Source organism: Variovorax paradoxus (assembly GCF_009498455.1).
Classification (GTDB): Bacteria; Pseudomonadota; Gammaproteobacteria; order Burkholderiales; family Burkholderiaceae_C; genus Variovorax; species Variovorax paradoxus_H.
On sequence record NZ_CP045644.1, the window covers coordinates 1,672,599 to 1,727,093 of the forward strand.

The 54,495-nt window shown below is 65.9% G+C and carries 57 protein-coding genes and 1 pseudogene (2 of these 58 running past the window's edge); 29 read left to right on the top strand and 29 right to left on the bottom strand.

Translation table 11 applies throughout. The annotated features are described in order from the left end of the window. Both GFK26_RS07555 and GFK26_RS07560 read right to left on the bottom strand, forming a co-directional pair. Positions 1–870, bottom strand: the 5' portion of a protein-coding gene (locus GFK26_RS07555; RefSeq protein ID WP_153281456.1) for an acyl-CoA dehydrogenase family protein. It extends 771 nt beyond the left edge of the window; only the first 870 of its 1,641 coding nucleotides appear in the window; its start codon is at positions 868–870; its stop codon lies beyond the left edge, outside the window. A 37-nt stretch (positions 871–907) separates the two neighbouring features. Continuing rightward, a complete protein-coding gene (locus tag GFK26_RS07560) occupies positions 908–1,744 on the bottom strand; it encodes a thioesterase family protein (RefSeq protein WP_153281457.1) in 837 nt (278 codons plus the stop codon). Positions 1,745–1,816: 72 nt separating this feature from the next. Here GFK26_RS07560 and GFK26_RS07565 point away from each other — a divergent pair, with 72 nt between their 5' ends. Continuing rightward, positions 1,817–2,449 (top strand): TetR/AcrR family transcriptional regulator, encoded by a 633-nt coding sequence (locus GFK26_RS07565; protein WP_153281458.1) that lies wholly within the window; start codon positions 1,817–1,819, stop codon positions 2,447–2,449. 11 nt (positions 2,450–2,460) lie between these two features. On the opposite strand, the gene GFK26_RS33985 is transcribed toward GFK26_RS07565, so the two are convergent. From GFK26_RS33985 to GFK26_RS07575, 3 genes are all read right to left on the bottom strand, one after another. Further along, entirely contained in the window at positions 2,461–2,637 is a 177-nt protein-coding gene (locus GFK26_RS33985; protein ID WP_180838947.1) for a hypothetical protein, read from the bottom strand. A gap of 102 nt (positions 2,638–2,739) precedes the next feature. Next, complete coding sequence (locus GFK26_RS07570) at positions 2,740–3,624, bottom strand: N-formylglutamate amidohydrolase (RefSeq protein WP_153281459.1); 885 nt, start codon at positions 3,622–3,624, stop codon at positions 2,740–2,742. Between the two features lie 12 nt (positions 3,625–3,636). Next, positions 3,637–4,599, bottom strand: coding sequence for a tripartite tricarboxylate transporter substrate binding protein BugE (locus tag GFK26_RS07575; protein ID WP_153281460.1), 963 nt, complete (start codon positions 4,597–4,599; stop codon positions 3,637–3,639). 109 nt (positions 4,600–4,708) lie between these two features. On the opposite strand from GFK26_RS07575, the gene GFK26_RS07580 reads away from it, so the two are divergent. Further along, entirely contained in the window at positions 4,709–5,644 is a 936-nt protein-coding gene (locus GFK26_RS07580) for a LysR substrate-binding domain-containing protein (RefSeq protein ID WP_153281461.1), read from the top strand. Positions 5,645–5,648: 4 nt separating this feature from the next. Here GFK26_RS07580 and GFK26_RS07585 read toward each other — a convergent pair. After that, positions 5,649–6,441: pseudogene (locus GFK26_RS07585) on the bottom strand (Bug family tripartite tricarboxylate transporter substrate binding protein). Positions 6,442–6,447: 6 nt separating this feature from the next. Continuing rightward, positions 6,448–9,417, bottom strand: coding sequence for a DNA topoisomerase III (locus tag GFK26_RS07590; RefSeq protein ID WP_153281462.1), 2,970 nt, complete (start codon positions 9,415–9,417; stop codon positions 6,448–6,450). 85 nt (positions 9,418–9,502) lie between these two features. Between GFK26_RS07590 and GFK26_RS07595 the strand changes: the two genes are divergently transcribed. The 3 genes from GFK26_RS07595 to GFK26_RS07605 are packed head-to-tail and all read left to right on the top strand — an operon-like array spanning position 9,503 to position 11,174. Further along, a complete protein-coding gene (locus tag GFK26_RS07595) occupies positions 9,503–10,162 on the top strand; it encodes an SET domain-containing protein (RefSeq protein ID WP_153281463.1) in 660 nt (219 codons plus the stop codon). A 2-nt stretch (positions 10,163–10,164) separates the two neighbouring features. After that, positions 10,165–10,977: a biotin--[acetyl-CoA-carboxylase] ligase gene (locus GFK26_RS07600; RefSeq protein ID WP_153281464.1), complete on the top strand. Its 813-nt coding sequence runs from the start codon at positions 10,165–10,167 to the stop codon at positions 10,975–10,977. Between the two features lie 8 nt (positions 10,978–10,985). Further along, positions 10,986–11,174 (top strand): sporulation protein, encoded by a 189-nt coding sequence (locus tag GFK26_RS07605; protein WP_153281465.1) that lies wholly within the window; start codon positions 10,986–10,988, stop codon positions 11,172–11,174. 5 nt (positions 11,175–11,179) lie between these two features. On the opposite strand, the gene GFK26_RS07610 is transcribed toward GFK26_RS07605, so the two are convergent. After that, positions 11,180–11,917 (bottom strand): HEAT repeat domain-containing protein, encoded by a 738-nt coding sequence (locus GFK26_RS07610; protein ID WP_153281466.1) that lies wholly within the window; start codon positions 11,915–11,917, stop codon positions 11,180–11,182. Beyond that, positions 11,914–13,356: a sensor histidine kinase gene (locus GFK26_RS07615; protein WP_153281467.1), complete on the bottom strand. Its 1,443-nt coding sequence runs from the start codon at positions 13,354–13,356 to the stop codon at positions 11,914–11,916. Before GFK26_RS07615 ends, GFK26_RS07610 begins: the two co-directional genes overlap by 4 nt. A gap of 142 nt (positions 13,357–13,498) precedes the next feature. Here GFK26_RS07615 and GFK26_RS07620 point away from each other — a divergent pair, with 142 nt between their 5' ends. Beyond that, positions 13,499–14,458, top strand: a complete 960-nt coding sequence (locus GFK26_RS07620) for a hypothetical protein (RefSeq protein ID WP_153281468.1) — start codon at positions 13,499–13,501, stop codon at positions 14,456–14,458. Between the two features lie 26 nt (positions 14,459–14,484). Here GFK26_RS07620 and GFK26_RS07625 read toward each other — a convergent pair whose 3' ends face one another. Together GFK26_RS07625 and GFK26_RS07630 are read right to left on the bottom strand one after the other, a co-directional pair. Continuing rightward, positions 14,485–15,159 carry a response regulator transcription factor gene (locus tag GFK26_RS07625; protein WP_101490787.1) on the bottom strand — a complete coding sequence of 225 codons (675 nt, stop codon included), beginning with the start codon at positions 15,157–15,159 and terminating at the stop codon, positions 14,485–14,487. Positions 15,160–15,490: 331 nt separating this feature from the next. Then, positions 15,491–15,976: a MarR family winged helix-turn-helix transcriptional regulator gene (locus tag GFK26_RS07630; protein ID WP_153281469.1), complete on the bottom strand. Its 486-nt coding sequence runs from the start codon at positions 15,974–15,976 to the stop codon at positions 15,491–15,493. Between the two features lie 146 nt (positions 15,977–16,122). Here GFK26_RS07630 and recA point away from each other — a divergent pair, with 146 nt between their 5' ends. Genes recA through GFK26_RS07645 form a run of 3 tightly spaced genes read left to right on the top strand, consistent with a single transcriptional unit; the run spans position 16,123 to position 18,174 of the window. Then, positions 16,123–17,235 carry a recombinase RecA gene (gene recA, locus GFK26_RS07635; RefSeq protein WP_153281470.1) on the top strand — a complete coding sequence of 371 codons (1,113 nt, stop codon included), beginning with the start codon at positions 16,123–16,125 and terminating at the stop codon, positions 17,233–17,235. Between the two features lie 56 nt (positions 17,236–17,291). Continuing rightward, positions 17,292–17,765, top strand: coding sequence for a recombination regulator RecX (gene recX / locus GFK26_RS07640; protein WP_153281471.1), 474 nt, complete (start codon positions 17,292–17,294; stop codon positions 17,763–17,765). After that, positions 17,734–18,174 (top strand): SRPBCC family protein, encoded by a 441-nt coding sequence (locus GFK26_RS07645; RefSeq protein ID WP_153281472.1) that lies wholly within the window; start codon positions 17,734–17,736, stop codon positions 18,172–18,174. Before recX ends, GFK26_RS07645 begins: the two co-directional genes overlap by 32 nt. A 12-nt stretch (positions 18,175–18,186) precedes the next feature. Here GFK26_RS07645 and yiaA read toward each other — a convergent pair whose 3' ends face one another. After that, complete coding sequence (yiaA, locus tag GFK26_RS07650; RefSeq protein ID WP_153281473.1) at positions 18,187–18,627, bottom strand: inner membrane protein YiaA; 441 nt, start codon at positions 18,625–18,627, stop codon at positions 18,187–18,189. Positions 18,628–18,740: 113 nt separating this feature from the next. On the opposite strand from yiaA, the gene GFK26_RS07655 reads away from it, so the two are divergent. Together GFK26_RS07655 and GFK26_RS07660 are read left to right on the top strand one after the other, a co-directional pair. Beyond that, positions 18,741–19,475, top strand: a complete 735-nt coding sequence (locus GFK26_RS07655; RefSeq protein ID WP_153281474.1) for a hypothetical protein — start codon at positions 18,741–18,743, stop codon at positions 19,473–19,475. A 133-nt stretch (positions 19,476–19,608) separates the two neighbouring features. Further along, positions 19,609–20,559, top strand: coding sequence for a bestrophin family protein (locus tag GFK26_RS07660; RefSeq protein WP_153281475.1), 951 nt, complete (start codon positions 19,609–19,611; stop codon positions 20,557–20,559). An 83-nt stretch (positions 20,560–20,642) separates the two neighbouring features. Here GFK26_RS07660 and argC read toward each other — a convergent pair whose 3' ends face one another. Next, the gene (gene argC, locus GFK26_RS07665) at positions 20,643–21,566 is read right to left on the bottom strand and encodes an N-acetyl-gamma-glutamyl-phosphate reductase (RefSeq protein WP_153281476.1); all 924 of its coding nucleotides are present in this window, start codon (positions 21,564–21,566) and stop codon (positions 20,643–20,645) included. A gap of 207 nt (positions 21,567–21,773) precedes the next feature. Here argC and sucC point away from each other — a divergent pair, with 207 nt between their 5' ends. The 10 genes from sucC (at position 21,774) to GFK26_RS07715 (ending at position 32,246) form a co-directional block, all read left to right on the top strand. Then, entirely contained in the window at positions 21,774–22,940 is a 1,167-nt protein-coding gene (gene sucC / locus GFK26_RS07670; RefSeq protein WP_153281477.1) for an ADP-forming succinate--CoA ligase subunit beta, read from the top strand. 10 nt (positions 22,941–22,950) lie between these two features. Next, positions 22,951–23,844 carry a succinate--CoA ligase subunit alpha gene (gene sucD / locus GFK26_RS07675; RefSeq protein WP_101490797.1) on the top strand — a complete coding sequence of 298 codons (894 nt, stop codon included), beginning with the start codon at positions 22,951–22,953 and terminating at the stop codon, positions 23,842–23,844. A gap of 116 nt (positions 23,845–23,960) precedes the next feature. Further along, positions 23,961–24,644 (top strand): TerC family protein, encoded by a 684-nt coding sequence (locus GFK26_RS07680; RefSeq protein WP_153281478.1) that lies wholly within the window; start codon positions 23,961–23,963, stop codon positions 24,642–24,644. 29 nt (positions 24,645–24,673) lie between these two features. Continuing rightward, a complete protein-coding gene (locus GFK26_RS07685) occupies positions 24,674–25,483 on the top strand; it encodes a Stp1/IreP family PP2C-type Ser/Thr phosphatase (RefSeq protein ID WP_153281479.1) in 810 nt (269 codons plus the stop codon). 73 nt (positions 25,484–25,556) lie between these two features. Further along, positions 25,557–26,207: an FHA domain-containing protein gene (locus tag GFK26_RS07690; RefSeq protein ID WP_153281480.1), complete on the top strand. Its 651-nt coding sequence runs from the start codon at positions 25,557–25,559 to the stop codon at positions 26,205–26,207. Between the two features lie 72 nt (positions 26,208–26,279). Then, a complete protein-coding gene (locus GFK26_RS07695; protein WP_153281481.1) occupies positions 26,280–28,553 on the top strand; it encodes a CHASE2 domain-containing protein in 2,274 nt (757 codons plus the stop codon). 29 nt (positions 28,554–28,582) lie between these two features. Further along, entirely contained in the window at positions 28,583–29,386 is an 804-nt protein-coding gene (locus tag GFK26_RS07700; RefSeq protein ID WP_153285888.1) for a 3',5'-cyclic-nucleotide phosphodiesterase, read from the top strand. A gap of 201 nt (positions 29,387–29,587) precedes the next feature. Then, positions 29,588–30,097, top strand: coding sequence for a pilin (locus GFK26_RS07705; protein WP_153281482.1), 510 nt, complete (start codon positions 29,588–29,590; stop codon positions 30,095–30,097). Between the two features lie 54 nt (positions 30,098–30,151). After that, positions 30,152–31,846, top strand: coding sequence for a PglL family O-oligosaccharyltransferase (locus tag GFK26_RS07710; RefSeq protein ID WP_153281483.1), 1,695 nt, complete (start codon positions 30,152–30,154; stop codon positions 31,844–31,846). Between the two features lie 106 nt (positions 31,847–31,952). Beyond that, complete coding sequence (locus GFK26_RS07715; RefSeq protein ID WP_153281484.1) at positions 31,953–32,246, top strand: hypothetical protein; 294 nt, start codon at positions 31,953–31,955, stop codon at positions 32,244–32,246. 97 nt (positions 32,247–32,343) lie between these two features. On the opposite strand, the gene GFK26_RS34180 is transcribed toward GFK26_RS07715, so the two are convergent. From GFK26_RS34180 to GFK26_RS07750, 8 genes are all read right to left on the bottom strand, one after another. Beyond that, positions 32,344–32,799 carry a hypothetical protein gene (locus tag GFK26_RS34180; protein ID WP_153281485.1) on the bottom strand — a complete coding sequence of 152 codons (456 nt, stop codon included), beginning with the start codon at positions 32,797–32,799 and terminating at the stop codon, positions 32,344–32,346. Positions 32,800–33,009: 210 nt separating this feature from the next. Continuing rightward, positions 33,010–35,169 carry a pilus assembly protein gene (locus GFK26_RS07725; protein ID WP_194274049.1) on the bottom strand — a complete coding sequence of 720 codons (2,160 nt, stop codon included), beginning with the start codon at positions 35,167–35,169 and terminating at the stop codon, positions 33,010–33,012. Further along, complete coding sequence (locus GFK26_RS33995) at positions 35,166–36,911, bottom strand: hypothetical protein (protein ID WP_194274050.1); 1,746 nt, start codon at positions 36,909–36,911, stop codon at positions 35,166–35,168. Before GFK26_RS33995 ends, GFK26_RS07725 begins: the two co-directional genes overlap by 4 nt. A 44-nt stretch (positions 36,912–36,955) precedes the next feature. After that, on the bottom strand, positions 36,956–37,654 hold the full coding sequence (locus GFK26_RS07730) for a pilus assembly protein PilX (RefSeq protein WP_153281487.1): 699 nt from the start codon (positions 37,652–37,654) through the stop codon (positions 36,956–36,958). Positions 37,655–37,663: 9 nt separating this feature from the next. After that, a complete protein-coding gene (locus GFK26_RS07735) occupies positions 37,664–38,806 on the bottom strand; it encodes a PilW family protein (RefSeq protein WP_194274112.1) in 1,143 nt (380 codons plus the stop codon). A gap of 1 nt (position 38,807) precedes the next feature. Beyond that, positions 38,808–39,173 carry a type IV pilus modification PilV family protein gene (locus GFK26_RS07740; RefSeq protein ID WP_228122055.1) on the bottom strand — a complete coding sequence of 122 codons (366 nt, stop codon included), beginning with the start codon at positions 39,171–39,173 and terminating at the stop codon, positions 38,808–38,810. A gap of 95 nt (positions 39,174–39,268) precedes the next feature. Further along, positions 39,269–39,880 (bottom strand): GspH/FimT family pseudopilin, encoded by a 612-nt coding sequence (locus tag GFK26_RS07745; protein ID WP_153281490.1) that lies wholly within the window; start codon positions 39,878–39,880, stop codon positions 39,269–39,271. 7 nt (positions 39,881–39,887) lie between these two features. Continuing rightward, positions 39,888–40,346, bottom strand: coding sequence for a type IV pilin protein (locus GFK26_RS07750; protein ID WP_153281491.1), 459 nt, complete (start codon positions 40,344–40,346; stop codon positions 39,888–39,890). Between the two features lie 178 nt (positions 40,347–40,524). On the opposite strand from GFK26_RS07750, the gene GFK26_RS07755 reads away from it, so the two are divergent. After that, positions 40,525–42,249 carry a PglL family O-oligosaccharyltransferase gene (locus GFK26_RS07755; protein WP_153281492.1) on the top strand — a complete coding sequence of 575 codons (1,725 nt, stop codon included), beginning with the start codon at positions 40,525–40,527 and terminating at the stop codon, positions 42,247–42,249. Positions 42,250–42,259: 10 nt separating this feature from the next. On the opposite strand, the gene moaC is transcribed toward GFK26_RS07755, so the two are convergent. Beyond that, positions 42,260–42,748 (bottom strand): cyclic pyranopterin monophosphate synthase MoaC, encoded by a 489-nt coding sequence (gene moaC, locus GFK26_RS07760; protein WP_101490812.1) that lies wholly within the window; start codon positions 42,746–42,748, stop codon positions 42,260–42,262. 54 nt (positions 42,749–42,802) lie between these two features. On the opposite strand from moaC, the gene GFK26_RS07765 reads away from it, so the two are divergent. Further along, the gene (locus GFK26_RS07765; protein ID WP_153281493.1) at positions 42,803–44,374 is read left to right on the top strand and encodes a M48 family metalloprotease; all 1,572 of its coding nucleotides are present in this window, start codon (positions 42,803–42,805) and stop codon (positions 44,372–44,374) included. Positions 44,375–44,407: 33 nt separating this feature from the next. Here GFK26_RS07765 and GFK26_RS07770 read toward each other — a convergent pair whose 3' ends face one another. The 3 genes from GFK26_RS07770 to GFK26_RS07780 form a co-directional block, all read right to left on the bottom strand. Continuing rightward, entirely contained in the window at positions 44,408–44,764 is a 357-nt protein-coding gene (locus tag GFK26_RS07770) for a phage holin family protein (RefSeq protein ID WP_101490814.1), read from the bottom strand. Between the two features lie 101 nt (positions 44,765–44,865). After that, the gene (locus tag GFK26_RS07775) at positions 44,866–45,330 is read right to left on the bottom strand and encodes a hypothetical protein (protein ID WP_062475284.1); all 465 of its coding nucleotides are present in this window, start codon (positions 45,328–45,330) and stop codon (positions 44,866–44,868) included. Between the two features lie 86 nt (positions 45,331–45,416). After that, positions 45,417–46,151, bottom strand: a complete 735-nt coding sequence (locus GFK26_RS07780; RefSeq protein ID WP_153281494.1) for a TerC family protein — start codon at positions 46,149–46,151, stop codon at positions 45,417–45,419. A gap of 507 nt (positions 46,152–46,658) precedes the next feature. Between GFK26_RS07780 and GFK26_RS07785 the strand changes: the two genes are divergently transcribed. Beyond that, positions 46,659–47,135 (top strand): DUF3717 domain-containing protein, encoded by a 477-nt coding sequence (locus GFK26_RS07785; protein ID WP_153281495.1) that lies wholly within the window; start codon positions 46,659–46,661, stop codon positions 47,133–47,135. 2 nt (positions 47,136–47,137) lie between these two features. Continuing rightward, a complete protein-coding gene (locus GFK26_RS07790) occupies positions 47,138–47,443 on the top strand; it encodes a putative signal transducing protein (RefSeq protein ID WP_101490818.1) in 306 nt (101 codons plus the stop codon). 10 nt (positions 47,444–47,453) lie between these two features. Here the strand turns inward: GFK26_RS07790 and GFK26_RS07795 are convergent, their stop codons facing one another. Then, entirely contained in the window at positions 47,454–48,014 is a 561-nt protein-coding gene (locus GFK26_RS07795; RefSeq protein ID WP_153281496.1) for a YaeQ family protein, read from the bottom strand. After that, complete coding sequence (gene purB / locus GFK26_RS07800; RefSeq protein WP_153281497.1) at positions 48,014–49,393, bottom strand: adenylosuccinate lyase; 1,380 nt, start codon at positions 49,391–49,393, stop codon at positions 48,014–48,016. Before purB ends, GFK26_RS07795 begins: the two co-directional genes overlap by 1 nt. A gap of 121 nt (positions 49,394–49,514) precedes the next feature. On the opposite strand from purB, the gene GFK26_RS07805 reads away from it, so the two are divergent. Beyond that, the gene (locus GFK26_RS07805) at positions 49,515–50,126 is read left to right on the top strand and encodes a glutathione S-transferase N-terminal domain-containing protein (RefSeq protein ID WP_153281498.1); all 612 of its coding nucleotides are present in this window, start codon (positions 49,515–49,517) and stop codon (positions 50,124–50,126) included. A gap of 360 nt (positions 50,127–50,486) precedes the next feature. Here GFK26_RS07805 and GFK26_RS07810 read toward each other — a convergent pair whose 3' ends face one another. Beyond that, entirely contained in the window at positions 50,487–51,128 is a 642-nt protein-coding gene (locus GFK26_RS07810) for a glutathione peroxidase (RefSeq protein WP_153281499.1), read from the bottom strand. A gap of 130 nt (positions 51,129–51,258) precedes the next feature. On the opposite strand from GFK26_RS07810, the gene GFK26_RS07815 reads away from it, so the two are divergent. The 3 genes from GFK26_RS07815 (at position 51,259) to GFK26_RS07825 (ending at position 53,678) form a co-directional block, all read left to right on the top strand. Beyond that, positions 51,259–52,116 (top strand): ferritin, encoded by an 858-nt coding sequence (locus tag GFK26_RS07815; protein WP_095747294.1) that lies wholly within the window; start codon positions 51,259–51,261, stop codon positions 52,114–52,116. A 98-nt stretch (positions 52,117–52,214) separates the two neighbouring features. Further along, positions 52,215–53,105, top strand: coding sequence for an RNA polymerase sigma-70 factor (locus GFK26_RS07820; RefSeq protein ID WP_153281500.1), 891 nt, complete (start codon positions 52,215–52,217; stop codon positions 53,103–53,105). Between the two features lie 105 nt (positions 53,106–53,210). Then, on the top strand, positions 53,211–53,678 hold the full coding sequence (locus tag GFK26_RS07825) for a carboxymuconolactone decarboxylase family protein (RefSeq protein WP_153281501.1): 468 nt from the start codon (positions 53,211–53,213) through the stop codon (positions 53,676–53,678). A 3-nt stretch (positions 53,679–53,681) separates the two neighbouring features. Here the strand turns inward: GFK26_RS07825 and GFK26_RS07830 are convergent, their stop codons facing one another. Beyond that, a protein-coding gene (locus GFK26_RS07830) for a septal ring lytic transglycosylase RlpA family protein (RefSeq protein ID WP_153281502.1) crosses the window boundary here: on the bottom strand, positions 53,682–54,495 show its 3' portion. Its footprint extends 302 nt past the window's final position; only the last 814 of its 1,116 coding nucleotides appear in the window; its start codon lies off the right edge, out of view; the stop codon is at positions 53,682–53,684.

Below are 54,495 nucleotides of genomic sequence, written 5' to 3' on the forward strand. Positions count from 1 at the left end.
GCCGCGGCCCTCGTCGCCCACGAGGACGCCCCAGGCTTCCTTGAACTCGACCTCGCTGCTGGAGTTGGAGCGGTTGCCGACCTTGTCCTTCAGGCGCTGGATGTGGATCGCGTTCTTGCTGCCGTCGGGCCGCCAGCGCGGCACGAAGAAGCACGAGGAGCCGTGCTCGTCGGTCTTGGCCAGCACCAGGTGGCCGTCGCACATCGGCGCCGAGAAGAACCACTTGTGGCCGGTGATGAGGAACTCGCTGCCCCACGGGCCCTGGCCGGCCGGCACGGCGCGCGTGGTGTTGCTGCGCACGTCGCTGCCGCCCTGCTTCTCGGTCATGCCCATGCCGACGGTCATCGAGGTCTTGCCCTCGAGCGGGATGTCGCGCGCATCGTGTTCATTTGACGCGAGCTTGGTGCTCAGGTCGGCGTACAGCGCGGCGTTGCGGCGCATCACGGGGATGCAGGCCTTGGTCATGGTGGTCGGGCAGGTCGAGCCCGACTCGATCTGGCTGTGCATGTACAGCGAGGCGCCGTAGCCCACCCAGGCCGAGGGCCGCTCGTCGAAGAATGGCAGGTTGGCGATGCCGTTGCGCCGCGCGATCGACATCAGGGTGTGCCACGCGGGGTGGAACTGCACGCTGTCGATGCGCGTGCCGGTGCGCGAGTGCGTGTGCAGTTCGGGCTCGTGGCGGTTGGCGTCCTCGGCGGCGCGCAGCGTGGCCTCGGCGCCGTACTCGGCGCCCTGGCGCACCAGCTCGTCGTCGCGCCAGGCGGCGCCGCCGCGCGCCACCGCGCCGCGCAGCGCGGGGTCGCTGGTGTAGACGTTGTAGTCCTTGAGCTCGGGGACCTGGTTGTCGGGGTGGATGCCGGTGGTGGTCATGGCGTGGTCTCCGTGAAGCGGTGAAAGAAGAGCGTGTTCAGGCGGCGGCGGCGCGTTCGCGCACCACCAGCGTCTGGGTCGCGAGGCCGATCAGGCCGCGCGTGTCGTACAGGTGGGACACGGTGAGGCCCGCGCCGTCGCCATGCATCTCGGTGCTGGCGCGCAGGCCGATCCACTCGCCCTCGGGCACGCGGAACAGGTTCAGGCTCAGGTCGGCGTTCGAGAACAGGAAGTCGGTGGGCGGCAGCACCCAGCTCAGGCCGTTGCCGAAGTCGGCCGCCGCCGCCGCGCGCATCGCGGGCGAGGTGGCCACGCCGCGCACCAGCGGCACCGCGAGCCGGAACCACGCGGCGCCCGCGCCGGGCTGCGAGATGTCGCCTTGCGCGAGGCGCGATTCGACGGCGGTCTGGTGGAACGAGATCCCGTCGGGCAGGCCGGGAATGCGCAGCCGCTCGGTGCAGTCTTCGGGCCGCGGCAGCAGTTCGCGCGGCGCGTCGCCTGCGGGCAGGTTCGTCGGCAAGGTCAGCGGCGACGTCTTCAGCAGCAGTGCATGCGCGCGCGCCACCACCGTGTCGCCCGCGAGCAGGTCGATGCCCACGCGCACCGTGGCGCGCGAGGCCTGCGACTGCGTGCGCGTGACCAGCGGCGCCACCGGCACCGGCCTCACCAGCTCGAGCGTGAGGCGCGCCAGCTGCCAGCCCGGGCCGGGCGCCGCGCATTCGGCGATGTGCGCGAGCAAGGCCGCGGGCGCACCGCCGTGCTGCGCACGCGGATCCCACGGGCCGCGCGAGAGGGTGTCGGGCTGCCACGCGTCGCCCTCGCCGGTGTAGACGGCGGGGGGCGTTGTCTCGGGGGCACGGTCGTGCGAGGTCATTGCAGAATGCCTTTCGATGGGATCAAAAATTCTAGGAACAACGCGCCCCCAAGGTGTTCGGGTTCGGCGGCCATGACCGGCGCCCGTGCACCCGCCGCCGCCCCGAGGAGGAAGCCGCGCCAGTCCCGCGCGCGCCACACCTCGCAGGCCTTGCAGGAAGCCTTTGTTCGGCTTTTGGTCGAGAAGGGATTCGCCGCCATCACGATCCGCGAGATCGCGGCCGTGGCGGGTACGGGCCTGGGCAGCTTCTACGAATACTTCGAGAACAAGGAAGACCTGGCGCGCGTGTGCCTGCACCTGCGCTCCAAGGCGCTGCTGCTGGACATGCGCGCGGTCGTGGCCGCGAACGAAGGCCGGCCGTGGCGCGAGATCGTCGACGGGGTGATCGATGCGCAGCTCGACGCGCACCGCGCGCAGCCCGTGGCTTGGGGCGCGCACTACCTGCTGGAGCGCCACCTCTCCAGCCCCGAGGCCTACCGCAAGATGTACGACCGCTTCGTGGCCGAATGGGTGGGCGTGCTGGACGCGGCGGGCGACGTGAAGGCCGACGGCCCGAAGAAGAAGGAAGCGGCGCGCGTGTGCCAGACCATCATCTATGGGCTGGTGGCGCACACCCACCTCGGCACGGGCGGGCGGCCCGATCTGCAGGCGCTGTCACGCCAGCTGCGTGATGTGCTGCGGGGCTACCTGGCGACGGTCGCCTGATGCGGGGTCGCTCAGCGCGACGACTTGTTCGTCGTGCCGCTGACGCCGGCGTCGATGGTGCCGAACACCGTCACGCCGCTGCCCGATGAAGACGTGGAGGAAGAAGACGGCGACGGCGCGGTGCCGGCACAGCCCGAAATCAACAGGCCGGTCGCAAGGACGGCGAGGGCGGCAAGGATCGACTTCACGGCAGGACTCCAGAGAAAAAGGACGTCCCACTATAGGCCGGGGGCTCCGGCCGCCCTGTAACAAAGACACCAGCCGCCGCAGGGGTTGCGGCGTGGTGGCGTTCAGCTCGTTGCGATGCGCGGGTCGGTCGCCAGCAGCATCTCGACCATCGATCGCAGGTCGGCCTGCAGCCGCACTGCGCCGGCTTCGTCGAGCGCCAGCGTGGCCTCGTCCATGTAGAGCTTGCGGTTGATCTCGACCTGGATGCTGTGCCGGTTCGCCGCCGGGTTGCCGTGCCGGCGCACCAGCTCCACGCCCTTGTACGGGTGGTTGTAGTCCACGCTGTAGCCGCGTGCGCGCAGGTGCGCGCACAGCCGCTGCGACAGCGCCGGGTCGGCCGTGCTGCCGTCGCGGTCGCCGATCACGAAGTCGGCGTGCGCCAGCCCCGGGAAGTCGGTGGCGTGGCTGCCCGCAATGGCCGGCATCGAATGGCAGTTGATGTGGAGGCTGTAGCCGTGCCGCGCATGCGCCTCGTCGATGGCCTGCGCCACCGCCGCGTGGTACGGGCGCCAGCACTGGTCGATGCGCTGGCGCACCTCGGCCACCGTGAGCGGCCGGTCGTAGATCGGCAGGCCTTCGTCGGTGAGCTTCCAGATCAGGCCTTTGCCCAGACGCACTTTGGACAGCACGCGCGGGTCGCTGGACACCGGCTCGGTCCACGGGCCGTCGAGCATGGTGGTGTCGACCTCGGTCATGTCGCGGTTGGCGTCGAGATAACTGCGCGGAAAGTGCGCCTCGACCCAGGCGGCGCCCATGTCGCTCGCGAAGGCGTAGAGCTTCTCGACGTGGGTGTCTTCGGCCCGGCGCAGCGTGGCGAGGTCGCACACGGGCCGGAAGTCCTCGGGGTAGACGGTGCCGCTGTGCGGCGAGTCCAGCACCAGCGGCGTGTGCCCGGCGACGCTGGTCACCTGGGCGCGGGTTTGAATCAGTTTCAGAACTGGATGCATAGGCAGGGTCGGTCAGTCCAATCGGATGCGCGCGAAGGCGGCCACCTTCTTCATCTTCTCGATCTCGCTCGCGATCTGCTTCGTGAACTCGGCCGGCGTGGTGCCCGAGGCGTACAGCCCCTGCAGCGCGAGGCGCTCGCGCACCGCGGGGTCCTTCAGCGCGGTGGCCACGGCCTGCTGCATGCGCAGCACCAGCTCGGGCGGCGTGCCGGCGGGCGCGATCATGCCGAACCACGACGGGTCGTTGCTGGCCGCCTGGCCCAGTTCGCCGTAGGTCGGCACGTCGGGCAGCACGTCGAGGCGGCCGCTCCAGGACACGGCCAGCGCCTTCAGCTTGCCGGCCTTCACGTGCGGCAGCGACGAGGCCACCTGGTCGAAGTACACCGGCACCTGGCCCGCGAGCACGTCGTTGATGGCCGGGCCCGCACCGCGGTAGGGGATGTGCACCATCGAGGTTCCGGTGCTGCTCTTGAACAGCTCGCCCCACATGTGGCCGATGGTGCCGTTGCCCGGCGAGGCGTACGACACCTTGCCGGGGTTGGCCTTCAGGTACTTCACGAGTTCCGCGAAGCTGCCGACCGGCAGCACGGCCGGGTTGATGACGATCACGCCCGGCGCCTTCACCAGCTCGCTCACGGCGGTGAAGCCCTTGATCGGGTCGTAGGGCAGCTTCTGGTACACGGCCGGGTTCACCCCGTGCGTGGACAGCGTGGCCACGCCGAAGGTCAGGCCGTCGGGTGCGGCGCGTGCCAGCTCGGCCATGCCGATCGAGCCGCCTGCGCCGGCGCGGTTGTCGATCACCACGGGCTGCTGGAGGATCTTGGCCAGGGGCTCGGAGAGCACGCGGGCCGTGATGTCGGTGGCGCCACCGGGCGGGAACGGCACGACCAGGCGGATCGGCTTGCCTTGGGCAAAGGATATTCCTGGGGCGAAAGAAGCGGCGGCCAGGATGGAGAGGAGATGACGACGTTGCATGAGGGTTCTTCCAATGGAACGATGAGTGAATGTGCAAAGCTGCAGCTCACCTGAAGCAAAGGATATACCCGATATCATTCCGATTTGGAATGACTTGATGGGCTCCCCCATGCCGCTGCGACGCCTCAACCCGCCCCTGAACCTGCTGCGCGCCTTCTCCACCGTGGTGCGCTTCGGCGGCGTCTCGCGCGCGGCCGAGGCGCTGCACCTCACGCAGGGCGCGGTGAGCAAGCAGGTGCAGGAGCTCGAGCGCTGGATTGGCGCGCCGCTGTTCGAGCGCAGTCGCAAGCGCCTGGCGCTCACGCCGGCCGGCGAGCGCTACGAAAAGGCCGTGCGCGCCCTGCTGGCGCAGCTGGAAGCGGCCACGCTGGAGCTCATCACCAGTGGCGACGGCGGCGGCGCGCTGCACCTGTCGACCCTGCCCACCTTCGGCGCCAAGTGGCTGATTCCGCGCCTGCCCGATTTCCAGCAGCGGCACCCGCAGATCACGTTGCATTTCGTGCCCTTCGTGCACGGCTACGACTTCGAACGGCCCGAGCTCGACTGCGCCATTTTGTTCGGTGACGGGCACTGGCCCGGCGCGCGCTCGCATTACCTCGCGGGGCAGGACGTGGCGCTCATCGCCCCGCGCGCCGCGCAGGCCGAAGCCCCCATCCGCACGCCGCAGGACGTGGCGCGCTGCACCCTGCTGCGCCACGTGAGCGTGCCGCAGTCGTGGCTGCACTGGAGCGAGGCGCACGGCGTGCGCGGGCTCGACCCGCTGGCCGGGCTGCAGTTCGACCAGTTCCAGACCATGATCCGCGCCGTCATGGCCGGCATGGGCGTGGCGCTGGTGCCGCGCTGCCTGGTGCAGGACGAAATCACGTCGGGGCTGGTGGAAGAGCCGCTGCCCAACGGCGGCTACCGGGGCAGCGAGGGCTACTGGTTCTGCTACCCCGAGGGGCGCGGCCAGCTGGCCACGCTGGATCATTTCCGCAACTGGCTGCTGGCCGAGGTCGACCGCAGCGGGGAAGCGACGGCGCTGCCGCCGGCTGCGCCGGCCTGAGAAGTTATTCGGGCTTCGCGCCCGACGCCTTCACCGCCGCACCCCAGAGCCCGATCTCGCTCGCCACGAAGCGGTCGAACTCGGCGCCGGTCGTCGGTGCCGGCTCGGAGCCCCGGTCGCGGATGAAGCGCGCCATCTGCTCGCTCTTCAGGATGTCGGTCACTTCGTGGTTCAGCCGCGCCACGATCTCGGGCGGCGTGCCGCGCGGTGCCATCAGGCCGAGCCAGCCCACGGCCTCGAAGTTCTTCGTGCCGGCCACGCCGGTCTCGCGCACCGCAGGCACGTCGGGCAACTGCGACGAGCGCGTGGCCGACGTCACTGCCAGCGGCACCGCCTTGCCCGACTTGATGTGCGGCAGCGCGGCCGTCACCGAGTCGACCATCAGCGGCACCTGGTTGCCCAGGAAGTCCGCCTGCGCCGGCCCGCTGCCGCGGTACGGAATGTGCGTGATGAACACATGCGCCGCCGACTTGAGCATCTCGCCCGACAGGTGCTGCGTGCCGCCGATGCCGGCGCTCGCGTAGCTCAGCTTGCCGGGCTCGGCCTTGGCGCGCGCCGTGAGGTCGGCCAGCGTGCGGATGCCGCTTTCGGGCGTGGCCAGGAACACCAGCGGCACCTTCGCGATCAGCGAGATGCCGACGAGGTCGCGGCGTGGGTCGGTCGGTGGCCTGTCCCGGTGGGAAAGGCACGACCAGCTTGACGGGCTTGTCAGGCCACGCGGCGGCCTGGGCCAGGCCCGCGCCGGTCAGCAGCATCGCTGCTGCAGCCAGCGCGGTGGCGAGGTGTCTGCGCTGCATGCGTCGTCAGGCCGCGTCGGGCGCCGAGAGGTGCTTGCCCACGATGCCCGCCAGTTCGAACATCGTCACCTGGTCCTTGCCGAACACCGGCTTCAACTTCGCGTCGGCGTTGATCGCACGCTTGTTGGTCGCATCCTGCAGGCCGTTGGCCTTGATGTAGTCCCACAGCTTCTTGATGACCTCGGTGCGCGCCACCGGTTCGGCGCCGATCACCGCGGCCAGCGAGTCGCTGGGCTTGAGGCCTGCGCCCGGCTTGCGCGGCTTGGCCGCCTTCTTCTCGGCCGGTGCCTTCTTGGCGGCGGGCGTCTTCTTCGCTGCGACCTTCTTGGCGGCCGCGGTTTTCGCGGCCGGCTTGCCGAAGGTCTTGCGCGGCGGGAACTTGCTGCCGCCTTCGCGCGGTGCGAATTCGAAGGTCACCTTGCCTTCCTCGGCATTCCAGGTCAGGAAGGCCTTGAAGGCGCGGCGCGTGCGCATCGACACGAACTTGTCGAGCAGGTCGGTCTTGCCGGTGGCGAGCAGCTTTTCCATCTGGTCGCGCTCGACCGGTTGCTGCAGGATGATCTTGCCGGTCTTGAAGGTGCAGCTCGGCGTCGGTTGCTCGTTCGTGGGCACCGATTTTTCGCAGACGTAGTTGCTGCCGTGATCGAACACCGGCGCGCCGCACACCGGGCACGGGCCCACGGTGTCTTGCTGGCTGAAGTCGACGATCTCGCCGCTTTCGGCGTTCTTGTCGTCGCCGAAGTCGAATTCGAGCTTCCAGTTCTTCGCTTCTTCCTCGTCGTACTTGAGGATGATCTCGGCCGTGAAGGGCCAGCCCGCCTTGGAGCGGAAGCCGTCGAGCGGGCCGATGTGCTTGTCGCGCACCAAGGCCTCGGCCTCGACCACCTCGAAGGTGCGTCCGGCCGGCGACTTGCCGAACGAGAAGCCGCAGGCGTCCTCGCCCGTGCCGCTCTTGCCGGTGCAGCCGTAGCGGCGGTAGTTTTCCTTCACCACGCCGCCGCAGTTCGGGCAGGGCGTGGCGAGCGTGGCGTAGTCGCCGGGCACGGTGTCGCGGTCGTACTCCTTGGCCTTCTTGACGATGTGTTCCGTCATCTCGGCGATCTCGCGCATGAAGGCGTCGCGGCTCAGCGCGCCCTTCTCCATCTGCGCGAGCTTGTACTCCCACTCGCCCGTGAGCTCGGCCTTGGAGAGTTCTTCCACGCCCAGGCCGCGCAGCAGCGTCATGAGCTGGAAGGCCTTGGCGGTCGGAATGAGTTCGCGGCCTTCGCGCAGCATGTACTTCTCGGCGATCAGCCCTTCGATGGTGGCCGCGCGCGTGGCTGGCGTGCCCAGGCCCTTCTCCTGCATGGCCTCGCGCAGCTCGTCGTCGTCGATGGTCTTGCCGGCGCCTTCCATGGCGCCCAGCAGCGTGGCTTCCGAATAGCGTGCGGGGGGGCGCGTCTTCAGGCCCTTGAGGTCGGCCGACTCGGTGTTGACGATTTCGCCCGGCTTCACCGGCACGAGGCGCTTGCCGTCCTTGTCGTCTTCCTTCTCGTCGTCCTGCGCTTCCTTGCCGTAGATGGCGAGCCAGCCCGGCTTCACCAGCACCTTGCCGTCGGTGCGGAAGGGGTACTTCTTGCCGCCCTGCTCCACCGTGCTGATGCGCGTGGTCACCTGGTGCTCGGCGCTCGGGAAGAACACCGACAGGAAGCGGCGCACCACGAAGTCGTACAGCTTCTGCTCGGCTTCGCTCAGGCCGCTCGGGGCCTGCAGCGTCGGGATGATGGCGAAGTGATCCGACACCTTGGCGTTGTCGAAGATGCGCTTGTTGGGCTTGACGTAGTTGCCGTCGACCGCCTGCTGCGCGAACGGCGCCAGGTGTTTCATGCCGCTGTTGGCGAGCATTTCCATGGTCTGCTTGACCACTGGCAGATAGTCTTCGGGCAGCGCGCGCGAATCGGTACGCGGGTAGGTCAGCGCCTTGTGGCGTTCGTACAGGCTCTGGGCCAGGGCGAGCGTGGTCTTGGCGCTGAAGCCGAAACGGCCGTTGGCCTCGCGCTGCAGCGAGGTCAGGTCGAACAGCGCGGGCGAGGCCTGCGTGGTGGGCTTGCTCTCTTCGGTGACCGTGGCGGGCTTGCCGCGCGAGGCGTCGGCGATGGCGCGGGCCTCTTGCTCGGACCACACGCGGTCGGCGCGCTGCTCGGCATCGGGCTCGCCGTTGGCCAGGAGCGGCGCGTTGGCCTTCTTCCAGTCGGGGTTGAACCACTTGCCCGGGTACTGGCCGGCCTCGGCCGCGAAGCTGCCGTGCACTTCCCAGTAGTTGCGCGAGACGAACTTGCGGATCTGCTCTTCGCGCTCCACCACCACCGACAGCGTCGGCGTCTGCACGCGGCCCACGGTCGTGAGGAAGAAGCCGCCGTCGCGCGAGTTGAACGCGGTCATGGCGCGCGTGCCGTTGATGCCCACCAGCCAGTCGGCTTCGGAGCGCGAGCGCGCGGCGTCGGCCAGACCTTGCATCTGCTTCTCGGTGCGCAGCTGGTCGAAGCCGTCGCGAATGGCTTGCGGCGTCATCGACTGCAGCCACAGCCGCTTCACCGGCTTGCCCAGCGGGCTCTTGCCGCCGGCGTACTGCTCGATGAGGCGGAAGATCAGTTCGCCCTCGCGGCCCGCGTCGCAGGCGTTGATGAGCTGCGTCACGTCCTTGCGCTTGGCCTGCTTGACCACGGCGTTCAGGCGCGTCTTCGTCTTGTCGACCGGCTTGAGGTCGAAGTGCGGCGGAATCACCGGCAGGTTGGCGAAGCTCCACTTGCCGCGCTTCACGTCGAATTCTTCCGGGGCCTGGATCTCGACCAGGTGGCCCACGGCACTGGTCACGACGTAGGTGTCGTTCTCGAAATGCTCGTCATGTTTGTCGAATTTGCCGGCCACCGGCGTGAGGGCCCGGACGATGTCCTGGGCCACCGACGGCTTTTCTGCGATTACCAAAGTTTTTGTCATCTGAGGGCTCTCTATACTCTGCGGCTTCCCGCGTGCACACGCGCGCACACGCATGTGTGCATATTCAACCTAACAGACTTCGGCGATGCCTTCCAAATCCCCACGCTCCAGCGGTCGTCGCATCCAGACGCGTCGCTCCACCGTCCACGGCAACGGCGTGTTCGCCGTGCAGGACCTGGCGGAAGGCGAAACGCTGATCGAATACAAGGGCCAGGTCATCAGCTGGAAGGAGGCGCTGCGCCGCCATCCGCACGACCCTGCGCAGCCCAACCACACCTTCTACTTCCACATCGACGACGGTCGTGTGATCGACGGCAATGTCGAAGGCAACGCCGCGCGCTGGATCAATCACTCGTGCGAGCCGAACTGCGAGGCCGACGAAGTCGATGGGCGCGTTTATATCAAGGCCCTGAGAAACATCGCCGCCGGTGAGGAACTCAACTACGACTACGGCCTGGTCATCGACGAGCCGTACACCGAGAAGCTGTTGTCCGAGTTCCCGTGCTGGTGCGGCTCCGCGCAGTGCCGCGGCACGCTGCTGACGCCCAAGGACGAGGACGAAGAAAAAGACAAGAAGAAAAAGAAGAAGGCCAAAAAGAAGGCCGAGAAGAAGGCCGAGGCCAAGGAAGCGAAGAAGGCTGAAAAGAAAGCCGAGAAGAAAAAAGCCGACAAGAAGGCCGACAAGAAAAAGGCCGACGGCAAGAAGAAGCCCAAGGACGACACCGCGTCCGCCGCCGGAGACTGACCATGGGCACGCCGGCCTCCGCCTGGTTCGAAGACCGGATCGCCGCGGCGGTCGCGCCGCTGCTGCCCGGCTTCGCGGTCGAGGCCGTGGCCGAGATCGATTCCACCAACACCGAGCTGATGCGCCGCGCGCGCGCCGGCCGCACCGACCCCGTGCTGCTCGTGGCCGAGCGCCAGACGGCCGGGCGCGGTCGCCTCGGCCGCCCCTGGCAGAGCGCGCAAGAACCCGAGGCGCCCGCCTCCCTCACGTTTTCGCTGGGCCTGCCGCTCGCACCGGCCGACTGGTCGGGCCTGTCGCTGGCCGTGGGCGTGACCGTGGCCGAAAGCCTCGACCCGACGGGCGTGCACCAGGTCGGCCTCAAGTGGCCCAACGACATCTGGGTGAACGACCGCAAGCTGGTCGGCATCCTCATCGAAACCGCCATGCCGCAGACGGCGCGCCCCGATGCGGCGCGCTACCTCGTGGTCGGCATCGGCATCAACATCGGCCCACGCGAAGGCGACGGCATGCGCACGCCGCCTGCCTGGCTGCGCCAGTGGCAGCCCGACGCCTCCGCGCCCGAGGTGCTGCAGGCGCTGGCCGAGCCGCTGGTGCGCAGCGTGCTCGCTTTCGAGGCGAACGGCTTCGGGCCCTTTGCCGAACGCTTTGCGGCGCGCGACGTGCTGCGCGGGCGCGAGGTGACGCTCAGCGACGGCACCGCCGGCCTGTGCGAAGGCGTGGCCTGGGGCGGCGAACTGCAGGTGCGCACCGACGCCGGCCTGCAACTCATCTCGAGCGACGAAGTGAGCGTGCGCCCGCGCGGCATGTCTTTCTGAGCGAAGGCATGAAGCTGCGCCTGGTCCTCATCGCCCTGCTCGCGGCCAACGCGGGCTACTGGCTGTGGACGCGCGGTGACCTGGCCGGTTTCGGGCTCGCCCCTGCGGCGCTCGACGAGCGCGAGCCGCAGCGCGTGGCGCGGCAGATCCACCCCGAGTGGTTGCAGATCCGCAAGGAAGCCAAGCCCGCGCCCTGACCGGGTCAGGCGGCCGCAGCAGCGCGCGCGAACATGCGCCGCGCCTTGGCCAGGGCGGCCTGCAGTTTTTCTTCCGACGGCGGCTCGTGCGAGCTCGAACTCAGGCCGAACTTCTTGCCCGCGATTTCCTGCACCGCGACCAGGATGCTGCCCAGCACGACCGGATCAGTCTCGGTGTCGAGCGCCTGCCGCAAGGGCTCGAGCGCCTTGGGCGCGGCGCTGCGGCGGCTCAACACGATCTGCATCAGCGCGCTCGCCGCCCATTGGCGGTTCGTGGCGACGGCATCGTGCGTGAGCAGCGGCACGACCTTGGCGATGTCGGTCGTGCCGCCGAGCCAGCCGATCACCCACAGCCCCTTGCAGCGCAGCTCGGCGTGCGGTGACGCGAGCGCGGCGCGCGCCAGGGCCGCAGTCTCTTTCAGCCGACGGCCCTTGCGGTACTTGAAGGCGCCGAGCATCTGCAGCACCGTGGCTTGCATGGCCGGGTCGGGCTCTTGGTCGAACTGCGTGAGCAGATGGTCTTCGGCCGCGTCGCCGCGCTCTCCGAACTTGCGGCAGAGCCAGTCGTAGAGCTCGCTGTCCATGCCGGTGTCGTGCAGCAGCGCGTAGTGGAAGGCGAGTGCTTCGGGCGATTGCAGCTCGAGCAGGTCGGCGCCGAAGTCGAACATGTCCGACACGTCGGTGTCGGTGCGGATCTCGGCGAAGCGCTGGCGCAGCGCGTCGAGCGTGGGGGGCGAACTCATTCGGAAGGGGCCTCCTCGAAGCGCACGGTAAAAAGCGCGCCCGGCGGATGCTTGCCGGGGTGCGCGTCTTCCAGTTTCACCTGTGCGCGGTGTTGGTTGGCGATCTCGCGCACGATCGGCAGGCCCAGCCCGGAGCCGTCGGCCTCGTTGCCGAGCACGCGGTAGAAGGGCTCGAACACCAGCTCGCGGTCGGCCTCGGCGATGCCGGGGCCGTTGTCCTCCACCTGCACCAGCTGCACGTGGCCGAAGGGGTCGGCCAGCACGCGGGCGGTGATCACGCCGGGGCGCTCGGGCGTCGAGGGCGTGTAGTTGAGCGCGTTGTCGACCAGGTTGCGCACCAGCTCTTTCAGCAGCGTCGGGTTGCCGTCGACCATCACGCCGGGCGCGCCGGCCTGGGCGCCGTCGTAGCCGAGGTCGATGCGCTTTTCGATGGCGCGCGGCACGGCCTCGCGCACCACCTCGATGGTCAGCCGCGCGAGGTCGCAGGGCTGGCAGTGCGTCATGGCGCTGGTGCCCTCGGCGCGTGCCAGCGACAGCAGCTGGTTCACGGTGTGCGTGGCGCGCACGCTGGCGCGTCCGATCTGCTTGAGCGACTGCTTCAGCTCGTCGGCATTGGCGCCCTCGCGCTGCGCCAGGTCGGCCTGCATGCGCAGGCCCGCGAGCGGCGTCTTGAGCTGGTGGGCGGCGTCGGCCAGGAAGCGCTTCTGCGTGAAGATGGAGTCGTTGAGCTTGTCGAGCAGCTCGTTCACCGACGACACCAGCGGCACCACCTCGAGCGGCACCGAGGATTCATCGAGCGGGCTCAGGTCGCCCGGGCGGCGCTCGCGGATGCGCGCCTCGACCACCGACAGCGGCTTGATGCCGCGCACCAGCGCCAGCCAGATCAGCAGCACCGCCAGCGGCAGGATCGCGAACTGCGGCAGCAGCACGCCCTTGATGATCTCGGTGGCGAGCACGGCCTGCTTCTCGCGCGTCTCGGCCAGTTGCAGCAGCGAGGGCGGCACGTCGTCGCTGCCGCTGGGAATCCACAGCGAGGCCACGCGCACCGGCTGGCCGTGCACCGTGCTGTTGTGCAGCAGGACCACGTTGGTGCCGGGCGGATCGTCCACGTTGGGCTGCGGCAGGTCGCGCTCGCCGTGCAGCAGCGTGCCGTGGCCGTCGAGCAGCTGGTAGTAGATGTGGCCCGCGTCGTCGGCACGCAGGATCTCGCGCGCCGACTGCGACAGCACGAAGTGCGTCTGCCCCTGCTTCACCGTGACCAGCTCGGCCAGCACCTTCACGTTGTGCTCCAGCGCGCGGTCGTAGGGCGCGTTGGCGATGCCCTGCGCCACCAGCCAGGTCACGCCGATGCTCACCGGCACGAGCAGCAGCAGCGGCGTGAGCATCCAGTCGAGGATTTCGCCGAACAGGGAGCGCTGGGCGCGCTGGAAGAGCTTCAAGGGAGTTCCTGGCAAGGCGAAAGAACGCTGGCGAGCGTGAACTAGTGCTGCGATTCGCAGCTGTGTCGTTTCATTGACGAGGTGTGACTGGTTGTAGCCTTGGCGTGCAGTTTCTGCAATTCAAAAACATCAGGGAGAAATCATGAAGCAAAAGACCGTGGGCGGCTGCCCCAAGCCGCTCTGGATCGCCGCGACCGTGTTGGCCGCCAGCGTCGGTGTGACCGCATGCGGCGGGGGTGGCGGAGGCGGTGGGGGTGGCATGCCGATGCTGCCGATGGGCGTCGTGCCCACGCCGGCACCCGCACCCGCGCCCTCTCCGGCTCCCGCGCCCGCACCGGCCGAGAACCGCGATGCGGTGCCGGGCTCCGAGCCGTCGCCCTCGCTGAGCGCGCCGCAGGCTGGTTCGACCGCCGCGGTGGGCAACGACAGCGAAGGCATCTACGCCGCGGGCGTGCGCGGGCTCGCCTTCGTCGGCGCCGATGGCTCGATTGCGCGCAGCTTCACGGTCGGCACGTTGTGGGGCTCGCTGAAGCTCACGGGGCTCGACTGGTCGTTCAACCCCGACACCGAGTTCTCTTTTCTCAGCGTCTCGCAGGCCACCGGCTCGGGCACCTTCGCGCCGAAGAAGACGATGAACGGCACCTACGCCTACGGCACCCGCGACCCGGCCGATTTCGGTCCCCTGACCTACACCATCGAGAACGCGTTGGCGGTGTCGCAGGCGAGCGTGGTCGGCACGTGGTCCAACAACGACAGCAGCCTCGGCGTGACCGTCCAGGTCGACGACAAGGGCGTGTTCACCGGCACCACGAGCGGCGCGGAAGTCGGCCAGTGCACGCTCTCGGGCACCGTCGCCCTGGCGCAGCCCGGCTCGGCCAAGAACATGTACGAGCTCAAGCTGAAGGCGGTGAATGCCGCGACGGCCAGCAAGGACGATTGCGAACTCACCCTTGCCACCGCCGGTTCCTACGTCGGACCGGCGGCCATCGGGCTGGTGCCGGCGGGCGTGTTCGAGAGCAACGGCTACTTCCGCAGCCTCATGTTCCTGATCCGTTCGAACACCGGCGCCACGCTGCTGGTCGGCCTGCGCAAGCAGCCCTGACGGCGTTCTGCGCGGGCCGGGCACGCTCAACCGGGAATCTTCTCGAGGCAGTAGCCCAGCCCGCGCACCGTCGCGATGCGTATCGGTCCTTTTTCGATCTTCTTGCGCAGGCGGTGGATGTAGACCTCGATGGCGTTGATGCTCACCTCTTCGCCCCATTCGCACAGCCGGTCCACCAGCTGGTCCTTGCTGACCAGCCGGCCGGCGCGCTGCAGCAGCACTTCGAGCAGGCCCAGTTCGCGCGCCGACAGCTCGATCATCTTGCCGTCGATGGTCGCCACCCGGCCGGCCTGGTCGTAGACCAGCGGGCCGTGGCGGATCGCGTTGCTGGTGGCGCCCATGCCGCGCCGCGTGAGGGCGCGCACGCGCGCTTCGAGTTCCTGCAGGCTGAAGGGCTTGGCCATGTAGTCGTCGGCGCCGTGGTCCAGGCCCTTCACGCGCTCTTCGACGCTGTCGGCCGCCGTGAGCACCAGCACCGGCAGCTGCGAACCGCGGGCACGCAGGCGCTTCAATATCTCGATGCCGTGCAGGCTGGGCAGCCCGAGGTCGAGGATCAGCAGGTCGAACTCGCTGTGCGTCATGAGCGCGGTGTCGGCCTGCGAGCCGTTGGCCACATGATCGACCGCCGCGCCCGAGGTGCGCAGGCTGCGCAGCAGGGCATCGGCCAGCACCTGGTCGTCTTCGGCAATCAGTATTCGCATGTGCGCCACCTCCGGCTCAGTCAGTGTCGGCGCCCCTCGGCGCTCGTTGTCCCATGGGCGAAGTCTAGGGCCTGTTCACGCGATTTGCGGCGTCGCGTTGGCCGGCAAAGGGGCTGGCTGCAAGGCGCCCGTGCGCAGCAAGGCTGAAGCCTTGCAAGCGCGGGCAACGCCGCAGACGGCCCCTTTGCCGGCCAACCCGAAGGGAAGGCCTGCCAGGGCGGGCCACTCGGCGTTGCGCTCCTTGCATGGGCATCTGCACATGCGGCGTCGCGCGCCTTGATTGGCCCGCCCTGGCAGGCCTTCGCGACGCCGCAAATCGCGTGAACAGGCCCTAACCCGCCGTATAGGCCTCGAGTCCGATGGTTACCACGGTGGCAATCTCGTCGCCCACGCTGGCGCGGAACTCGCGCTCGGCCTGCGTGACGGCGCGGCGGAAGGCGTCGAGCCAGGCCAGCCCGTCGGCCGTGAACAGCACACGCCGCGCGCGCGCATCGAGCGGGTCGGGCCCGCGCGTGACCAGCCCCCAGGCTTCGCACTGGTCGACCAGCGTGCCCATGGCCTGCTTGGTCATGCCGGCGCGTTCGGCCAGCTCGGTCAGGCGCGAGCCCTCGCGTGCCAGGTGCCGCGTGATGTGGATGTGCGCGGCGCTCACCTGCGCACGCGCCGCGAGGTTCGACAGCGCCAGCGGCACCTCGATGTCGTGCGCGATCAGCGCCAGCACGCGTTCGTCGAAACGGCGCATGGCGTGGCCCAGCAGGCGGCCCAGGTGGGTCTGCCGCCAGGCATCGGGATCGGTCGGAAAAGCGGCGTCGGACATGGCGCCGAATGGTAAGCCAAACTGACCATAAAGTGGGTTTGCAAACTGCAATGAGCCCCTACACTACTGTTCAAGCATCCAGCCTGTGGTTAAAAGCAGATGGATGAATCCCGACACAAACCGTTGATATTCAAGGAGATTTCCACATGGACGCAGTCGTCAAGGGCACAAGCATCTCGGTCGCCAACAGTGAAAAGGCCAAGGCCCTCCAGGCCGCACTGGCCCAGATCGAAAAGCAGTTCGGCAAGGGCACGATCATGCGGCTCGGCGAAGGCGAGGCGCTCGAAGACATCCAGGTGGTTTCCACCGGCTCGCTGGGCCTGGACATCGCCCTGGGCGTCGGCGGCCTGCCGCGCGGCCGCGTCGTTGAAATCTACGGCCCGGAATCCTCGGGCAAGACCACGCTCACGCTGCAGGTGATCGCCTCCATGCAGAAGCAGGCCGGCACCTGCGCCTTCGTCGACGCCGAGCACGCACTCGACGTCCAGTACGCCCAGAAGCTCGGCGTGAACCTGTCCGACCTGCTGATCAGCCAGCCCGACACCGGCGAGCAGGCGCTCGAAATCGTCGATTCGCTGGTGCGCTCGGGTGCCGTCGACCTGATCGTGGTCGACTCGGTGGCCGCGCTCACGCCCAAGGCTGAAATCGAAGGCGAAATGGGCGACTCGCTGCCCGGCCTGCAGGCCCGCCTGATGAGCCAGGCGCTGCGCAAGCTCACGGCCACGATCAAGAAGACCAACTGCATGGTCATCTTCATCAACCAGATCCGCATGAAGATCGGCGTGATGTTCGGCTCGCCCGAAACCACCACCGGCGGCAACGCGCTGAAGTTCTACGCCTCGGTGCGCCTGGACATCCGCCGCATCGGCACCATCAAGAAGGGTGACGAAGCCATCGGCAACGAAACCAAGGTGAAGGTGGTGAAGAACAAGGTGAGCCCGCCGTTCAAGACGGCGGAGTTCGACATCCTGTTCGGCGAAGGCATCAGCCGCGAGGGCGAGATCATCGACATGGGCGTCACGGCCAAGATCATCGACAAGTCGGGCGCCTGGTACGCCTACAACGGCGAGAAGATCGGCCAGGGCCGCGACAACGCCCGCGAGTTCCTGCGCGAGAACCCCGACCTGTCGCGCGAGATCGAGAACAAGGTGCGCGAGTCGCTGGGCATTCCGCTGCTCGCAGCCGACGCCGGCAGCGAACCCGAGAAGGCCGAGAAGCCCGCCAAGGCTTCGAAGGCCGACAAGGCGGCAGCGGAGTAAGTTCGACAAGGCGGCCTTCGCGTGTTGCGTGGGCCGCGTGAGCGACCCACACCCGCATGGCTTTCAGCGCCCCTTCCCTCAAAGGCCGCGCCCTGCGCCTCCTGAGCCAGCGCGAGCATTCGCGCGCGGAGCTGGAGCGCAAGCTGGCGAAGCACGAGGAAGAGCCCGGTACGCTGGCGAAGGCGCTCGACGAGCTGGCCGCCAAGGATTTCATCAGCGAGCCGCGCGTCGTGGCCTCGGTGCTGAACCAGCGCGCCGCCCGTTCGGGTGCCTTGCGCGTGAAGCAGGAACTGCAGGCCAAGGGCATCGCGCCCGAAGCCATCGCCGAGGCGGTGGCCGGTTTGCAGGAAACGGAAGTCGCGCGCGCCACGGCCCTGTGGCGCCGCCGCTTCGATGCGCCGCCGGGCGATGCCAAAGCGCGTGCGAAGCAGATGCGATTCCTGATGGCGCGCGGTTTCTCGGGCGCTGTCGTGTCCAAGGTGCTCAGGAGTGATTTCGATGACACAAGCGACGACAACCCCGACGAATGAAGGCGGCGCGCTCTCCCGCGTCATCACGCAGCGTGTGAACTGCGAATGGCGCGACGCCTATGCGCTCGCGTCCGACCCCAAGCGGCTGCCTGACTGGGCCAGCGGCCTTTCGAAAAGTGCGCTGGTGCCGCACGGCGACCACTGGGTCGTGCGCACGCCCGAAAGCGGCGAGGCCCGCATGCGCTTTGCGCCGCCCAATGAGTTCGGCGTGCTCGACCACTGGGTGGCGCCCGAAGGCGTGCCCGAGGTCTACCTGCCGTTTCGTGTGATCGGCGTGGCGCCGGGCGTGTGCGAGTTGCAGTTCACGCTGCTGCGCCAGCCGCACATGGACGACGCAGCCTTTGCGCGCGATGCCGACTGGATCGCGCGCGACCTGCAGGCCCTGCGCCGCCTGCTCGAGGCGGGCTGAGCCGGGTCTGGCTTACTCCGCGGCGGCGACTTCGTCGGCCAGCGGGTTCTCGGCCTTGTACGAGGCGATGTCGCGCACGTTCTTCTGCACCGCCACTGCGCCGAACAGGCTCAGCAGAAAGGCCATGGCGTAGAAACCTTTTTCGCTCGCGGCCAGCGAGGCGTTGAACAGGCCCACGGCCAGCAGGCCGACCGACAGCAGCAGCGAGACCCAGCACAGGCCGAAGTAGATGCCCGTGACCGAGATCCCCTCAAGCCGGTCGCGCACCGTCTTTTGCAGCGACACGGCAGAGAACAGGCCGTACATCAGGATGGTGAAGTAGTAGCCCTTCTCGTTGAGCTGCATCGCGGCATTCCACAGCCCGAGCAGGTAGACGATGGCACCGATGATCAGCGCGGCCCAGGAGGCGGCGACGAATGCAGCGGTCGGTTTCTGAAATCTGACGGTTCCCATGGCGATCCTCCTCGTTGTTGTGTGGCGCGATTATGGTGCGGGAAGGCGGTGGCATGATCGCCGGCGACCGGCCTCCCAGGAGGCGGCTTTCCAAAAAACCGGAGGAACCGTTCATGTCGTCACAACCCGCTCGTCCGCAGTCTCTCGTTCGCACCGGCGCCAAGGTCGGCTTCGCCTTCGCCGGCTCGGCCATCAAGGGCGCGCTGATCGGCCTGTTCCTCGGCGGCGGCGTGTTCTTCTATTACCTGAGCCAGCTGCAGGGGCCCGGCAACCCGGCCGCGCGGGCCGGCGGTGCGGGTGCCATCGTGGCCCTGATCACGTCGCCGCCGCTGCTGGTGGCCGTGCTGCTGGCGCTGTTCGTCGGCGTGTACTTTCTGCTCGGCGTGCAGCAGGGCCGCGCCCGCGCGATGCAGCATGTGGTCGTGGCGCGTGGCGAGGCCGTGTCGCAGCGGCTCGGCGACGCGATCGCGGGCCGCATCGAAGCCATGCCCCGCACCCACGGCGGGCTGCAGCGCGTGGCCGACTGGTTGTCGCCCGACGCCCTGTGCCAGCAGCTCGCGCCGATGCTCGGCGAAGGCCGCGCCGTGCGCACCGTGGTCGGCTTCGTGCTGGCCCGCCTGCCCCTGAGCGAGATGCTGGCCGAGTGGCAGCAGGAGCGTGCCGCGCACGGTGCAGCCGCACCGGCGACGGGCGAAGGCGCCGCGCAAGATCCCGCGCTGCGCGCGCTGCTCACGCGCCGCATCCACGAGGTGCTGCAGGACATGGCGACGCCTTCGCGCACGCCCTTCTTCATCGCGCTGGCCGTGCATGCGGTCCTGCTGGGCGTGGGGCTGTGGCTCGTGCGCTGAGCCCGACCGTCTTCGTTGGGCTTGGGGCGCGCAGCCGCCCTCGCGCTGACGCCTCGGCCACAATGAGCGCCCGCGCAGGCCTTGCGGCATGCGCGGCATCCATGCCCCCCTGTTCGCCCTCCGCCCTGCTTTCATGATCGTCCGGAAACGCCCGTCCGGGCTCAAGCTGTTCCTGTCCTGGCGGGGCTCCGTCCTGCCGCGCATCGCCGCGGCGCTCGCGCTCAACGTGATCGTGGCCATCGTCGTCACGGTGCTGCATGGGCGCTTCGGCTCGATCAAGATTCCGCTCGGCACCGTGCCCTTCGCGCTGCTCGGCTTGCCGCTGGCGATTTTCCTGGGCTTTCGCAACACCGCGGCCTACGACCGTTTCTGGGAAGCGCGCAAGCTCTGGGGCGAGGTGATCCTGCGTTCGCGCAACCTGGCGCGCCAATGCCAGAGCCTCATCGACGGCGATACGCCGGTGAATGCTGGCGCCGACACCGTCCGTCGCCTGGACGATCTGCGCGTGTGCATGACCTTGCGCGCCGCGGCTTTTGCCCATGCGCTGCGCCATCAGTTGCGCGGCACCGACGCCGCCGCCGACACCCGGCCCTTCCTGCGCGAAGCGGAATGGCAGGGCCTGACGCAGGTCGCCAACCGGCCGCATGCGCTGCTGATGCACATGGGCGCCGACCTGCGCGAAGCGCTGCGCGCGCGACGCATCGACCCGGCGCTGGCGGCGGGCGTCGACGGCACGCTGTCGGCGCTGAGCGCGGCGGCCGCGTCGTGCGAGCGCATCCTCAGCACGCCCATTCCCTTTTCGTACACGCTGCTGCTGCACCGCACGGCGTACCTCTACTGCTACCTGCTGCCCTTCGGGCTGGTGGACTCCGTCGGATTCATGACGCCGGTGGTGGTGCTGATCGTGGCCTACACCTTCTTCGGCCTGGACGCGCTCGGCGACGAGATCGAGGAGCCCTTCGGCACCGAGTCGAACGACCTGCCGCTTGAGGCGCTGTGCCGCACGCTCGAGATCGACCTGTGCCAGTCGGTGGGCGCTCCGGCGCCGGCGCCGATGGTGCCGGTCGATTACTTCCTGCGCTGACGTCCGCCCCAGGGGCCCGACGGAAAGCAAAAAGGCCGGTCCTTGCGGGCCGGCCTTTCTTGTCTGTCAGCGGTTGAAGTGGCTCAGAGACCGAGCATCAGCTTGAGGTTCTGCACCGCAGCGCCGCTGGCGCCCTTGCCCAGGTTGTCCAGGCGCGCGATCACCACGGCGTGGCGGTGGTCCTCGTTCGGGAACACGCGGATCTCGAGCTGGTTGGTGTCGTTGAGCGCCAGCGCGTCGAGCTTGCCGTCGTCGGTCGGTGGCAGCACCTTCACGAACTGCTCGGGCGTGTTGCTCTTGGCGTAGTGGGCGGCCAGGGCTTCTTGCAGGTCGCCAGCCTTGGGCTTGCCGGGCAGCAGGTCGAGGTGCAGCGGCAGCTGCACCAGCATGCCCTGCTTGAAATTGCCCACCGACGGAATGAAGACCGGGCGGCGCGTGAGGCCGGTGTAGGTCATGATTTCGGGGATGTGCTTGTGCTTCAGGCCCAGCGCGTAGGTCTCGAACAGCGGCGCCTTGCCGGCTTCGTAGTCCTCGATCATGGTCCGGCCGCCGCCCGAATAGCCGCTCACCGAAGGCAGCGACACCGGGAAGTCAGCCGGCAGCAGGCCCGCATCGACCAGCGGGCGCACCATGGCGATCGCGCCGGTGGCGTAGCAGCCGGGGTTGCCGACGCGGTCGGCCTGGGCCACCGCCTGCCAGTGGCCCGCAACGAGTTCGGGGAAGCCGAAGACCCAGCCCGGCGCGATGCGGTGGGCGGTCGAGGCGTCGATGATCTTGGGCTTTTGGCCCGGGAGCTGGTCGATCAGCGCGACCGACTCGCGCGCCGCGTCGTCGTGCAGGCACAGCACCACGAGGTCGACGCCGGCCATGAGCTCGCGCTTGGCGGCCACGTCCTTGCGCAGCTCGGGCGCGATGCTCACAAGTTCGATGTGCGGCATCGTCTGCAGCCGCTCGCGAATTTGCAGGCCGGTGGTGCCGGCTTCGCCGTCGATGAAAACCTTGGCCATATCGGAGTATGCGTAGAGTGGCTAGAAGAAAGTACGTATTGACCGCAACCGCACATCAAGTATTGGTGCGGCGCACCATGATACAGTCCGCGGTTGTTCGCCGCCCCCAGCCGTCAGGCTGCCGTCGCCCGCGAACAACAGAGCAGAAACAACAGTCTCACTCCCGATCTCCCGTTCTCAACCTCCTCCTTCCGAGAGACATCCCTCATGAAGATTCACGAGTACCAAGGCAAGGAAATCCTTGCCAAGTTCGGCGTGCCGGTGCCGCGCGGCATTCCGGCCTATACGGTTCAGGAGGCGGTCGAGGCCGCCCAGAAGCTTGGAGGCCCGGTCTGGGTCGTCAAGGCCCAGATTCACGCGGGTGGCCGCGGCAAGGGCGGCGGCGTCAAGGTCGCCAAGTCGATCGAAGACGTCAAGAAGCTGGCTGGCGAGATCCTCGGCATGCAGCTCAAGACGCACCAGACCGGCCCTGAAGGCCAGAAGGTCCGCCGCCTCTACATCGAAGACGGCGCCGACATCAACAAGGAATACTACATTTCGGCCGTGACCGACCGCGCGACGCAAAAGATCGCGTTCATCGCGTCGAGCGAAGGCGGCATGGACATCGAGGAAGTGGCCCATTCCACCCCCGAAAAGATCATCACGGTCTACGCCGACCCCAAGGACGGCCTGACCGACGCGCAAGCCAAGGAAATCGCCGACGGCATCGGCATGCCGGCCGATTCGACCGCGCAGACGGTCGACATCCTGAAGAAGCTCTACACCTGCTACATGGAGACGGACGCCTCGCTGGTCGAGATCAACCCGCTCAACCGTGACAGCAAGGGCAACGTCGTCGCACTGGACGCCAAGTTCAACTTCGACAGCAACGCGCTGTTCCGCCACCCCGAAATCGTGGCCCTGCGCGACCTGGACGAAGAAGACGCGGCCGAAGTCGAAGCCTCGAAGTTCGACCTCGCCTACATCTCGCTGGATGGCAACATCGGCTGCCTGGTGAACGGTGCCGGCCTGGCCATGGCCACCATGGACACCATCAAGCTGTTCGGCGGCGAGCCGGCCAACTTCCTGGACGTGGGCGGCGGTGCCACCCCCGAGAAGGTCACGGAAGCCTTCAAGATCATGCTGAAGAACAAGAATGTGGAAGCGATCTTGGTCAACATCTTCGGCGGCATCATGAAGTGCGACACCATCGCCACCGGCGTGATCGCAGCCTGCAAGGCCGTGAACCTGCAAGTGCCGCTGGTCGTGCGCATGAAGGGCACCAACGAAGTCGAAGGCAAGAAGCTGCTGGCCGAGTCGGGCCTGCCGATCATCAGCGCCGACACCATGGCGGACGCGGCCCAGAAGGTCGTCGCAGCAGTGAAAAAGGCCTAAGGAAAAAGTCATGTCGATCTACATCAACAAAGACACCAAAGTCATCACGCAAGGCATCACCGGCAAGACCGGTCAGTTCCACACCGAGAAGTGCCAGGAATACGCGAACGGCAAGAACGCCTTCGTGGCCGGCGTGAACCCGAAGAAGGCCGGCGAGTCGATCTTCAACATCCCGATCTTCGGTTCGGTGAAGGAAGCCGCCACGCAGACCGGCGCCACCGTGTCGGTGATCTACGTGCCGCCGGCAGGCGCCGCAGCCGCCATCTGGGAAGCCGTCGAAGCCGACCTGGACATGGCGATCTGCATCACCGAAGGCATCCCGGTTCGGGACATGCTCGAAGTGCGCAACCGCATGAAGGCCAAGGAAGCGGCCGGTGGCAAGAAGACCTTGCTGCTGGGCCCGAACTGCCCCGGCCTGATCACGCCCGACGAAATCAAGATCGGCATCATGCCCGGCCACATCCACCGCAAGGGCCGCATCGGCGTGGTCTCGCGCTCGGGCACGCTGACGTACGAAGCCGTGGCTCAACTGACGGAAATCGGCCTGGGCCAATCGTCGGCAGTCGGCATCGGCGGCGACCCGATCAACGGCCTGAAGCACATCGACGTGATGCAAGCCTTCAACGACGATCCCGAAACCGACGCCGTCATCATGATCGGTGAAATCGGCGGCCCCGACGAAGCTGACGCAGCCCGCTGGTGCAAGGACAACATGAAGAAGCCGGTCGTCGGTTTCATCGCCGGTGTCACCGCCCCTCCCGGCAAGCGCATGGGCCACGCCGGCGCGCTGATCTCGGGCGGTGCCGACACGGCCGAAGCCAAGCTCGCCATCATGGAAGAGTGCGGCTTCACCGTGACGCGCAACTTCTCGGAGCTGGCAAAGCTGCTCAAGGGCAAGCTCTAAAAAGCACTCGTACCGCAGGCGGCATTCCCGCCGCTCGCATTACCACGCAGAAATGAAAAAGCGCCCGCATTGAGTTGCGGGCGCTTTTTTAACTACAACACAGTGGAATCAGAGACATGGAACTTCTTCAAAGCACGGACTTCTGGATCGGCCTGATCAAGATCGTCTGGATCAACATCATCCTGTCGGGCGACAACGCCGTCGTGATTGCCATGGCGGCGCGATCGCTGCCGCCCGCGCAACAGAAAAAAGCCGTGCTGTTCGGCTCGGGCGCGGCCGTGGTGCTGCGCATCGTGCTGACGGTGGTGGCGGCCAAGCTGCTGGCGCTGCCTTACCTGCAGATCATCGGCGGCCTGCTGCTGCTGTGGATCGGCCTGCAGCTCTTGAGCGAGGAAGATGACGGCGAAGGCGAGTCCAAGGAGTACGGCAGCATGTTCGTGGCCGTCCGGACCATCCTGCTGGCCGACCTGGTGATGAGCCTGGACAACGTGATCGCCGTGGCGGCCGCCGCGCAAGGCAGCATGGTGCTGCTGGTGTTGGGTTTGGCCATCAGCATCCCCTTGGTGATTTTCGGCAGCACGCTCATGATCAAGCTCATGGAACGCTTCCCGATCATCGTCATGCTGGGCGCCGCGCTGATCGGCTGGGTCGGCGGCGAGACCATCGTGAGCGACGTGTCGCTGCACGACATGCTGGCAGCCAACCCCTGGATGCACTACGCGGGCGCAATCGCCGGCGTGGTGATCGTCGTGGCCCTGGGCCGCTTTCTGCAACGGCGCGCACGCGCTGCTGCGCACTGAACTTCAAAAAAAGCGAGCGCTGACAAACGATGGCAGGTGTTGGCGTTTCCCTTTTCTCCAGTCGACCGGCCCTGAGCTGGGAGTTTGCGGCACTGACCGATGTCGGGCGCCTGCGCGCCCACAACGAAGACGCGGTGCATGTCGATCCCGCCCTCGGCCTGGCGCTGCTGGCCGACGGCATGGGCGGCTACAAGGGCGGCGAGGTGGCCAGTGCCATGGCCATTTCGCTGATGCACGCGAGCTTCGGCCGCTGGTTCGCCCAGGCCGGCATGCAGGCGCCCGCCCGCGTGGTCCGGCGTGCGCTGCAGGCGGCCACCGACGAGGCCAACGGCGCCATCCTCCAGGCCGGCATCACCCACGAAGAGCTGCGGGGCATGGGCACGACCCTGGTGCTGGCGGCGTTTCGTCCGCAGCGCGTGGTGGTCGGCCACATCGGCGATTCGCGCTGCTACCGCCTGCGCAACAACAAGCTGGAGCAGCTCACGCGCGACCATTCGCTGCGCCAGCAGCAGCTCGACGCCGGGGCCATTACCCCGGAAGAGGCCCTGAACTCCCCCACCCGCAACCTCGTGACGCGCGCTGTGGGGGTGGAAGCCCAGGTCTTGCTGGAGATGCACGAGCACAGCGCCAGGCCGGGCGACCTGTACATGCTGTGCTCCGACGGACTCAGCGAGATGGTGCCGGATGCGCAGCTTTTCACGCTTTTGACTCGCGATCTCGGCCTCAAGGAGATGGCTTCACTTTTGGTTGCAATTTCAAACGACAATGGCGGACGGGATAACATTTCAGTTGTTCTGGCCAAGGCGGGCGTTAGCGAAGCGACCCGCGGGGCCATGTAGCAGCCAACCCAGGCGGCGGACCGTTTGCGCCGCCTGAGGGTGCTGGATCTTTGCAAACGGGGAGTAATCGGCCATGCCGAAGATGATCATTTCGGTCGATGGCGTCGTCATCGGCCAAGTGGCGCTCGCCAAGAATCGCACGACGTTGGGCCGGCGCGCCTACAACGACATCGTGATCGACAATCTTGCCGTCAGCGGCGAGCATGCCGTGCTGCACATGAGCGGCGGCGAAGTCGAAATTGAAGATCTCAACAGCACCAACGGCACCTACGTCAATGCGCTCGCCATCCAGAAGCAGGCGCTCCAGGACAACGACGTCATCGAGGTCGGTGGCTGTCGCATCCATTTCCGCTCGCACAGCAACCTCATGGCCGGCCCCGGCTCCGTGCGGGCCTCGCTCTCCGAGTATTCGACACCGATGCCGCTCTCGTCGGCGCCCACCGAATCGGGCGCGCTGGTCGAGCTGGGCGTGCCCATGCTGCGTGTGCTCTCGGGCACCAACGAAGGCCAGGACGTCCCGCTGCAGAAGGTGGTCACCACCATCGGCAAGCCCGGCGTGGCCGTGGCTGTCGTCACGCGTCGCCGACAAGGCTACGTGGCTGCCACCGTTGTGGGCAGCGTCACGCTCAACGGCGCGCCGCTGGGCGCCGAAGCCGTCGCGCTGCAGGAAGGTGACGTGCTCGAACTCGGCGGCGCCACGCGCATGCAGTTCGTCCGGATCTGAGTCGGCGGGGGCGCCCTTCTCCGCTCCCCGTTTTTTTGCCGTCAGGTCACCGTTGTCCAAGGCTGATCGGCCATGAGCGCATTGCGGCGGCACTGGCCGCGCATTGCCATCACGCTGCTGCCGGTGCTATTGGCGCTGCTCCACGCCACCGGCGCTTGGCGGCTGGGCGTGATCGAGCATCTGGACCACCTGATCTACGACGCCCGCCTGCGCGCCACCATGCCGGGCACGCCCGACACGCGCGTCGTGATCGTCGACGTCGACGACGCCAGCCTGGCGCGCGAAGGCCAGTGGCCCTGGCCGCGCGACAAGATCGCCAGCCTCACGAATGAATTGCTGGTTCGCCAGCGCGCGGCCGTGTTGGGCTTCGACGTGATGTTTCTCGAGCCCGACCGCAGCTCCGGCCTCGGGCGCCTGAAAGAGATCGCAGCCGGACCGCTGCGCGGTGTGCCGGGTCTCGCCGCCGAGATCGACCGGCTCGCACCGACCCTCGACCACGACGCGACCTTGGCCCAGGCCCTGCGCGGCCAGCGCGTGGCGCTCGGTTATTACTTCACGCGCACCGAACAGCCCAGCGCCAAGGGGCTGCTGCCCGCAACGCCGGTACTGCCGCCCGAGGCGTTTCCGCCCCACGCTTCCTTCGTCACGCTCTGGAACGGATTCGGGGCCAGCCTGCCGGTGCTGGCGAGTGCGGCGCCGGTCGCGGGGTTCCTCAACACCCTGGTCGGTGACGGTGGCGACGACGGCGTGATCCGCAGCGTGCCGCTCATCGCGCGCTACGAAGGCGAGCACGCGTCACCCGGGCACTACGAGTCGCTGGCGCTGGCGGTGTACCGGCTGGCGAACGGCTCGCCGCCGGTGCGGCCCGCGCTCGTGGCCGGCGACGGCGACTTTCCGCGCCTGCAGGCGCTGGTGCTCGGGTCGCTGCGCATCCCGGTCGACCAGAGTGCGAGCCTGCAGGTGCCGTTCCGCGGGCCGGGCGGTCCGCGTGCGGGGTCGTTCCGCTACGTGGCCGCCGCCGACGTGCTCGACGGCCGACTGGCGCCGGGCGAATTGAAGGGCAAGATCGTGCTGCTCGGCGCCACCGCACCCGGCCTGCAGGATTTGCGTGCCACCCCGGTCGGCGCGGCGTTCCCGGGCGTCGAAGTGCACGCCAACATCGTCTCCGGCTTGCTCGACAAGCGCCTGCTGGCCGTGCCCGACTACGCGCCGGGCTACGAGGTGCTGACCGTGCTGGCCGCGGGGCTGCTGCTCGCATTCGGGCTGTCGCTGCTGTCCGCGTCGCGCGCCGTGCTGCTCGGCGCGGGCGTGGTCGCCGCACTGGTCGGCCTCAACACCTGGCTCTACATCGGCCACAGCCTCGTGCTCCCGCTGGCGTCGGCGCTCGTCATGGCGGCGCTGGCCTTCGCGCTCAACATGAGCTGGGGCTACTTCGTCGAATCGCGCGCGCGGCGCGGGCTGGTGCGGCTCTTCGGCACCTATGTGCCGCCGCAGCTGGTCGACGAAATGCTCGTGCGCCCCGGCCGCTACAGCATGCGCGCCGAGAGCAAGGAAATGACCGTGATGTTCTGCGACATGCGCGACTTCACCCGGTTGTCCGAGCAGATGGCGCCGGCCGAACTGCAGGCCTTTCTGAACACCGTCTTCAGCCGGCTCACCGAGGTGATCAGCGCGCACCGCGGCACCGTCGACAAATACATGGGCGACTGCGTCATGGCCTTCTGGGGCGCGCCCATCGACACGCCCGACCACGCCGCGCTCGCCGTGCAGGCCGCGCTCGACATGGCCGCCGCCGTGCACGACATCAACCGTCAGCACCGCGCCAACGGCCGCCCCGAAATCAGCGCCGGCATCGGCCTCAACAGCGGCCTCATGAGCGTGGGCGACATGGGCTCCACTGCCCGCCGCAGCTACACCGTGGTCGGCGACGCGGTCAATCTCGCGGCACGGCTGGAGGGCCTGAGCGGCCACTACGGCGTCGAGATCGTGGCCAGCGGTGCCACCCGCGACGCGGCGCCCGGATTCGTCTGGCAGGAACTCGACAGCGTGCGCGTCAAGGGCAAGGCCCAGGCCGTCGCGATCTACACCCCGCTCGCGGTGCAGGTCGGCACCGACGCCGACGCCGACGCGCAGGACAGCACACGGCAGCAACTCGAGCGCTGGCGCGAGGTGCTCACCGCCTACCGACGCCAGGATTGGGCGCTGGGCCGAAACTTGCTGGCTCCCCTGCTCGCCGCGGATGCGAAAAAAGTCCTTTACCAGCTCTACGCCCAGCGTTTAGCCTCGATGGCGCTTCGCCCGCAAGACCCGGACTGGGACGGCGCCACCCGGTTCGACACCAAATGACGACAGACGCAACCAAGGGGTCTTCCACAATGCAGGTACGCGTGCTGGGTTGCTCGGGCGCCATCGCCAAGGACTGCCGCACCACCTCGTTCCTGGTCGATGCGGACCTGCTCGTGGACGCCGGCACGGGCGTCGGCGATCTCACCCTCGACGAGATGGCCGCCATCGACGACGTGGTGCTCACCCACTCGCACCTCGACCACATCGCCGCCCTGCCCCTGATGCTCGACGCCGTCGGCAGCCGCCGCACCCGGCCGCTGCGCGTGCATGCATTGGCCGCCACCATCGACGCGCTGCGGGCGCATGTGTTCAACAACGTCATCTGGCCGAATTTCGAACGCATTCCCAGCCCCGAATCGCCCTTCGTGAGCTTCCACGAGATCGCCGTCGGCCAATGCCTCGAACTGGGCAGCGACGCCCCCAAGCTCATCGAAGTGCTGCCGGCGGTTCACACCGTTCCCGCCTGCGGCTTCGCGATCCGCCGGGCCGAAGGCGGCGCCCACTGGGTCTTCAGCGGCGACACCGAACGCAACCCGCCCTTCTGGGAGCGCATCAACGCCATCGACGTCGCGATGCTCGTCATCGAGACGGCCTTCAGCTCCCGCGAGGAGGCCTTGGCCGAACGCAGCCTGCACCTGTCGCCGGTGGCGCTGGCGCACGAGCTGGCGCAGATCGATCCGGGCAAGCAATACCCGATCTACATCACCCACACCAAGCCGGCGGAGACCGAAGAAATCATGAGCCAGATCGAGATGCTGGCAGGGCGCGAGGTGGCAGGGTTGGCGCAGCGGGACATTCGCTGGCTCAAGGCAAACGGGGTGCTGACCTTCTGACCGGGCCCGGTTGGGCATGACAAATTTGTCGACACAATTGGCATCTGAGTGCGAGTTGTGTCACATCATGTAACCATCTTGTGACCAAAGACGGCCCTAGCGAGGGCTGCAGGGTGGTGAAGCCGGGTGGCACGGATGCTGCGGAAGTTACTCCGCTCCGGGCTGGTTCCCGGGCTCTACAAACCAACCTGGAGTTAATGAATGAACCGTCGTTCTATCGCACGCAATGTGCAAAAGGGTTTCACCCTGATCGAATTGATGATCGTTGTGGCGATCATTGGTATCTTGGCTGCTGTGGCGCTGCCGGCGTATCAGGACTACACGGTCCGTGCTAAGGTTTCTGAAATTGTGCTGGCGGCTTCGTCTTGCCGTACTACCGTCACAGAAGCTGTTCAATCGACTTCTGCAACTACCTTGACCGCTGCAATGTTCCCGTGCGACGGCGGCGCTGCTTCGGGCGTGACGGTGTCGAAGTATGTCAAGAGCATCGCAGTCGATGCTAATGGCAAGGTCACCGTGACCTCACAAGGCATCTCTCAATTGACTGCGGGATCTGCCGATGTCTTGACGCTTGTTCCGTTGACCGATGCGACCACCGCCCTGGCTGCAGCCAGTGGAGCGGGTAAGACAATCTTCGCTTGGAGGTGCGGTGCTTCGTCGGATCTGACGACCATCCCTCCGAAGTATCTCCCAGGCTCTTGCCGCGGGTAATTTTTTAAATCTAAAAAGCGCTCCCTTGGGAGCGCTTTTTTTTTGAAATCAAACATGCGGATGATGGCGTTCTTGGGGGGCATGCTGGCATTAAGCCTGCTAAACCCGGAGCATTTCATGCCTTGGCCAGCTTTCGGGAATGATTTTTTGGCCGGAATTGGATTCTTTCCTCTTGGGGGTTATGTTATATGGAAGTGCACTGGCGTTCCAAAAATTGCGTTACCCATATTTTTTCTTTCACTGACCCCTTTGTTGCAGATGGCAACTGGAAGAATTTTATTCCTTGGTGACGGTTGGATTGCGTGGGTGTATATCTCTGCCGCGTTTATTTCCGTGGTTTCGGCGGCCAATTTTTTGCGCGAGAGCAAGTTGCAAAATCCAATGCTGGAAGTTCAGCCGCTGATTTTGGCGTTGATCGCTGCCTCCATTCTTTTGGTGGGGATTTCATTGATCCAATGGCTTGATTTTGATTTTCTTTCCGAGTTTATTGCGAAGCCCCAAGCCAAGGGGCGGTATGGCGCAAATCTAGCGCAGCCGAATCAGCTCGCAATTGTTCTTTTGTTAGGCGTGGCAAGCACCTTATTTTTGTTTGAAAATAGGATGTTGAATGCATGTTCGGCGACGTTGTTGGCTGCATTTTTGATACTTGGCCTCGCAATGACGCAGTCACGAATGACTTTTATCGCGTTGTTTTTTTTGTGGGTATTGTTTTGGAGCCTTCGGCAACGAGCTTCGCTGCGTACGTCGGGGACATCAATTCTATTTTTAAGTGGATTTTTTGGTTTGATGATGTTCGCCTGGCCCTTGGTCAATGAGATCCTTTTATTGGGAGGGGCGCCTTCGTTGATTGGCCGATTGAGCAAAGACAGTCGCTTCGATATTTGGAAAAGCATGATTGACGCCGCTAGCCAATTACCATGGACCGGTTATGGTTGGGGGCAAATCCCTCTGGCCCAACAGGCAACGGCACTGGAGCATCCAGCAACATACGCATTTTTTGATTCGACCCACAACCTCGGGCTAGATATTGCCGTTTCAGCAGGGCTGCCTGTGGCGGTGATATTTTCTTTATGGGTAATGTTGTGGTTCAAAAAGCAAATTGCCAACTGTCGAGATCCTTTGTCATGGAGTGTCTTGCTGGCGGTAGGATTTGCTTTTTGTCATGCCATGGTTGAGTATCCACTAACGTATGCTTATATATTGCTGCCCATTTGCTTTTTCATGGGGGCATTAAGTCGAATTGATGTAATTAAGTTCGAAGTGAATGGAGAAAATCTACCCTCATTCCGATGGGGGATTGCTGGAGTCAGTGTACTTACATTGGTGGGTTTTGTTGTGGTTTCAAACGAATACATTCGATTTGAAAATGACTGGCGCCACACCCGGATGAAGATTTCCGGAATTTCCTCCGCTGAAGAAGGCTGGGAAGCTTATAGGCCAATTTTCTTGACTCAATTGCGGGATTATTCGGAGTTTGCGAGAACAGTACCCGAGCGGGGCATGACAGAAGAGAAAATTCTCTGGATGAGTGAAGTCGCAAAGCGCTTTGGTCAACCATCGGTGCTGACAAGGTACGCGATAGCGGCAGCGCTAAACGGAAAGCCGGAGGCGGCAGCGCATTCATTGGCATTGCTATGCAAGACCCAGGCGCCTCGTGTCTGTGTCAAAGTTTTGGAAAATTGGCGGACGATTTCTTCTGATCCGACTTACCCGGAGCTGAAATTGGTCGCACTTCCCGAATTAGGTTGAAGCGAACCAGGCCTACGCGGCCAACGACCTGCTCGCGCTGCTGGAACTGCAACCCCAGATCGAGCAGATCGACGCCAGCCATATCGCGAGCGCCAGTGCCGAGCGCTTGAGGCACTCCAACAAGGTGCTGGGCGAACAACTGGTGGAACTGAAGGCGGAGATCGAGGGCGTCGAGCTGCGGTTCTGCTACGACCACGGGCTCGAGCCCGGCCGCGCCGCCATCGACCCGCGCAAGCTGGGCCCGTTGCTCGAGAAGCACTGTCGGCAACTGCGCCTGGAACTGAGCCAGCAGCAGCACGAGTTGGGCATGCTGGCCGACACGGCAGCGACCAAGCGCTGGCTCAAGCAGCAGCGGCAGTTGCTGCACGATCCGGCTTACGGATTCGACCCGTTCTTTTAAGCGCGCGGACCGGCACTGCGCTTGCTTCGTCAGTTCGCGATGACTTCCCGCCACATGATCCGCGTGAGATTCGATGCGAGCGCCATAGAGCGCATCTTCACCGCATCGACAGCGATGTGTTGTCGAACACCACTTCCACTCGCAGCCGCGACTTGACTGCCCGGCCATCGACTTCACCGGGAGAAAACTCCGCGGCCATGAAGGACTCGCGTACGGCTTGCTCGAAAGTCGAGGGAAGTGTCGGCACCTCTGCATCGACGCGTTGAACCCGACCTTGCTCATCGATGAAGAGCAAAAGAATGCCCACAAGCCGGTCGGCCGCTAGTTCACCAAGCGGAGGCTCGAGCACGATGCTCGTCTTGGCAATGGGTGGTGTCGACAGTTGGCTGCGTGGAACGTAGTTGTCGACTTCAACCTCGCTTGTGACGGAGGCGGGCGGCGCAGTAGATGGCGTGCTTGCCGACAGTTCCTCCGTAAGGATCGGTTCACTCCCTGATGAATGAGGCGCTCCGGTCGTCAGAAGGACGGCATGGACTGGCAAAAGCGGGGGCAAGGAAGGATGGGCGCGGACCGTTCGCACTCGCATGGAGGCGACAGCACTTCCAACTGCACCGTTCGCGGCCTGCCTTGGGGCGACGGATGAGATGCATGTCGAAAGCGCAGCAACGTGAAGTGCCAGAGAGAGCACTGCACTCGCACAAAGTATGTATCGCATCTTTGCCTGGCCCGGCGCACGCCGGGCCGGGACCGCCTTTATCGCAGATCAGTCCACCAGCTCACGCCAGGAGGTCCGATGCACACTGCCAGAGCCTGAGGACGTTGCCACCGGCGGCGTTTCAACCACGTTGTCGCCATTGCTCTTCTGATAAATGATGCGGGCATTGCCGTTGCTGTCCTGCACCCACGTCATGCCCATGATCAATCCGTCAGTGCTCCAGAGACCACCGGCCGGGTTGGTGGTGACTACGCCGCCATTGGCCACGTTGAGGTAGTAGCGCCAGGCTGTGCCGCCCGATGCGCAGGCATCACCGTTCGGGATGGCGGTGGCAATCGACAGGGTGGTGTATTGCAGGCCTAGGTTGGTGTTCACGCGTTCGCGCGAATGCGGCAGATCAATCCACCATCCTCCCTTGGTCGACCAGTTGACCGCCGTGTTGGATACCGAAGCCGCAGTGGCCGTTGCCACGGGGCCGTTCAAGGTGAATGTCTGCCTGACGAAGTTCGCAGTATCGGCGCGCACGTCGCTCCATCCGTTGGCAGTCAGTGTGTCTCTCACCGCATAGATGCTTTGCTGCGTCGAATCCGCGATGTCGGTTGCGCCGAGGTAGCGGCCCGTCGCAACCACGACCACCGGTCGGCCTGAAATTTCAACGGTTTCCGGTTTGGTCGTGATGGGTTGGGGCGTCGAAGCGTCGATCTGGAACTTGGCGAGTCGCATCGCTGCCCGGTTGGGCGGCAGGAGCGCGTCAATATCGAAACGCCAGAGGTTGCCTTGCAGATCGCCGCCATAGAAGCGCTTGGCCGTGTTGTCGCTGGTGCTTTCGATCCAGGCGTTGATCTTTGCCAGGCCGCTCGGATCCGTGTTGCTGCCGTCGCTGGTGGCGATGTCCAGCAGCAGGGCGCCGGTATTGGCATTCAGCACGTAGAGGTGCCCCTTGCCGTCGGCGTTGTTGTAGCCAGAGGCGAAGGCAACGATCCACGTGCCGTCGCTGCGTTTGGCAATCACCGGATTGCCAAAGCTGAGGCCCAGGTTGGCGTCGGTGAACTCCCAAAGGGCTTTGGGATCGTTGGGGTCGGTGATGTCGAGTGCGTAGTAACCGCGTCCGCCGCTGTTGAGGCCGCCAACGACAATGGTCTTCCAGGTGGTTCCGACCTTGATGTCGCCCATGACCGGCGCGCCGTCCACGGAGTATTGGTGCTTCGAGCCATAGCTCGTGTCGGCCATCTTGTAGAGGTTGGGCATGACGGCGCTCGGAACATAGGCCCAGAGCTCGGTGCCGCCCGTGTCGTTGGTGGCGGCCGAGAAGGCGTGCAGCATGCCGTCGTTCGAGCCCACATACACCACGGGCGTACGCGTTGCCTTCGCCGTGACGAAATCGGCGTAGCCTGCGTCGGCATACCGGAACGGCGGCTTCCCGACATGGACCGGCGCGCCGTTGATGATGTCACCCAGCACATGATCACGTTTGCGATAGAGCGCGGCGATGTTGGTGTTGGAGGCATCGACGCTGGCCGATTCGTGGGTCCGTACGCCGCGCAGATAGTTGACCAGGTTGGCGCCGTTGTTGGCCACGGTCTTGTTGCTGGCTGACAGCTGCGAGCATTGCGCCGAGACGAGTGTCTGGCTGCAGAGATTGTCGAAGTAACCCTTTTGCGTGGCACTCAGATTTCCGTACTCGAAGCTCCGAAGGGCCGACCCATCGCTGAAGTAGATCCTGCGGGACGACGCGGTTGTCGCGTCGAGCTTGGCCTGCGCCGACCAAGTCGCGGTACTCGCAATGACGCCCGTCGAGCCGTTGATTGAAAAGGCTTGGAGGTCACCGGTCCACAACTGCGTGGTGTAGCTCGCTCGGAATACAAGGTTGTTGTCGCCGGCCACCAGTTGAAGCGAACTGGTCGAGGCGGTGGCGCCTGAGCCGGCAACCTGCTGCACCGATGTGACGACGCCGTTGATGGCCTCGCTCAGCGCGCGGGCATCGAGTGCCGAGTAGTACTGGCCCCGTCCATTGACGGCTGCGTGCCACAGGTCATCGACGTTGGTGGCGTTGCCACCCTCGCCATTGTTCAGGTCCGCGCCCTCCGGCACAGGCCAGGTCAAGGCGCCACTGATCAGGTCGGCGTAGGTGCCGGCGGTCTGGGTCAGGTAGTTCTTGTCGTAAGGCAGCGTGCCACTCACACCAAGGCCGATCGTGAACGAGTTCATGTGCTGCCATGCGGCCTTGTCGCTACCGACCGGACGCACGATGTTGCTGCAAACATCTTGGTTGCTGCCGGAGCTGTTTGAGGTGCAATTGCCGAGCGCACTCGTGCGCAGGTCTGTCGCAAAGTAGTACTGGGCGACGTCAGCCAGTGTGTTGCCGGTACCTCCCGACGTGGACGGCGTTCGGGTGGGGGCTGCAACAGGGGCTGTGCAACCGGTGTCGAATTGGATGTGACTGCTGGTGTAGACCATGCGCTCCAATTCCCAGAGCCTGGAGTCGAATATTCCGGTTGGCCACTGCCTTGGGCTGTCTGGTAAGTGTCCGGGCTCAAGGTCCCACTCGTGAAACTGCTGCTGGCGGTGGGAGGGCCGTTGCCGGAGAAGGCCTCGGTTGGGGTCGCGGTGTTGATCCAGGCAGAGGTTGTGTACGGGCTGGTGCTTCTGGATGTCTCAACACCGTCGGTGGTCACGACCGTCTCGGTGTAGGACCTGATAGCAGATTGAGGTGTTGTACGGGTTAAGGTTTGCGTCTCGGTGTAGCGTTGATTTGTGCGGGTAGTGACGAGATACTTTCCACGGTTCGGCCCGGAGGTTCTCGGCGTCGAAGAAACAGTGACGGAGGTGCGCGTCCAGTCTCTGGTGTGCGTCTGGGCGGAAGATGCGTTCTGAGTCAGAGCCACGGTGTAAGGCGTTACCGTCGTGATGATCACCTGTGTGTCGTCCCGCATCGGGCGATCTTCGCTGCCGTCTTGCTGTCCGATTTCACTGGTGCCATTGAGCTTCAGACCTTTCGTCTTGTTCCAATAGCCGTCCGTAGAAAGCAGTGCGTAGTTGCGTTGGCAGGAATACTGGATGGGATCGTAGTTCTGGCCAGGAGCTTTATTGGCGAAGTAGCGCCCCGCCTTGGACAAGGCTGAGCGCAAGGGTGTCCAGCCGTTCGGCGAGGCGTTGTAGAGGCTCCTGTAGAAGTTGGTCTTTTGGTCGCTGTCGAAATCCTTGATGTCCCGAAAGTAGTTGTCGCCATCTACTGCGGTTCCATCGCTGATCGTGCTGAAGCCCACGCGATAGCTCGAGTCGAGCACCGAGATCGCCCGCCCCATGGCTGTACGCATCAGCAGGTAGCGCTTGCGGTAATACGAGTACCAGTTGGCGTAGTTTTGAGCTTCGTCGGAAGCGCTGGTGACCGTGACAGCGGTAAAAACGCTACTCGATAAGTCAGTCGAGGTTCTGCACTCGTTGTAGAAAGTGTTCCGGACGGCGCCGCTGCTGGTGTAGACCCAGCCCATCTTGGGCTGAGTGCCGCTGTAGGTGTAGTAGTACCGGTTATTGAGGTTCGTGGTCGCACTCGACGTGTCATAACCATCGACACGTGCCGCTGTAAAAACCGCATTGGGGTAGGACGTCCCATCAGCGTTGAGCGGTGGCGCATAGGTCATCGAAGGGTCGTAGGCCACGCCATTGCATTGCGCGGAGCGGTATCCGTACCTGCCGTTGCCACTGCCGTTGGACATTTCGTCTGGCATGTAGTCGCTGTCCATGCTTCCCGAGTCATCGAGAACGAACAACAGGTTCGGCTTGGCTTGAACCGCAGGGAGCGTCGCCAGCGGCTGATTCGAGAGGTCGGTGGGGGCCGCTTCGATCACGGGAGCGAACGACCCCAGCAGCAATGCGCAGACCATCACCGCACAGCAGATGGCCTGCCTTTGGTACTTGCGGTCGAGGACAGGGTTGGATCTATTTTTCATGGTGTTGAGTTCTCTGTGTCTCGCGCCGCAGAGGCGCTCCCTCATCAGAAATGCACAATGGTTTCGGTGAAGCTGGTGGTGTTGCGCGCGCCCAGCACACGGACCACGATGCGGTAGTAGGGGCCAGATGCGCCGCCGGGAAATGGTTGCTCGGCGTAGTTCATTTCGCCCTTCTTGCTCACGTTGGCGCCGCCGCCTGAAATCGGTTTGGCGCAACTGATGCTCGCGTCGGTGACGTAGTTGCCCGGTTTGGAGCACAGCCTGAAGATGACGAATCGGGCGTTGTTGCTGTTGATGACGCCGGCATCCGCAGTGGTGACGGTGCAACCGTTGTATGTGCCCGTTGTGGCGGACTGGCAGGTGTTGCCGTCCCAGTCGATCAATTGGCGGTTGTTGCTGGCCGCGAGTTGCCGGCCGGTGACATCGATGGGCGGCTTTGCCGTGACCCCATCGGCAGCAAACTCCTGCGTGCTGGCGTAGTAGCCGTTCGACGCGGCATCGGTGTTCAGACTGGCGCTGTTGGCGGTCAACCAGTCAATTGCCTGGCGCGCGGCCTGGTCTGCTGCAGAGGTGGCATCCTGCTTGAAGCCCATATTTCCCAGCAGCAGCGTGCTGGTATCCACCGAGCGCACCAGTGCCAACGTTGCAAGCAAAAGTGCAACCAGGGTCAGCAGGGCAAAGAGCAGTGAGACACCGCGTTGTGCGCGCTGGCGCGGGGCAAGATTCAAAGATCTGATTTGCATGGCGATGGCTCAGGAATTCCAGAGGACGTTGCGCAGCGGCACGATCGTGTCGTAGACCTTGAAGCGGTAGTGTTGCCATTCGGCGACCTGGCTCACTCGCAGTGCAATGCACTTGCTGGTGCCGTGGCAGGTTGCGGTGCCGGCGATGGTGGCGTTGGCACCGACGTCCCATTGAGGGGCACTCGCTGTGACGATCTCTTTCTCGTACTGATTGCTGCGCGCCACCACAGCAATACGGATCGCGAGCACCTGGAGCCAGCCCGCGTTGGTGGTCGGCGTCACGTTGTCGTAGGTGTCGACGACGCCATCACCATTGGTGTCCTTGCCGTACAGGGCCTGGAGATTGACGATCTGGGGATAGAGTTCCAATGGCGGGTCAGTCAATGCTCCGTTCACCGGAGAGCGTTCGATCATCTGGAGGCTGTGGGCGCTACTGATCGAGTAGCTGCGATAGACCATCGAACCCATGTTCAGCAAATAGCTGCCCGACATGTATCCGCTCGCCGGAAATATGCTGTTCTGATTCCATTTGCTCGCAGCGGTTGCGGCGTGGGGTACGCGCGTAGGTCCCAGGGTCGTGGCCGGGGAGGTGGTGTCGTTGGTCACGCTGAAGAGCGTGCACCCCATGCCGGAACCTTGGAGTTTCGGCACGGCAATCATCATGTTGCCGACCGCGGCGCCCAAAGAGGACGCCACTTCGAAATAGTTGCTGGACTGCGGGTGCTCTTCCTTGAGAACCATAGGCACTGAAAAGTTGGTGGTCTGACCCTGCAAGACAGTGATCGTGTCCGGGGCGTTGGTGTCGGCGCCGGTGCCGTTGGTGATGACGACTGGTGCCAGCGGAAAAACGAACGACGTGCCGCCGGAGTCGTACTTCCCCGTCACTGAACAGCCGAGGGCATCCGGGCTGGCAGCCGCACCGTAGCCTGCCATCTGCACGTCGCGTTGGAGGGTGAACAGCGACAACGCACCGTTGACCTGCGCATCGCTGCCCATCGTGATGGAGCGCTTCTTGCCTTCAGCGAGCGCGAGCACCTGGCTGATGACCAGCACGGTGAGCAGTCCCAGGACGAGGCCGACCATGAGCTCGACCAGGGTGAAACCGCGCTGGGAAAGACGCCTGGAGACGGTGGATTGAAGAATGGTGCGCATCTCAGTTCGCAGCCTTGGCGACGGTTGTGTGTGTGACGTACCGATGTGTTTCACCACTCGGCATCGTCCAGCTGATGGTGACGGCGACGTCGCCAGAGGTTGCATTGACGGTGACTGCACCGGTCCCGCCAGGCAGGCTGCTGCCGACCTTGCTCTGCCATTCGCTGCATCGAGCTTGGGAGGCGCAGCCGGTGCCGTCATAGCTCGCGAGATTGGCGAGATCGGACCACATGCGGCCGTTCAGTTCGCTGGCGAGGTAAGCGGCATCGGCGCGCACCTTGGAATCGGTTTGGGCGCGTGTCATCGATGCCTGCAGGCCTACCAACCCGAGCACGCCGAGCATGAAGATCAGCAATGCCACGAGCACTTCGATCAAGGCGATGCCTCGGGCGTGTCGTGCTTGACGGGGCTTGCATCGCATCGGGCGGAGTCGGTCGGTCGCACGCACGCGATTCATTCGATTCAGCATTGGCGGGGATCCTTTGCCGCGCTGTCGACGATGGCCGGTTCGCACATGCGCACCGAGCCTGAGGGCGAAACGACGATGCGCAACGCTCTAGCGCCAGTGGTGGTTCCGGTTATGTCGATCTGGCCAATGGCGTCGGCGTTGGCAACGCGCCCAAACCCGTTGAATGTGACGCTCGTGCCTTCGGTTGAGCCATCAGTGGATTGCACAGCCACCACCGAGACTCGTCCCCCACCGTCCCCAGACGCGCGTCCGGTGACGATCATGGGGGAACTGGTCGTGGACGGCGCATCGGCGCAATGTCCCACTGGTGAATTCACACTCACGATCCAGGCGCCGCTGGCGCCCGAGAGAGAACAGTCATCGCTCAGCACCGCAGGGTCGTTGAGCGACACCAGCCAGAGCGACATGCTCTGATTGCGCCGCACAGCTTCGCCGCGCGCCAGTTGGAGCCCGTTTTGCAGTGAATCGGCGACGTTGCGGATGCGGGTGTTCTCCAGCCATGTGCCGATGCTTGGCATAGCGGCGAAGAGGATCAGCGCCAGCACCGCGATGGTGACGACCAGCTCGACCAGTGTGAAGCCGCGTTGACGCATGGTGACCGGCATGGTTCGATCAGCAGGCGCTGGTGCTGGTAAGCCAGCACGGTTGCGTCACGGTGCTACCCTTGAATTGGGTGGTGACGCGGTCTCCGTTCTGGTTGATGGTGTATGTGTGGCCGCCCGCCCGCCCAGCACTTCCCGTGGCAGTGATGACGTAGTTCTGCTGGCTGGCGGACGTCGAGCAGGTGTACCCAAAGTACTTGGCACCGGAAGGCGTGAATGCGGCCGCCGCATTGGCAGCGCAATTGGTTCCCGAGGGCCCGTAGTTCCGGTTGTCTTGGTAGTACTGCTCCATCGTCGCCCGATAGGCGGAAAGCGTATTGAACGCCTCAGGCAGTTGCCCACGTCGAACGTAGTCGTTGTAGCTCGGGAGCGCGATGGCCGCGAGGATGCCGATGACGGCCACGACGACCATGACCTCGATGAGGGTGAAGCCCTGCAAGCTGCGGTGTTGGCGGGCAGCCGTTTTCATGTCGAATCTCTGTCTGTTCATGGAGGCGTCTCTTGGCTGCCGCAGCGATGGCCGCAAGCGGCAGGCAATGGTTATTTGTGATTGTTATAGAGTGTCTATAACTGTTTCTGAATGCAAATCCACTCATCCGTCGTGCGCTGCCACTCATCGGCGGTGGTCGGTTGGCATGATTCGGGCGATGAATCGCTTTGACGCGTCCCTGTCGGCGCCTCCTTCGTCCGCATCTTCACGGGCTGCGCGGCTGGTCTGTGCCGGCCTCGTGGCTTGGCCCTTTCTTTCCCCGTTGGTGAGTGGCCCCTCGATCAATGTCTGGCAGCAACTGATGTCATGGGGCTGCGTTGCCGGGCTACTCGCGATGGCGCCGTCCGCCTTTCCCTCGAGGGGACTGAGCGCGGGGCCGGCGGTGATGGGGGTTTTCGTCGTGCTCTCCGCCGCATTGGGTCGCGGAGCCACGCTCTTGGTGCCGACCTTGGGCGTATTCGCGGGGATCGCAATGGCCGCTTGCCTCGGTGCAGGAGCGGCGCAGCACCGCGGTCCTCTACTTCGTGCATTGGCCATCGGCCTGCTCGCTGCAGGTTTGCTCAGCGCCCTTCTGGGCCTCCTCCAGTACTACGGTCTCGCGGAATTTTTGGGTCCGCTGACCTCTTCACCCACGTCCGGCCGTGGTTGGGGCAACCTGCGCCAGCGCAACCAGTTCGCGACCCTGATCAGTCTGGCTCTTGTCGCCGCGCTGTGGTGGCACGCGATGTCGGGTTCTCGACGGACCCACGGGTGGTTCGTCCCCGCAGCCGTGCTCCTGGTTGCAGCCCTGGTTGCCTCGGGATCGCGCACCGGTTTCCTGCAGTTGCTGCTGATCGCCGTCGGTGCTGCAGCTATGGCCTGGCGGGAGCGCCGAATGACGACGCAGGCTGCGGGGGACTTTCGCCTGCCAGCCCCCGCACTGCTGCTCGCCGCCATTCCACTGTACGCCGCCCTGCACTGGCTGATGCCGTACCTGGCCAGTGGCGGCGATGTCGGCCATGCAGCAACCGCCGGCACAGGCATGCTCCACCGCCTGCAACCCTCCGTAGTCACCACCGACAGCCGCGTCGTCCTCTGGCAGAACGTCCTGACCCTCATCGCCCAGCGCCCCCTCACCGGCTGGGGCTGGGGCGAACTCAGCTTCGCCCACTTCGCCACGCTGTACAGCGGCCCGCGTTTCCCCGTCATCCTCGACAACGCCCACAACCTCCCGCTGCACCTTGCAGTCGAACTGGGTATTCCGGCCGCAGTGCTGATCTGCGGCGGTTTCTTCTGGATGGTGGCGGCGGCGAAGCCGTGGCAAGAGCGCGACCCGTTGCGGCTGATGGCGTGGGGCCTGCTCGGCGTCATCCTGTTGCACAGCCTGCTCGAGTACCCGCTCTGGTACGGCCCGTTCCAGCTGGTGTTCGGCCTGTGCCTCGGCATCCTGTGGCCCGCATCGCCCCAGCGCCCGAAAGCGAACAGCAGCAGAAAACTCGCCGCCTTCGCCGCCGCAGCCTGGATCGCCCTCATCGGCTACGCCGCCTGGGACTACACCCGCATCAGCCAGATCTACCTGCCGCGCGAGGCGCGCCTGCCGGCCTACCGCGACGACACGCTCGCCAAGCTCCAGGGCTCGTGGCTGTTCTCACGCCAAGTGGATTTCGCCGAACTGACGCTCACCGCCGTCACACCGGCGAATGCCGCGCACATGCACGAACTGGCCGGGCGCGTGCTGCACTTTTCGCCCGAGCCGCGCGTCATCATGAAGTTGATCGAAAGCGCCGAACTGCTGGGGCGCGATGCCGAAGCGCAGGCGCTGGCCGCGCGCTTCCGGGTGGCGTTCCCGGCCGCTTTCGCCCGCTGGCTGGACAACCGCCCGGACGACGCGCCCGAGCTGTAGCCACGCGGGCTCAGCCCGTCGTCGCGACGTAGCTTCCCGACTTCCCGCCGTGCTTCTCCAGCACATGCACATCCGTGATCCGCATCCCGCGGTCGACGGCCTTGCACATGTCGTAGATGGTGAGCAGCGCGACCTGCACGGCGGTCAGGGCTTCCATTTCCACGCCGGTCGGGCCGACGGTCTCGACGGTCGCGGTGCAGGCCACCTGCGGCGCCTGGCCGCCCTCGGCGAGCGCGAAGGCCACGGCCACGCGGGTCAGCGCGAGCGGGTGGCACAGCGGGATGAGGTCGCTGGTCTTCTTGGCGGCCTGGATGCCGGCGATGCGCGCGATGCCCAGCACGTCGCCCTTCTTGGCGGTGCCCGATTCGATCAGCGCGAGCGTCGCGGGCTGCATCTCGATGCGGCCGGTGGCCACGGCCACGCGGTGGGTGGCGGGCTTGGCCGCCACGTCGACCATGTGGGCCTGGCCTTGGGCGTCGAAGTGGGTGAGGGTGCTCATCGGTGAACGTTCGTTTTGAAGGTGCATCATACGAGCCCGAGCCACAGACGAGGAATGCCGCGCTTGACTCCTTCTTCCCCCAAGAAAACCCGCCCGACGCCCTTCCGGCATGCGGTGTGTGCTACCTTTTTGATAGCTTCCCAGGTGCTGCTGCCGGCCCCCGCGCTGGCGCAGGTGCAGCAGATCCTGCCGGGCCTCGGCGACGGTGGCGAGATGACGGCGAGTGCCGAGCGCCGTCTTGGCGACCAGATCGTGCGAGAGCTGTACCGCGACACCGACTACATCGACGACCCGGTGATCGCCGCCTACGTGCAGGACATCTGGCAGCGCTTGCTGGAGGCCGCACGCGCGCGCGGCGAGCTCACGCCCGAACTCGACGAGCGCTTCGCCTGGACGATCCTGCTGGGGCGCGACCGCAACATCAACGCCTTCGCGCTGCCGGGCGGCTACCTCGGGCTGAACCTGGGGCTGCTGGCCGCGGTCGGCAGCCGCGACGAGCTGGCGACGGTGCTCGGGCACGAGCTGTCGCACGTCACGCAGCGCCACATCTCGCGCATCATGAGCAAGCAGGGCAAGCAGATGCCCTTGATGATCGCGGGCCTGATCCTCGGGATGATCGCGGCCAGCAAGAGCCGCAACTCCGACGCCGGCCAGGCGGTGATCATGGGCAGCCAGGCGCTGTTCATGCAGAACCAGCTGAGTTTTTCGCGCGACATGGAGCGCGAGGCCGACCGCATCGGCTTCGGCGTGATGACGCAGGCGGGCTTTGCGCCGCAGGGCGCCGCGGCGATGTTCGAGAAGCTGCAGTACGCCTCGCGCCTGAACGACAACGGCTCGTACCCCTACCTGCGCAGCCATCCGCTGACGACCGAGCGCATCTCGGACATGCAGGGCCGCTTTCAGTTCCGCGCCGATGCCGCACCGTCGGTGGTGCCGCTGGCAATGGACCACGCCATGGTCGCCTCGCGCGCCCGCGTGCTGACGCGCCCGGGCGTCGACGTGCTGCGGCTGTGGGTCAACGCGGCGTCGAGCGGCGAGTTCGCGGGCAGTTCACCGGCCCAGCAGGCGGGCACGCTCTACGCGGCGGCGATGGGGGCCAAGGAGCTGCGCGATTTCAAGGCGGCGCGTGCGCTGGCCGAACGGCTCGTGACCCGAACGGCCGACGACGCGGCCGCGGCCAAGCAGGCGCGCTGGCTGCAGGCCGAGATCGAACTCGCGGCCGGCGGCGCGCCTCGCGCTGCGGCGTTGCTCGACGCCAAGTCGAAGGAGCGGCCCGAGATGATCCTCGCGGCCGAAGCCGCGATCGCCCAGCGCCAGCCCGCGCCGATGGTGCCCGTGCTGCGCGATTGGGTGGCCGTCCATCCGCGCGACGCCACGGTCTGGCGCACGCTGGCCAACCTGTACGGTGCGCAGAACGACACGCTGCGCGCGGTCCGTGCCGACGCCGAGGCCAACGTGGCGATCCTCGACTATCCGGCGGCGCGCGACCGCTTCAAGGCGGCGCAAGAACTGATCCGCAAGTCGGGCGGGCCCATCGACCACTACGAGGCGTCGATCGTCGACACGCGCGCGCGCGCCGTCGACGTGCTGGTCAAGCAGCAGGCCGAGGAGCCGCCGCTGAAGTGATGATGAAGGGGAAGAGGGCGGTGCCGCCGGCGCTCAGCGCCGTGACGACAGCAGCCCGCCCAGCGCGCTCTCGATGAGCAGCCCGAGCAGCGAGTAGATCAGCGAGCCCACCAGCGCCGCAAAGAAGCCGCTCACGTGGAAGCCGCCGAGCAGGCCCGAGGCGGCCCAGAACAGCAGGGCGTTGATCACGAACAGGAACAGCCCGAGCGTGACGATGGTGACCGGCAGCGTGAGGATCACCAGCACCGGCCGCACGACCATGTTGAGCAGGCCGATCACGGCCGCCGCGAGCAGCGCCGAACCGAAGCTCTGGACCTGGACGCCGCTGTAGAGGTAGGCGACCGCGAGCAGCGCGACGGCGCTGAGCAGCCATTTGAGGAGGATGCGCATGCGCCGCAGGATACCCCACGGGCCCGCACAAAAAAAACACGCCCCGCTGCGTTGCCGCAGCGGGGCGTGTGTCGGTTCGACGGGCGTATGGCCCGGGGCTCTTACTCGGCCAGCTCGTTCGCCAGCACCAGCAGTGCGCCCATGCCCATCACGGCGCCGGGAAAGGCCCAGCCCGATTGCTTGGGCGGGGTCTGGTCGGGTGTGACCGGCTCCAGGTCGACGCCGATCTTCGGGCGGCGCGCATCGACCACGTGGGTGGCCGCGTGCTCGCGCTTGAGCTGCTGTGTCAGGTCGGTCAGCGGGCCCTTGGCCAGCACCGCCGTCACCTGGCCGCCGTTGCGTTCGAGCAGCGGCAGCATCTGCGCCTGCACCTTGCTGAACCACTTGGCGCGCCAGTTCTCGCGCGCGCTGTGGCTCACCCACTTGCTGATCCGGTGTGTCATGCGCGGTGCGCAGGCCACGAGCACCCAATGGCGCGCCACGACGTTGTCCGCATCCGGCGCCAGTTCTGCGAACTGCTCGCTGGCATAGACGGCGTCGTCGACGTAAAGAATGATCTTTTCCATGGGTGCTCTCCTTTGATAGTTAGAGTGACAGAGACCGGATTGATGCAAGAAGTTTCAGTGCGGGGCGTTTATCGACCGATGAACGCTCAGTGGGCCGGGGTGGCGGGGGCCGGCTTGCGCGAGGCCACCCACTTGCCGATCGCCAGCACCAGCAGCGCACCGAAGACGCCGGCGGCGTACTTGATGGTGTCGGTCTGCGGCACCTTCGGCACCCAGGTCCAGTTGGTCGGGTTCGCCAGTGCCGGGTCGGACACGGCCATCGTGCCGGCGATCCAGCCCAGCAGCATGCCGCCCAGCGTGATGATCATCGGGAAGCGGTCCATCAGCTTGATGACCAGCTGGCTGCCCCAGACGATGATCGGGATGCTCACGAGCAGACCGAAGATCACCAGCGGCATCTGGTGGCCTTCGCCCGCGCCTTGTGCGGCACCGGCGATGGCGATCACGTTGTCCACGCTCATCACCAGGTCGGCAATGATCACGGTCTTCACGGCACCCCAGAGCTTGTCGCTGCCGGTGATGTTGCCGTGCGCGTCGTCATGGTCGGGGGCCAGCAGTTTCACGCCGATCCACAGCAGCAGGATCGCGCCCACCAGCTTCAGGAACGGAATCGCGAGCAGCGTGAGCGCGAAGAAGATCAGGATCACGCGCAGCACGATGGCGCCGGCGGTACCCCACAGGATGCCCTGGGTGCGTTGCGCGGGCGGCAGCTTGCGGCATGCCAGCGCGATGACGACAGCGTTGTCGCCGCCCAGAAGAATGTCGATCATGATGATCTGACCGACCGCGACCCAGAATTCCGGGGTCATGAACTGTTCCATAGAGTCCTCATTGTCTTGGCAGCGCGCCCGCAGCTCCCTGGAGGGGACCACGACGGGCAGCGGCATGCCGATGCGTTTCGATTCACCCTGCGCGGGTGCGGTCGAGAGCGGGGATGCGAAGGCCGGGTGACACCGGGGACTTGCGAACGCTTCGACCAAACCTGCGCAGGTTCAAATCGAAGGTCTCGCTCGACGACAGCAGGCGCGCCGACGGGCGTCGGCGCGTGTGTCGCCCGCCAGGCCGGAAGTGTTGTGCTTCGTATTGACGACCTGACGATTCACGCTGCCCGGGGGCAGCGATCGGGAGCTACTCCCCTTCGTGGGCGGGATTAGAGCATTGAAGACAGGGCCGAGGCAACCAAAAGTTTTCTTCACATTTGAAAGCGATTCTTCTGCAGCCCGCATGCACTGGGCAAAGCACGCTCTACTTTTCGTAGCGTCCATGCCCCTAAAAAGGCGCGGGACATTGCGGGACTATGATCGCCGCTCGCTGTTTTTTCACTCTTCATGGCCGCCATCCACATCACCGACATCGAGGCCGCCATCAACCACTGGCGCGAGAAGTCTCCCTCGCCTGACGGCATCACGCTGGCGCCCGAACTGCGCGCGCTGGCCGAGGTCTACGCGCTCATGGTCTTCCACCACGAAGACGAAGTCGACGAGGTCGGCTTTCCCGCCAAGGCCTGGGCTGCCTGGCTTGACTGGTACCACAGCACGCCCGACACGCCCTGCATCGCGATCTGCTCGACGAGCCAGGGCGACGACGAGTGCAAGGGCTGCGGGCGCAGCTTCGACGAGGTGCAGTACTGGCCGGCGATGACGCCGGTCGAGAAGCGTGTCACCTGGCGCCGCATCACCATGGAAGACTCGGCCTGGCGATTCAACCGCTACGCCGAGCGCGCGCGCGAAGCCGAGCCGGCGCAGCAGCCGGCCGAGGCTGAGCCCGAGTTCGATCCCGACAACGACAAAAACTGGGCGCCCTGACCATGCGCCGCCTCGCGCAAGCGCCCAACCTCGCGATCGCGACCGTGTGGGCGCACGCCTTGCGCGAGGAGGGCGTGGCCGCCACCGTGCAGCGCGAATTCCTCGGCGCGGTCATGGGCCAGCTGCCGCCCGACCAGTGCCTGCCCGAGATCTGGATCGACGACGAATCGCAGTACGAGCTCGCGAAGCGCTTGCTGCACGAACTGCAGAACCGCCCGCAGCGCAGCTGGCGGTGCGTGTGCGGCGAGCAGGTCGAAGGCGGTTTCGAGCAGTGCTGGCAGTGCGGCGAGATGATGCCGGCCGCCTAGCTGCGCGGGTTCACTTCCAGCGCAGAAGCTCGACGTCGATGCTGTTCACGCCGTCGCCCAGCGTCAGCGTGCTTTCCTGGATCGTTGCCTGCAACTGCATACTGCGCTGCGCCAGCTTGGCGAGCGCCTGCGAGGCCTCGGTCGGCACGCGGTAGACCTTGAGGTTCTGCGGCCGCGTGAGCTTGTTCTCGATGCCGCGCCACCAGATTTCGGCCGCGTGGTTGAAGCAGTAGACGATCACCTCGTCCGCCTTGCCGCAGGCCTTGATGACGGGCTTGTCTTCCGGCTGGCCGACCTCGATCCAGATCTTGGTCTGGCCCGTGAAGTCGCGCAGCCACACGTCGGGCTCCTCGACGTTGGACAGCCCCGCGCCGAAGGCCAGCGTGCCGTCGCCGTTGCAGATGTCCTGCAGCTGGTGCGCGTTGAGCGCCAGCGCCACCAGCCGGATCATCATCCGCTCGTCGGTCTCGCTGGGGTGGCGCGCCAGGGTCAGCGCATGGTCGGCGTAGTAGCCGTGGTCGATGTCGGCAACGGCGAGGGTGGCCTTGAAGATAGTGGACTTGAGGGCCATCAGACGCGCTTTGCCAGCTCGGCCGCCTTGCCGGTGTAGCTGGCGGGCGTCATGGCCAGGAGGCGGGCCTTTTCCTCTTCCGGAATCTCCAGCGAGCGGATCAGTCCGTGCAGCGCCTCGGCCGTCACGGTCTTGCCGCGCGTGACTTCCTTGAGCTGCTCGTAGGCGCCCTGCACGCCGAAGCGGCGCATCACGGTCTGGATCGGCTCGGCCAGCACTTCCCACGAGGCGTCGAGGTCGTCGGCCAGCGCTTCTTCGTTGAGCTCCAGCTTGCCCAGCCCCGTGGCCAGGCTGGCGTAGGCCAGCGTGGCGTAGCCGAAGGCCACGCCGATGTTGCGCAGCACCGTGCTGTCGGTCAGGTCGCGCTGCCAGCGGCTGATGGGCAGCTTCTCGCTCAGGTGGCGCAGCACCGCATTGGCCAGGCCCAGGTTGCCCTCGGCGTTCTCGAAGTCGATCGGGTTGACCTTGTGCGGCATGGTCGACGAGCCGATTTCGCCCTTCTTCAGGCGCTGCTTGAAGTAGCCCAGGCTCACGTAGCCCCAGATGTCGCGCGAGAAGTCGACCAGGATCGTGTTGACGCGCGCCACGGCATCGAACAGCTCGGCCATGTAGTCGTGCGGCTCGATCTGGATGCTGTACGGCTGGAAGCTCAGGCCCAGGCCCAGCGGCGCGGGCGTCTCGACAACCTTGCGGCTGAAGGCTTCCCAGTCGAACTCGGGCCAGGCGGCCAGGTGCGCGTTGTAGTTGCCGACGGCGCCGTTCATCTTGCCGAGCAACTGCACGGCGGCGATTTGCGCGCGGGCCTTGGTCAGGCGCACCGCCACGTTGGCGATTTCCTTGCCGACGGTGGTCGGGCTGGCGGTTTGGCCGTGCGTGCGCGAGAGCATCGACACGTCGGCGAACTGGTGCGCCATTTCGCGCAGCTTGGCGATCAGGCCGTCGATGGCCGGCAGCACCACGGTGTCGCGCGCGGCCTGGATCTGCAGGGCGTGGCTGGTGTTGTTGATGTCTTCGCTGGTGCAGGCGAAGTGCACGAATTCGGCGGCGGCCAGCAGCTCCGGCCGGGCTTCGAACTTCGACTTGATCCAGTATTCGACGGCCTTCACGTCGTGGTTGGTGGTCTTCTCGATGTCCTTGATGGCCAGTGCGTCGGCCTCGGAAAAGTGCGACACCAGCCCCATCAGGTACTTGCGCGCGCCGCCCGTGAGGGGCTTGAACTCGGCAAAGCCGCAGTCGGACAGCGCAATGAACCAGGCCACCTCCACCTGCACGCGACGGTGCATATAGCCCTGTTCGCTCATCAGCGGGCGCAAGGCCGCGAGTTTGGCCGCATAGCGGCCGTCAAGGGGGGAGAGGGCGGAGACGGTGGAAAAGCTCATGCCCGAATTTTAGGCGGCCCCCGGCGGGTCGCGCCGCGGGGGAATTGGGGCGGCGACTTTTTCCCTTCACCTAAAATGCCTGCGAACAAACGTTAACAAACGATATGGGGAGAGAGCCTTCATGAAACTGATCGGATCCGCCGCCAGCCCTTATGTGCGCAAGGTGCGCGTGGTGCTGGCCGAAAAGCGGCTCGACTACCAGTTCGTGATCGAAGACGTCTGGTCCGCCGACACCACGATCGCCCATTCGAACCCGCTGGGCAAGGTGCCGTGCCTGATCATGGAAGGCGGCGAGGCGATGTTCGACTCGCGCGTCATCGTCGAGTACATCGACACCCTGTCGCCCGTGGGCAAGCTCATTCCGCAGCAAAGTCGCGAACGCGCCGAGGTCAAGACCTGGGAAGCGCTGGCCGACGGCGTCATGGACGCCGGCGTGCTCTGGCGCCTCGAAGCCACCTGGACCGGCCGCGCCGACGGCGAGCGCAGCGCCGCCTGGATCGAGCGCCAGCGCGTCAAGGTCGAGGCCGGCGTGGCCGCCATGGCCAAGGGCCTGGGCGACAAGCCCTTCTGCAGCGGCATCCACCTGAGCCTGTCGGACATCGCGGTCGGCTGTGCGCTGGGCTGGCTGGGGCTGCGTTTTCCCGAGATCGACTGGCGCGGCGAACACGCCAACCTGGCCCGGCTGTACGACAAGCTCATGCTGCGGCCGAGCTTCATCGACACCCAGCCCTGAAACGACAAAGCGCCCCTTGAGGCGCTTTTTTCATGGGCCGTTCGGGCCACCACGTGCCGGAAGGTCGGCGGGGCGCTGCGTCATCGCGGGCCCCGCTTGCGGCGGGAAGACAAAAATGCTGCGAGGCGCCCCGACACGAAGGAGGGAGGGAGGGAGGAGGAGAAGAATCGCCTCGGGATTTCAACCGGACGGCAGGCGCCCGGAAGACCTCGCAACATGAAAACATGTGGGCATTTGCCGCCCACGCTCAAGTATGAGCGCGGCTCCGGTGCCCGGTTCCCGGTCGAGTGGTAAACGTTTGTGACTCAAAGTTCACATTGCAGGGGCTGCGTCGCGTATCGCTGCAGCCCGGTGCATGCGTCAATCGCCCGCCTTGTCCTGATTCGGCCCGAGCTGTTTCTCGATGACGTTCACAAAGCCGGTTTCGTCCGGCGCCGTCATGCTCGACCAAGCCTGCACCACCTTGCCGTCGCGCCCGATGAGGTACTTGTAGAAGTTCCACTTCGGCGTCGTGCCCGAGGCCTGCGCCAGCTGCTTGAACAGCGGGTTGGCGTCGGTGCCGCGCACGGCCGACTTGGCGAACATCGGGAATTTCACGCCGAAGGTGCTTTCGCAGAAGTCGGCGATTTCCTTGTTGGAACCCGATTCCTGCGAGAAATCGTTCGACGGGAAGCCCAGCACCACCAGGCCGCGGGCGCGGTACTTCATGTCCAGCGCCTCCAGCCCCTTGTACTGCGGGGTGAAGCCGCAAAAGCTGGCCGTGTTGACCACCAGGACCACTTTGCCGGCGTACTGGCAAAGGTTCTGGGGTTTTTCGTCCTGCAGCCGCGGGAAGCTGTGCTGCAGGATCGCCGGGCACCCGGCGGCGCTACCCACCGCGGGCGCGGCAGGGGCGGCAGGCGCCGTCTGGGCACCCGCCGACAGGGCGGCGGACAGGCCCGCCACGAGGGAAAAGGCCGTGGCGCCACGTCGCAGCGTCGAGAATCGGGCAGGGGTTCGCATGACGGGCTCCTGGATCGAAAAAGGGGGGTGTGAATCTATGGCGCAAGCGCGCGCGTAAGCACATCATCGCGCGTCTGTCACGGGCGCGCCAAACGGCCCGATTAAAATCGGCGGCCATTGAAAGACTTTGATGCTCTACCCGGAACTCTTCAGACAACTCGAATCCGTCCGCTGGGACATGGACAAGGACATCCCCTGGCAGTCGTTCGACGCTTCCTTGCTGACCGAAGAGCAGGCCCAGACCATCAAGATGAATGCCATCACCGAGTGGTCGGCGTTGCCGGCCACCGAGATGTTCCTGCGCGACAACCGGCACGACAGTGACTTTTCGGCGTTCATGTCGATCTGGTTCTTCGAAGAGCAGAAGCACTCGCTGGTGCTCATGGAGTACCTGAAGCGCTTCAGCCCGCAGCACGCGCCCACCGAGCAGGAACTGCACGAGGTGCGCTTCGACTTCGACCCGGCGCCCCCGCTCGAAACCCTCATGCTGCACTTCTGCGGCGAGATCCGCCTCAACCACTGGTACCGCCGCGCCGCCCAGTGGCACACCGAGCCGGTCATCAAGCACATCTACACCACGCTGAGCCAGGACGAAGCCCGCCACGGCGGCGCCTACCTGCGCTACATGAAGCGCGCCATGGAAAAGTTCGGCGACGAGGCCCGCGCCGCCTTCACCAAGGTCGGCGTGCTCATGGCCAGCGCGCGCCGCACCGCCCAGGCGCTGCACCCGACCAACCTGCACGTGAACAAGGCGCTGTTCCCGAACGACACCATCCAGAGCCGCATGCCCGACCCCGACTGGCTCGAGCACTGGCTGGACAAGCAGATCAAGTTCGACGCCGTCTGGGAAACCAAGGTCGGCGAGCGCATCCTGCACAACCTGAGCCTGTTGATGAACCGCAGCTTCAAGACCGTGCAGGAACTCAACCGCTACCGCAAGGAAGTCTCGGCCACGCTGGGCCCCAAGCCCGAATACCAGGGCGCCTGAGCCGCCCCCAGACTTCGATGAAATCGCCCCGCATGCCGGGGCGATTTTTTTTGGCCGCGGGCTGTCACAGCGCGCTGGCGTCAAACGTCTAATCGGGCATGGACGACCCGACCCTCACCTTCGACAGCCACCGCCGCCGCCTCCAGGGCATCGCCTACCGCATGCTCGGCTCCGTGGCCGAGGCGGAAGAGGTGGTGCAGGACGCCTGGCTGCGCTGGCACGAGGCCGACAAGGCCAGTTTCGACAGCGCCGAAGCCTGGCTCGTGACCGTCGTCACGCGCCTGTCGATCGACCGGCTGCGCAGCGCCAAGGTCCAGCGCGAGCACTACATCGGCCCGTGGATGCCCGAGCCCACGCTCACCGGGTCGCCCGACACGCCCGAGGAAACGCTCGAGCGCGTCGACAACATCTCCGTCGCCTTCCTGGCCGTGCTCGAGCGCCTCGCGCCCGAGGCGCGCGCCGCCTTTCTCATGCGCGAAGTGTTCGACGCCGACTACGACGAGATCGCCCAGACCCTCGGCAAGAGCGAGGCCGCCTGCCGCCAGTTGGTGCACCGCGCCAAGGCGCAGGTGCAGGAGGCCCGTCCGCGCTTCCAGGTGTCGCGCGACACCCACCAGCGGCTGCTGCGCGCCTTTGCCGACGCCGCCGCGCGCGGCAGCATGCAGGACCTGAAGCTGCTGATGGCCGAAGACGTGGAACTCATCGGCGACGGCGGCGGCAAGGTGCAGACCTTCAGCAAGATCCTGCGCGGCAGCCAGCGGCTGGCGCAGCTGTACTACTCGCTCTGGCGCCGCATGGGCGCCGGCGTGCGCATGGAACTGGTCGAACTTAACGGCGAGCCCGGCATGCTGCGCTTTCTCGACGGCGAACTCGAGTCGGCCCAGACCTTCGAGATCGAGGGCGAGCGCATCGTGCGCATCCGTGCCCAGCGCAACCCCGACAAGCTGGCGCGCATCGCGCAGCTGTTCGCCGCGAAGCGGGGCGACTGAAAAAATAATGCGCGCGGCCTGTCACAGGGCCGATGGCTGGCGCGTCTTCAGGGTGTAGCAAGCAGATTTCGCTTTTCTTCCTTCAACCACCCTGGAGTACATCTCATGAGCCAAGCCCCCGCCCTCCGTCTCGCCTGGACCAAGTTCGCCCCGAAGTCCTTCCAGGCCATGATCGCCGTCAACGGCAGCTTCGAGTCGAGCACGCTCGGCAAGGTGCTGATCGACCTCGTCTTTGCGCGCGTGTCGCAGATCAACGGCTGCGCTTACTGTCTCGACATGCACGTGCGCGACCTGCGCGTACAGGGCGAAGACTGGCAGCGCATCAACAGCCTTGCCACCTGGCGCGAGGTGAGCCTCTTCAACGAACGCGAGCGTGCGGCGCTTGACTGGGCCGAAACGCTCACGCGCCTGGCCGACCACCACGCCGATCGCGATGCCGAGTACGAAGCCCTGAAGGCCGTGTTCAGCGACCAGGAAATCGTCGAGCTTTCGCTCGCCGTGGCGCAGATCAATGCTTGGAACCGCCTCGGCGTGGGCCTGCGTTCGCAGGTCGTGGCCAAGGCGATGCCCTGAGCTTCAGCGCCGCTCCACCACCATCGGTGCGATGCGCAGGCTGTCGCGCAGCTGCGTGACGGCCTCGCCCGCCGCATTGCGCGACGGGAACGGGCCGGCCTGCAGGCGGTGCGTGCCGGCTTCGCTGAACACGCGCAGCTGCGGTGCCAGCGTGGGCAGTCCGCGTGCGGCCTGGTTTCTCAGGCTCTCGGCGCCGTCGCGTTCGCGAAACGCGCCGAGTTGGACCCAGAAGCCGGAAGCGGCGGATGAAGAAAGCGTCGACGGTGCCGCGGGCGCCGCGAGCGGGGCCAGCGGCGCGAGGTCGGTCACCACCATCGCTTCGCGCGGGCCGGCCGGTGCCTCGGGCTCCGACGGCGCAGCAGCCATCACGGGCGTCTGCGGTGTCACGGGCATCGTCGCTGCAGGCGCGGCAGCGGCCGTCATCGCGACCGGCGCGACCCAGGCCGATGGCACGGCCACCGGTGCCGCCGCCACCCGAACGGGTGCGGGCGCTGGCGCTCGCGCAGGCGCCGCCGCATAGGCCGTGCCCGCGTCGCGGCGCCAGGCGCCGGTGCGGATGTCTTCATTGGTGATGCGCTCGATCTCCACCGGCGCCACGCCGCGCAGCAGGTCCAGCTTCAGCGCCGCCGTGTAGCTCAGGTCGATCACGCGGCCGTCCACGAAGGGGCCGCGGTCGTTCACGCGCACGATCACTTCGCGCCCGTTGGCCGGGTTGCGCACGCGCACGTAGCTCGGCAGCGGCAGCGTCTTGTGCGCGGCCGTCATGGCGTACATGTCGTAGGGCTCGCCGCTGGCGGTCGAGGCTGCGTGGAACTTG

Coding starts and splice junctions, on each gene's coding strand:
- GFK26_RS07780 (WP_153281494.1), bottom strand. CDS start 46,151: ATGGAACAGTTCATGACCCCGGAATTCTGGGTCGCGGTCGGTCAGATC.
- GFK26_RS07580 (WP_153281461.1), top strand. CDS start 4,709: ATGCCGCTGCGACGCCTCAACCCGCCCCTGAACCTGCTGCGCGCCTTC.
- GFK26_RS07695 (WP_153281481.1), top strand. CDS start 26,280: ATGAGCGCATTGCGGCGGCACTGGCCGCGCATTGCCATCACGCTGCTG.
- GFK26_RS07745 (WP_153281490.1), bottom strand. CDS start 39,880: ATGCCGGTCACCATGCGTCAACGCGGCTTCACACTGGTCGAGCTGGTC.
- GFK26_RS07610 (WP_153281466.1), bottom strand. CDS start 11,917: ATGAGTTCGCCCCCCACGCTCGACGCGCTGCGCCAGCGCTTCGCCGAG.
- GFK26_RS07725 (WP_194274049.1), bottom strand. CDS start 35,169: ATGAACTCGTTCACGATCGGCCTTGGTGTGAGTGGCACGCTGCCTTAC.
- GFK26_RS07815 (WP_095747294.1), top strand. CDS start 51,259: ATGCTCTACCCGGAACTCTTCAGACAACTCGAATCCGTCCGCTGGGAC.
- GFK26_RS07625 (WP_101490787.1), bottom strand. CDS start 15,159: ATGCGAATACTGATTGCCGAAGACGACCAGGTGCTGGCCGATGCCCTG.
- GFK26_RS07705 (WP_153281482.1), top strand. CDS start 29,588: ATGAACCGTCGTTCTATCGCACGCAATGTGCAAAAGGGTTTCACCCTG.
- GFK26_RS07710 (WP_153281483.1), top strand. CDS start 30,152: ATGCGGATGATGGCGTTCTTGGGGGGCATGCTGGCATTAAGCCTGCTA.
- GFK26_RS07750 (WP_153281491.1), bottom strand. CDS start 40,346: ATGAAAACGGCTGCCCGCCAACACCGCAGCTTGCAGGGCTTCACCCTC.
- GFK26_RS07825 (WP_153281501.1), top strand. CDS start 53,211: ATGAGCCAAGCCCCCGCCCTCCGTCTCGCCTGGACCAAGTTCGCCCCG.
- GFK26_RS07620 (WP_153281468.1), top strand. CDS start 13,499: ATGAAGCAAAAGACCGTGGGCGGCTGCCCCAAGCCGCTCTGGATCGCC.
- recA (WP_153281470.1), top strand. CDS start 16,123: ATGGACGCAGTCGTCAAGGGCACAAGCATCTCGGTCGCCAACAGTGAA.
- GFK26_RS07600 (WP_153281464.1), top strand. CDS start 10,165: ATGGGCACGCCGGCCTCCGCCTGGTTCGAAGACCGGATCGCCGCGGCG.
- GFK26_RS33995 (WP_194274050.1), bottom strand. CDS start 36,911: ATGAAAAATAGATCCAACCCTGTCCTCGACCGCAAGTACCAAAGGCAG.
- GFK26_RS07730 (WP_153281487.1), bottom strand. CDS start 37,654: ATGCAAATCAGATCTTTGAATCTTGCCCCGCGCCAGCGCGCACAACGC.
- GFK26_RS07590 (WP_153281462.1), bottom strand. CDS start 9,417: ATGACAAAAACTTTGGTAATCGCAGAAAAGCCGTCGGTGGCCCAGGAC.
- sucC (WP_153281477.1), top strand. CDS start 21,774: ATGAAGATTCACGAGTACCAAGGCAAGGAAATCCTTGCCAAGTTCGGC.
- GFK26_RS07795 (WP_153281496.1), bottom strand. CDS start 48,014: ATGGCCCTCAAGTCCACTATCTTCAAGGCCACCCTCGCCGTTGCCGAC.
- GFK26_RS07690 (WP_153281480.1), top strand. CDS start 25,557: ATGCCGAAGATGATCATTTCGGTCGATGGCGTCGTCATCGGCCAAGTG.
- GFK26_RS07575 (WP_153281460.1), bottom strand. CDS start 4,599: ATGCAACGTCGTCATCTCCTCTCCATCCTGGCCGCCGCTTCTTTCGCC.
- GFK26_RS07630 (WP_153281469.1), bottom strand. CDS start 15,976: ATGTCCGACGCCGCTTTTCCGACCGATCCCGATGCCTGGCGGCAGACC.
- yiaA (WP_153281473.1), bottom strand. CDS start 18,627: ATGGGAACCGTCAGATTTCAGAAACCGACCGCTGCATTCGTCGCCGCC.
- GFK26_RS07700 (WP_153285888.1), top strand. CDS start 28,583: ATGCAGGTACGCGTGCTGGGTTGCTCGGGCGCCATCGCCAAGGACTGC.
- moaC (WP_101490812.1), bottom strand. CDS start 42,748: ATGAGCACCCTCACCCACTTCGACGCCCAAGGCCAGGCCCACATGGTC.
- GFK26_RS07820 (WP_153281500.1), top strand. CDS start 52,215: ATGGACGACCCGACCCTCACCTTCGACAGCCACCGCCGCCGCCTCCAG.
- GFK26_RS07775 (WP_062475284.1), bottom strand. CDS start 45,330: ATGGAAAAGATCATTCTTTACGTCGACGACGCCGTCTATGCCAGCGAG.
- GFK26_RS07680 (WP_153281478.1), top strand. CDS start 23,961: ATGGAACTTCTTCAAAGCACGGACTTCTGGATCGGCCTGATCAAGATC.
- GFK26_RS07570 (WP_153281459.1), bottom strand. CDS start 3,624: ATGCATCCAGTTCTGAAACTGATTCAAACCCGCGCCCAGGTGACCAGC.
- GFK26_RS07735 (WP_194274112.1), bottom strand. CDS start 38,806: ATGCGCACCATTCTTCAATCCACCGTCTCCAGGCGTCTTTCCCAGCGC.
- GFK26_RS07595 (WP_153281463.1), top strand. CDS start 9,503: ATGCCTTCCAAATCCCCACGCTCCAGCGGTCGTCGCATCCAGACGCGT.
- GFK26_RS07785 (WP_153281495.1), top strand. CDS start 46,659: ATGGCCGCCATCCACATCACCGACATCGAGGCCGCCATCAACCACTGG.
- GFK26_RS07605 (WP_153281465.1), top strand. CDS start 10,986: ATGAAGCTGCGCCTGGTCCTCATCGCCCTGCTCGCGGCCAACGCGGGC.
- GFK26_RS07810 (WP_153281499.1), bottom strand. CDS start 51,128: ATGCGAACCCCTGCCCGATTCTCGACGCTGCGACGTGGCGCCACGGCC.
- GFK26_RS07645 (WP_153281472.1), top strand. CDS start 17,734: ATGACACAAGCGACGACAACCCCGACGAATGAAGGCGGCGCGCTCTCC.
- recX (WP_153281471.1), top strand. CDS start 17,292: ATGGCTTTCAGCGCCCCTTCCCTCAAAGGCCGCGCCCTGCGCCTCCTG.
- purB (WP_153281497.1), bottom strand. CDS start 49,393: ATGAGCTTTTCCACCGTCTCCGCCCTCTCCCCCCTTGACGGCCGCTAT.
- GFK26_RS07770 (WP_101490814.1), bottom strand. CDS start 44,764: ATGCGCATCCTCCTCAAATGGCTGCTCAGCGCCGTCGCGCTGCTCGCG.
- GFK26_RS07560 (WP_153281457.1), bottom strand. CDS start 1,744: ATGACCTCGCACGACCGTGCCCCCGAGACAACGCCCCCCGCCGTCTAC.
- GFK26_RS07685 (WP_153281479.1), top strand. CDS start 24,674: ATGGCAGGTGTTGGCGTTTCCCTTTTCTCCAGTCGACCGGCCCTGAGC.
- sucD (WP_101490797.1), top strand. CDS start 22,951: ATGTCGATCTACATCAACAAAGACACCAAAGTCATCACGCAAGGCATC.
- GFK26_RS07765 (WP_153281493.1), top strand. CDS start 42,803: ATGCCGCGCTTGACTCCTTCTTCCCCCAAGAAAACCCGCCCGACGCCC.
- GFK26_RS07655 (WP_153281474.1), top strand. CDS start 18,741: ATGTCGTCACAACCCGCTCGTCCGCAGTCTCTCGTTCGCACCGGCGCC.
- GFK26_RS07755 (WP_153281492.1), top strand. CDS start 40,525: ATGAATCGCTTTGACGCGTCCCTGTCGGCGCCTCCTTCGTCCGCATCT.
- GFK26_RS07790 (WP_101490818.1), top strand. CDS start 47,138: ATGCGCCGCCTCGCGCAAGCGCCCAACCTCGCGATCGCGACCGTGTGG.
- argC (WP_153281476.1), bottom strand. CDS start 21,566: ATGGCCAAGGTTTTCATCGACGGCGAAGCCGGCACCACCGGCCTGCAA.
- GFK26_RS07660 (WP_153281475.1), top strand. CDS start 19,609: ATGATCGTCCGGAAACGCCCGTCCGGGCTCAAGCTGTTCCTGTCCTGG.
- GFK26_RS07805 (WP_153281498.1), top strand. CDS start 49,515: ATGAAACTGATCGGATCCGCCGCCAGCCCTTATGTGCGCAAGGTGCGC.
- GFK26_RS07565 (WP_153281458.1), top strand. CDS start 1,817: ATGACCGGCGCCCGTGCACCCGCCGCCGCCCCGAGGAGGAAGCCGCGC.